The sequence below is a fragment of the Paraburkholderia sp. GAS41 genome (assembly GCF_050436545.1).
In the GTDB taxonomy this organism is placed as follows: domain Bacteria; phylum Pseudomonadota; class Gammaproteobacteria; order Burkholderiales; family Burkholderiaceae; genus Paraburkholderia.
Map to the genome: position 1 here is coordinate 114,237 of NZ_JBNDMK010000007.1, position 57,671 is coordinate 171,907.

At 63.3% G+C, this 57,671-nt stretch carries 45 protein-coding genes and 1 pseudogene (2 of these 46 cut by a window edge); 19 read left to right on the plus strand and 27 right to left on the minus strand.

Annotated elements, in window-relative coordinates; all coding sequences use genetic code 11:
• The 4 genes in view from P3T43_RS12690 to P3T43_RS12705 are tightly spaced (at most 57 nt apart) and all read right to left on the minus strand, a layout consistent with a single transcriptional unit that may run on beyond the window.
• Window positions 1-864, minus strand: the 5' portion of a protein-coding gene (locus tag P3T43_RS12690; RefSeq protein ID WP_429281393.1) for a hybrid sensor histidine kinase/response regulator. 264 nt of this gene lie to the left of the window's left edge; the window shows 864 of its 1,128 coding nt (coding positions 1-864); it begins with the start codon at window positions 862-864; its stop codon lies off the left edge, out of view.
• 9 nt (window positions 865-873) lie between these two features.
• The gene (locus P3T43_RS12695; protein ID WP_429281394.1) at window positions 874-1,509 is read right to left on the minus strand and encodes a chemotaxis protein CheB; all 636 of its coding nucleotides are present in this window, start codon (window positions 1,507-1,509) and stop codon (window positions 874-876) included.
• Between the two features lie 57 nt (window positions 1,510-1,566).
• Window positions 1,567-2,421 (minus strand): CheR family methyltransferase, encoded by an 855-nt coding sequence (locus P3T43_RS12700; RefSeq protein WP_429281395.1) that lies wholly within the window; start codon window positions 2,419-2,421, stop codon window positions 1,567-1,569.
• A gap of 16 nt (window positions 2,422-2,437) precedes the next feature.
• Window positions 2,438-6,010, minus strand: a complete 3,573-nt coding sequence (locus P3T43_RS12705) for a response regulator (RefSeq protein WP_429281396.1) — start codon at window positions 6,008-6,010, stop codon at window positions 2,438-2,440.
• A 400-nt stretch (window positions 6,011-6,410) separates the two neighbouring features.
• On the opposite strand from P3T43_RS12705, the gene treF reads away from it, so the two are divergent.
• Entirely contained in the window at window positions 6,411-8,171 is a 1,761-nt protein-coding gene (treF, locus tag P3T43_RS12710; protein WP_429281397.1) for an alpha,alpha-trehalase TreF, read from the plus strand.
• Between the two features lie 18 nt (window positions 8,172-8,189).
• Here the strand turns inward: treF and katE are convergent, their stop codons facing one another.
• Window positions 8,190-10,301 (minus strand): catalase HPII, encoded by a 2,112-nt coding sequence (gene katE / locus P3T43_RS12715; protein ID WP_429281398.1) that lies wholly within the window; start codon window positions 10,299-10,301, stop codon window positions 8,190-8,192.
• Between the two features lie 294 nt (window positions 10,302-10,595).
• Here katE and P3T43_RS12720 point away from each other — a divergent pair, with 294 nt between their 5' ends.
• The gene (locus P3T43_RS12720; protein WP_429281399.1) at window positions 10,596-10,955 is read left to right on the plus strand and encodes a hypothetical protein; all 360 of its coding nucleotides are present in this window, start codon (window positions 10,596-10,598) and stop codon (window positions 10,953-10,955) included.
• A 27-nt stretch (window positions 10,956-10,982) separates the two neighbouring features.
• Window positions 10,983-11,183, plus strand: a complete 201-nt coding sequence (locus P3T43_RS12725) for a hypothetical protein (protein ID WP_429281400.1) — start codon at window positions 10,983-10,985, stop codon at window positions 11,181-11,183.
• 564 nt (window positions 11,184-11,747) lie between these two features.
• On the opposite strand, the gene P3T43_RS12730 is transcribed toward P3T43_RS12725, so the two are convergent.
• A complete protein-coding gene (locus tag P3T43_RS12730) occupies window positions 11,748-12,014 on the minus strand; it encodes a hypothetical protein (protein WP_429281401.1) in 267 nt (88 codons plus the stop codon).
• A gap of 1,054 nt (window positions 12,015-13,068) precedes the next feature.
• Between P3T43_RS12730 and P3T43_RS12735 the strand changes: the two genes are divergently transcribed.
• A complete protein-coding gene (locus P3T43_RS12735; protein ID WP_429281507.1) occupies window positions 13,069-13,551 on the plus strand; it encodes a hypothetical protein in 483 nt (160 codons plus the stop codon).
• A 115-nt stretch (window positions 13,552-13,666) separates the two neighbouring features.
• Here P3T43_RS12735 and P3T43_RS12740 read toward each other — a convergent pair whose 3' ends face one another.
• The 4 genes from P3T43_RS12740 to P3T43_RS12755 form a co-directional block, all read right to left on the minus strand.
• A complete protein-coding gene (locus tag P3T43_RS12740) occupies window positions 13,667-14,470 on the minus strand; it encodes a MipA/OmpV family protein (protein WP_429281508.1) in 804 nt (267 codons plus the stop codon).
• 540 nt (window positions 14,471-15,010) lie between these two features.
• Window positions 15,011-15,178, minus strand: a complete 168-nt coding sequence (locus P3T43_RS12745; protein ID WP_429281402.1) for a hypothetical protein — start codon at window positions 15,176-15,178, stop codon at window positions 15,011-15,013.
• On the minus strand, window positions 15,165-15,707 hold the full coding sequence (locus tag P3T43_RS12750) for an XdhC family protein (protein ID WP_429281403.1): 543 nt from the start codon (window positions 15,705-15,707) through the stop codon (window positions 15,165-15,167). Before P3T43_RS12750 ends, P3T43_RS12745 begins: the two co-directional genes overlap by 14 nt.
• Window positions 15,704-16,663: a vWA domain-containing protein gene (locus tag P3T43_RS12755; protein WP_429281404.1), complete on the minus strand. Its 960-nt coding sequence runs from the start codon at window positions 16,661-16,663 to the stop codon at window positions 15,704-15,706. The genes P3T43_RS12750 and P3T43_RS12755 overlap by 4 nt, the downstream gene beginning before the upstream one ends.
• On the opposite strand from P3T43_RS12755, the pseudogene P3T43_RS12760 reads away from it, so the two are divergent.
• A pseudogene (locus P3T43_RS12760) lies at window positions 16,664-16,954 on the plus strand (LytTR family transcriptional regulator); the annotation flags it as partial.
• 82 nt (window positions 16,955-17,036) lie between these two features.
• Here the strand turns inward: P3T43_RS12760 and P3T43_RS12765 are convergent.
• Window positions 17,037-17,927, minus strand: a complete 891-nt coding sequence (locus P3T43_RS12765) for a LysR family transcriptional regulator (protein WP_429281405.1) — start codon at window positions 17,925-17,927, stop codon at window positions 17,037-17,039.
• A gap of 195 nt (window positions 17,928-18,122) precedes the next feature.
• Between P3T43_RS12765 and P3T43_RS12770 the strand changes: the two genes are divergently transcribed.
• From P3T43_RS12770 to P3T43_RS12780, 3 genes are all read left to right on the plus strand, one after another.
• Window positions 18,123-18,848: a pirin family protein gene (locus P3T43_RS12770; RefSeq protein ID WP_429281406.1), complete on the plus strand. Its 726-nt coding sequence runs from the start codon at window positions 18,123-18,125 to the stop codon at window positions 18,846-18,848.
• Window positions 18,849-18,887: 39 nt separating this feature from the next.
• Window positions 18,888-19,301 carry a DoxX family protein gene (locus tag P3T43_RS12775; RefSeq protein WP_429281407.1) on the plus strand — a complete coding sequence of 138 codons (414 nt, stop codon included), beginning with the start codon at window positions 18,888-18,890 and terminating at the stop codon, window positions 19,299-19,301.
• Window positions 19,302-19,564: 263 nt separating this feature from the next.
• Complete coding sequence (locus tag P3T43_RS12780) at window positions 19,565-19,753, plus strand: hypothetical protein (protein ID WP_429281408.1); 189 nt, start codon at window positions 19,565-19,567, stop codon at window positions 19,751-19,753.
• A 38-nt stretch (window positions 19,754-19,791) separates the two neighbouring features.
• On the opposite strand, the gene motB is transcribed toward P3T43_RS12780, so the two are convergent.
• From motB to ahpC, 4 genes are all read right to left on the minus strand, one after another.
• The gene (motB, locus tag P3T43_RS12785; protein ID WP_429281409.1) at window positions 19,792-20,772 is read right to left on the minus strand and encodes a flagellar motor protein MotB; all 981 of its coding nucleotides are present in this window, start codon (window positions 20,770-20,772) and stop codon (window positions 19,792-19,794) included.
• Window positions 20,773-20,784: 12 nt separating this feature from the next.
• Window positions 20,785-21,654 carry a flagellar motor stator protein MotA gene (gene motA, locus P3T43_RS12790; protein ID WP_429281410.1) on the minus strand — a complete coding sequence of 290 codons (870 nt, stop codon included), beginning with the start codon at window positions 21,652-21,654 and terminating at the stop codon, window positions 20,785-20,787.
• A 445-nt stretch (window positions 21,655-22,099) separates the two neighbouring features.
• Window positions 22,100-23,701: an alkyl hydroperoxide reductase subunit F gene (gene ahpF, locus P3T43_RS12795; protein ID WP_429281411.1), complete on the minus strand. Its 1,602-nt coding sequence runs from the start codon at window positions 23,699-23,701 to the stop codon at window positions 22,100-22,102.
• 168 nt (window positions 23,702-23,869) lie between these two features.
• Entirely contained in the window at window positions 23,870-24,433 is a 564-nt protein-coding gene (gene ahpC, locus P3T43_RS12800; protein WP_429281412.1) for an alkyl hydroperoxide reductase subunit C, read from the minus strand.
• Between the two features lie 380 nt (window positions 24,434-24,813).
• On the opposite strand from ahpC, the gene P3T43_RS12805 reads away from it, so the two are divergent.
• The 3 genes from P3T43_RS12805 to leuA all read left to right on the plus strand — a co-directional run bounded on the left by P3T43_RS12805 (window position 24,814) and on the right by leuA (window position 29,223).
• The gene (locus P3T43_RS12805) at window positions 24,814-26,244 is read left to right on the plus strand and encodes an MFS transporter (RefSeq protein ID WP_429281413.1); all 1,431 of its coding nucleotides are present in this window, start codon (window positions 24,814-24,816) and stop codon (window positions 26,242-26,244) included.
• A gap of 278 nt (window positions 26,245-26,522) precedes the next feature.
• Window positions 26,523-27,203 (plus strand): cation diffusion facilitator family transporter, encoded by a 681-nt coding sequence (locus P3T43_RS12810; RefSeq protein ID WP_429281414.1) that lies wholly within the window; start codon window positions 26,523-26,525, stop codon window positions 27,201-27,203.
• A gap of 280 nt (window positions 27,204-27,483) precedes the next feature.
• A complete protein-coding gene (leuA, locus tag P3T43_RS12815) occupies window positions 27,484-29,223 on the plus strand; it encodes a 2-isopropylmalate synthase (RefSeq protein ID WP_429281415.1) in 1,740 nt (579 codons plus the stop codon).
• Between the two features lie 198 nt (window positions 29,224-29,421).
• On the opposite strand, the gene P3T43_RS12820 is transcribed toward leuA, so the two are convergent.
• From P3T43_RS12820 to P3T43_RS12830, 3 genes are all read right to left on the minus strand, one after another.
• Window positions 29,422-30,354, minus strand: coding sequence for a 2OG-Fe(II) oxygenase (locus P3T43_RS12820; protein WP_429281416.1), 933 nt, complete (start codon window positions 30,352-30,354; stop codon window positions 29,422-29,424).
• A 168-nt stretch (window positions 30,355-30,522) separates the two neighbouring features.
• Complete coding sequence (locus P3T43_RS12825; RefSeq protein WP_429281417.1) at window positions 30,523-31,026, minus strand: nuclear transport factor 2 family protein; 504 nt, start codon at window positions 31,024-31,026, stop codon at window positions 30,523-30,525.
• 196 nt (window positions 31,027-31,222) lie between these two features.
• The gene (locus P3T43_RS12830) at window positions 31,223-32,842 is read right to left on the minus strand and encodes an MFS transporter (RefSeq protein WP_429281418.1); all 1,620 of its coding nucleotides are present in this window, start codon (window positions 32,840-32,842) and stop codon (window positions 31,223-31,225) included.
• A gap of 103 nt (window positions 32,843-32,945) precedes the next feature.
• Between P3T43_RS12830 and P3T43_RS12835 the strand changes: the two genes are divergently transcribed.
• The 3 genes from P3T43_RS12835 to P3T43_RS12845 all read left to right on the plus strand — a co-directional run bounded on the left by P3T43_RS12835 (window position 32,946) and on the right by P3T43_RS12845 (window position 35,986).
• Window positions 32,946-33,821 (plus strand): LysR family transcriptional regulator, encoded by an 876-nt coding sequence (locus P3T43_RS12835; protein ID WP_429281419.1) that lies wholly within the window; start codon window positions 32,946-32,948, stop codon window positions 33,819-33,821.
• 161 nt (window positions 33,822-33,982) lie between these two features.
• A complete protein-coding gene (locus P3T43_RS12840) occupies window positions 33,983-34,486 on the plus strand; it encodes a hypothetical protein (RefSeq protein ID WP_429281420.1) in 504 nt (167 codons plus the stop codon).
• Window positions 34,487-34,630: 144 nt separating this feature from the next.
• Window positions 34,631-35,986, plus strand: a complete 1,356-nt coding sequence (locus P3T43_RS12845) for a DUF2325 domain-containing protein (RefSeq protein WP_429281421.1) — start codon at window positions 34,631-34,633, stop codon at window positions 35,984-35,986.
• 44 nt (window positions 35,987-36,030) lie between these two features.
• Here the strand turns inward: P3T43_RS12845 and P3T43_RS12850 are convergent, their stop codons facing one another.
• From P3T43_RS12850 to P3T43_RS12860, 3 genes are all read right to left on the minus strand, one after another.
• Entirely contained in the window at window positions 36,031-36,504 is a 474-nt protein-coding gene (locus P3T43_RS12850) for a winged helix-turn-helix domain-containing protein (RefSeq protein ID WP_429281422.1), read from the minus strand.
• A 97-nt stretch (window positions 36,505-36,601) separates the two neighbouring features.
• Window positions 36,602-37,273, minus strand: coding sequence for a nitrogen fixation protein NifQ (locus P3T43_RS12855; RefSeq protein WP_429281423.1), 672 nt, complete (start codon window positions 37,271-37,273; stop codon window positions 36,602-36,604).
• A 159-nt stretch (window positions 37,274-37,432) separates the two neighbouring features.
• Window positions 37,433-37,936: a molybdopterin-dependent oxidoreductase gene (locus P3T43_RS12860; protein WP_429281509.1), complete on the minus strand. Its 504-nt coding sequence runs from the start codon at window positions 37,934-37,936 to the stop codon at window positions 37,433-37,435.
• Window positions 37,937-38,266: 330 nt separating this feature from the next.
• Between P3T43_RS12860 and P3T43_RS12865 the strand changes: the two genes are divergently transcribed.
• Both P3T43_RS12865 and P3T43_RS12870 read left to right on the plus strand, forming a co-directional pair.
• Window positions 38,267-39,142, plus strand: a complete 876-nt coding sequence (locus tag P3T43_RS12865; RefSeq protein WP_429281424.1) for an extracellular solute-binding protein — start codon at window positions 38,267-38,269, stop codon at window positions 39,140-39,142.
• A 4-nt stretch (window positions 39,143-39,146) separates the two neighbouring features.
• The gene (locus P3T43_RS12870) at window positions 39,147-40,982 is read left to right on the plus strand and encodes an ATP-binding cassette domain-containing protein (protein ID WP_429281425.1); all 1,836 of its coding nucleotides are present in this window, start codon (window positions 39,147-39,149) and stop codon (window positions 40,980-40,982) included.
• A gap of 80 nt (window positions 40,983-41,062) precedes the next feature.
• On the opposite strand, the gene P3T43_RS12875 is transcribed toward P3T43_RS12870, so the two are convergent.
• Complete coding sequence (locus P3T43_RS12875; RefSeq protein WP_429281426.1) at window positions 41,063-41,593, minus strand: SAF domain-containing protein; 531 nt, start codon at window positions 41,591-41,593, stop codon at window positions 41,063-41,065.
• 1,752 nt (window positions 41,594-43,345) lie between these two features.
• Between P3T43_RS12875 and P3T43_RS12880 the strand changes: the two genes are divergently transcribed.
• Window positions 43,346-44,788, plus strand: coding sequence for a sigma 54-interacting transcriptional regulator (locus P3T43_RS12880; RefSeq protein ID WP_429281427.1), 1,443 nt, complete (start codon window positions 43,346-43,348; stop codon window positions 44,786-44,788).
• Between the two features lie 72 nt (window positions 44,789-44,860).
• On the opposite strand, the gene P3T43_RS12885 is transcribed toward P3T43_RS12880, so the two are convergent.
• A complete protein-coding gene (locus P3T43_RS12885) occupies window positions 44,861-46,027 on the minus strand; it encodes a patatin-like phospholipase family protein (protein ID WP_429281428.1) in 1,167 nt (388 codons plus the stop codon).
• Between the two features lie 146 nt (window positions 46,028-46,173).
• Here P3T43_RS12885 and P3T43_RS12890 point away from each other — a divergent pair, with 146 nt between their 5' ends.
• Together P3T43_RS12890 and P3T43_RS12895 are read left to right on the plus strand one after the other, a co-directional pair.
• Complete coding sequence (locus tag P3T43_RS12890; RefSeq protein ID WP_429281510.1) at window positions 46,174-47,769, plus strand: MFS transporter; 1,596 nt, start codon at window positions 46,174-46,176, stop codon at window positions 47,767-47,769.
• A 199-nt stretch (window positions 47,770-47,968) separates the two neighbouring features.
• Window positions 47,969-50,713: a mechanosensitive ion channel domain-containing protein gene (locus tag P3T43_RS12895; RefSeq protein ID WP_429281429.1), complete on the plus strand. Its 2,745-nt coding sequence runs from the start codon at window positions 47,969-47,971 to the stop codon at window positions 50,711-50,713.
• Here P3T43_RS12895 and P3T43_RS12900 read toward each other — a convergent pair.
• From P3T43_RS12900 to P3T43_RS12915, 4 genes are all read right to left on the minus strand, one after another.
• Entirely contained in the window at window positions 50,684-53,170 is a 2,487-nt protein-coding gene (locus P3T43_RS12900; RefSeq protein ID WP_429281430.1) for a helicase C-terminal domain-containing protein, read from the minus strand. The genes P3T43_RS12895 and P3T43_RS12900 overlap by 30 nt on opposite strands.
• Entirely contained in the window at window positions 53,167-54,870 is a 1,704-nt protein-coding gene (locus P3T43_RS12905; RefSeq protein WP_429281511.1) for a VRR-NUC domain-containing protein, read from the minus strand. Before P3T43_RS12905 ends, P3T43_RS12900 begins: the two co-directional genes overlap by 4 nt.
• 184 nt (window positions 54,871-55,054) lie before the next feature.
• Window positions 55,055-56,245, minus strand: a complete 1,191-nt coding sequence (locus tag P3T43_RS12910; RefSeq protein WP_429281512.1) for a porin — start codon at window positions 56,243-56,245, stop codon at window positions 55,055-55,057.
• Window positions 56,246-56,756: 511 nt separating this feature from the next.
• Window positions 56,757-57,671 carry the 3' portion of an L-fuconate dehydratase gene (locus tag P3T43_RS12915; protein ID WP_429281431.1) on the minus strand. It continues 384 nt past the right edge of the window, so the window shows 915 of its 1,299 coding nt (coding positions 385-1,299); its start codon lies beyond the right edge, outside the window; it ends in the stop codon at window positions 56,757-56,759.

Sequence of the window (57,671 nt, forward strand, 5' to 3'; positions counted from 1 at the left end):
CTTATCGGCCTTGACGCGCACGACGATATCGCCGCCTGGTTCGCCGTGATGCAGCGCGTTGTTGATCAGGTTCGAAATGGCCTGCCACAGCAGATCGGAGTCCCACTGGCCCGCCGAGTCGCCCTCGCTCACCAGCACGATCTGCGCCGCGCCTTTATGGGTGGCAAACTCGTCGATGACCGATCGGCACAACGTCGCCAGTTCGATCGGGCGCGGTTGCAATTGCAGCCGCCCGCCTTGCAGGCGCGCGAGGTTCAGCAACTGGTCGACCATCCGGGCCATCCGCAGCGAACTGCTCTTCATGCGCGTTGCGGTGGCGGTCACCACGTCGCTGGCTTCGAGACGCATCAGATACTCCGCCGACGACAGTACGGCCCCCAGCGGCGTGCGCAGATCGTGGCTCAGTACCGCCATCAGCATTTCATTGGCCTCCAGCATCTGACGTGTGGTCACGAGTTGTGCGGCTAGCTGGCGTTTCTGCTGTTCGAGTTGCACGAAGACATCGACCTTCGATTGCAGAATGCGCGGATCGAACGGCTTGTAGAGAAAATCCACCGCGCCGGCTTCGTAGCCGCGGAACGTGCGCGAGGCGTCCTGCGCAGTCGCCGTCAGGAAGATGATCGGCACGTGCGAGGTGCGCGGACTGCCACGCATCAGCGCCGCCAGTTCGAAGCCGTTCATACCGGGCATGTTGACGTCGAGTATCGCGAGCGCGACCTCGTGTTTGAGCAGCAGATCCAGCGCGGCCGTGCCGGAATCGGCCACCAGCAGGCTGATGTCCGGCCGCGTCAACGACGCCTGCAGCGCCGTGATGTTATGCGCGATGTCGTCGACGATCAGAATGTTGACAGGAGGATTCGTCATGGCATCGGGTCAGGAGGATTCGTGTTCGGTAAAGGCCGGCAGCCGCGCGAGACGACGGGCCATGTTGGAGGGAGACAGGATTTCGTCCACGGCCCCGCGTTCGATTGCGGCGCGCGGCATTTCCGGCGACACCGCGGTGTCAGGCGCCTGCACCCAGGCGAAGCCGCCCGCGGCGCGCACGGCTTCGAGCCCGCGCACGCCATCTTCATTGGCGCCCGAGAGCAGAACGGCCAGCACGCGTTCGCGATACCGCCACGCCGCGGATTCGAACATCACGTCAATCGAGGGCCGCGAAAACCGCACGGCTGCCTCGGTGGACAACGCCACCGTGCCATCGTTTTCCACCAGCATGTGATAGCCGGGCGGCGCGACATACACGCGGCCGGCGACAATCTGTTCGCCGGCATCCGGTTCGAGCACCGGCAAGCGGCTGCGATGGCTAAAAGTCTCCACGAGATAACTCGATGGATCGGCCGGCAAATGCACCACGATCATGACGGCCGCGGCGAAATCACCGGGTAATGCGGCGAGCAGCCCGTTGAGGACTTCAATCCCCCCTGCCGACGCGCCGAGCGCCACCAGCTCGAACGCGCGCGAACGCGTCGAGGCGGAAGGTCGCTTCACGGCGAAATGGCTGGCACCCATAGTGGCTCGCGTCAGTTTCGGCTGAGTGGACTTGACGGCATTGGCATCGCGCTCATGCTAGCGCTTCTGGTAAATGCGCTCGCGCGGACAAAATTCGTCGAACGCTTCGTGCTGCTTCGAAAAACGCAAACTCTCCTTGCTGCCGAGGCCAAGAAAGCCGCGCCGCACGAGGGCACGCTGAAACAGCCCCAGCGCGCGGTCCTGTAACGGCCGGTCGAAATAGATCATAACGTTGCGGCAAGAGACCAGGTGTGCTTCAAGAAACACTTCGTCGGTGGACAGACTGTGGTCGGCGAACACCACCCGGTCTTTCAGGGCGCCCGCAAAACGCGCCCCGCCGTAAGCCGCGTGGTAGTAGTCGGAGAGCGAACGGGTACCGCCCGCCGCCAGATAGTTTTGCGTGAAGCCGGCAATCCGGTCGAGCGCGTAAATGCCGGCTTCGGCGCGCGCCAGCGCGTCCGGGTTGATATCGGTTGCGTAGAACAAGGTGCGTTCGGTCAGGTCCTCTTCATCGAACAGGATCTTGAGCGACCACAGTTCCTCACCCGTGCTGCACCCCGCCACCCAGACCTTGATGGACGGATAGGTTCGCAGAACCGGCATCACCTGCTGGCGCAGCGCCAGAAAATAGGCGGGATCGCGGAACATGTCGCTGACCTGCACCGTCAGGTATTGAAACAGGCGCGCGAAATCGGCGCCGCTGCGCATGATCCTGTCCTGCAACTGCGACAGCGTGGCAAGGCCGAACTCGTCGAGCGCCTGCCCCAGCCGGCGGCGCAATGACGACATCGCGTAGTGGCGAAAATCGTGCTGGTATTTCAGGTAAATGGCCTCCAGCAGCAGCGTCAGTTCGATATCGAAATCGCTGATGCGCGGCGGTCGCGATTGGGGCGCAGTCCGGTTCGTGTTCATGACGCGTTCTCTACGACTAGCGCTGCCGCAGCCACACGCGGCACAGCGCGACGAGCTTGTCGACATCGATCGGCTTGGAGATGTAATCGTCCGCGCCCGCTTCGAGACAACGCACCCGGTCGTTCGCCATCGCCTTCGCGGTGAGCGCGATGATGGGCAGATGAGCAAAGCGCGGATTGCGGCGAATCTCGGCCATCGCCGTCAGACCATCCATCTCCGGCATCATGATGTCCATCAGCACCAGATCGACCTCGGGCTCCGTCTCCAGCAGGTCGAGCGCTTCGCGGCCGTTACGCGCAATCTGCAGCTTGGCTCCAAGCGGCTCGATCACATGCGACAGCGCGAAAATATTGCGCACGTCGTCTTCGGCCAGCAGGATGTTGCGGCCTTCGAAGGCGTTGTCGCGTTGCCGCACGGTGCGCAGCATGCGTTGCTGCTCGGGCGCGAGCGACGATTCCACGCTATGCAGGAACAGCGTGACTTCGTCGAGCAGGCGTTCGGGCGACTTCGCCCCTTTGATGATGATCGATTTCGAATAGCGTCGCAGCCGGTGCTCTTCGTCGCTCGACAGCATGCGGCCGGTATACACGATCACCGGCAGGGCGAGATGGGCGGCGTCGAGCGCGAGACGTTCGAGCAGGTCGTAACCGGTGCCGTCCGGAAGCGCAAGGTCGGTCACCACGCAATCGAAGCTACTGGTTGCCAGTTTGTCGAACGCGCTCGCAAGCGTCGCTACGGCCACGATTTCCGTGTTGTCGCTCTGCAGCAGCGCGCCAATGCTTTCGCGCATCGGGGTATCGTCTTCTATCACCAGCACACGTTTCAGACGTTGCTGCAGGCGTGCTTCGAGCCGCCGGATCGCCGCTTCCAGTGTCGAGCGTGCAGTCGGTTTGAGCGTATAGCCGATGGCGCCGAGATGCAGCGCCTTGTCGGCGTGATCGGTGGCCGAGACGATGTGAATTGGAATATGGCGCGTCAGTGGATCGTTCTTTAGCCATTCCAGCACCGTCAGTCCCGAGCGGTCCGGCAAGCCGACATCGAGCAGCACGGCCGCCGGCCGCATGTCGCGCACCAGCGCAACGCCGCTGGTGGCGTCGGTGGCGTGCAGGAAGTCGAAATCGAGTTCGTGGGACAGCTCGCGCAGAATCTCGGCGAACGGGATGTCGTCCTCGATGGCGAGAATCGTCCGGTTGCCGCGCCTGCGCTCAAAGCGGTCGTCGCCGATTGGCGCGCTGACAGCCTCCTCGGCGCCATTGCGCGTGCCCGCTTCGATGGCTAGCGCCGGCTGGAGCGCGGTGGCGCTCGTGGTGGCAGCCGCCGCCGCGAGCGACGACGCGAACGAAGACGAGACATGGGCCACCGGCGCAGGCAGCGTGGCGGGCGTATGCCGGGCCGGACCCGGCGCCTCGGCGGCGGAATGTTCCGCGCTTGCGGCGAGTGCCGCGCCCGGATCGGCAGGCAGCCACAGCGTAAACACACTGCCCTTGCCCAGTTCGCTCGCGACCGAGATCCGCCCGCCCAGCAGCCGCGCGAATTCGCGCGAAATCGACAGACCGAGGCCGCTGCCGCCGTAATGCCGGCTGGTGGAACCGTCGGCCTGCTGGAACGCCTCGAAGATCATTTCCAGCTTGTCCGGCGCAATGCCGATGCCCGAGTCGCGTACCTCGAAGCGCACCATGCCGTCATCGGCGGGCGCCACGTTCAACGACACCTCGCCGCGCTGGGTGAATTTCACGGCATTCGACAGCAGGTTGCGCAATACCTGCACCGTACGCTGACTGTCGGTGACGATCGTGTCGGGCACGCCCGGCGCCCGGTCGAATGTCAGCCTCAGCTGCTTTGCCGCGGCGAGCGGCGCAAAGGTCTCGTGCAGCGACTGCAGCGCGCCATCGAGCGACACGGTTTCGAGCTCGATGTTGATTTGCCCCGCCTCGACCTTCGACAGATCGAGAATGTCGTTGATGAGCACCAGCAAATCGCTGTTGGAGGCGTGAATCGTTTCGGCATAGCGCACCTGTTCCTCGCTCAGATTGCCGGTGCGATTCTGCTGCAGCAGTTTGGCGAGAATCAGCGAACTGTTCAGCGGCGTGCGCAACTCGTGCGACATGTTGGCGAGAAACTCGGATTTGTAGCGGCTCGACTGTTCGAGCCGCGCTGCGTTGGTCGACAGTTCATCCTGCGCGCGCAGTAGATCGGCTTTCTGCCGTTCGAGACGTTGCGCGTACTCTTCGAGTTGCACATTGGTCTGTTCGAGTTCGGCCTGCTGATTTTCGAGGCGCGCCTGCGAATCCAGCAGCGCGCGGCCGCGTTCTTCCAGGCCTTCGTTCGACACGCGCAGTTCTTCCTGCTGAACCTGCAACTCCTCGTTCAGTTGCTGCATCTCGACTAGCGCGTCCTGCAGACGCTCGCGATACAACGCCGCCTCGAGGAGGTCGCCCATGCCGCCGGCAATCAGTTGCAGCAGTTCCTGGTCACGCTCGACCAATGCGCGGATAAACCCGAGTTCGATCACGCCATTGACTACGCCGTCGTTTTCAATGGGCAGGACAATCAGGTTCTTCGGAGCACTCATGCCGAGGCCCGACATCACTTTCACGTAATCGTCCGGCACGTCCTGCAGCAGAATGGTCCGCCGCGTCAGCGCGGCCTGGCCAATCAGACTTTCGGCGCTCTGGAAATTCTGTGATGCCTGCTCGCTTTCGACGCTGAAGCCGTACGAGGCCGCGCGATGCAGCGTGCCGGTTTCCTTGTCACGTACGTAGAGGGCCGCCACCACCGCGCCCAGATAGTGCGCGAGAAATTCGAGCATGGCTGCGCCCACCAGCGCCGGCGTGGATTGCCCGATCACTTTTTCGGCGAGCAGCCGCTGGCCGGAGCGCAGCCACACCTGCTGCTGCAGTGTCTGGGTCTGTTCGTCCTGCTGCCTGAGCACGCCGTCATAGGACGCGGACAGGTCGAGCAATTCGCGCCGCCCCCGCCAGGCGAGAAAACCGCTTACCACGAGGCTAAAAAACAGGAAGGTGGCGACCATGACGGCCGTGACATTGCGCGCGGCCGTGGTGCGCTCTTGCCGCAGACGCAATTCGACATCGAGAAAATCGCCGAACTCGCGGCGCGTTTCGTCGAAAGCGGTTTTGCTGCGGCTGCTCGCGACTTCCGGCTCATACGCCTGGTTTTTGCGGCGCAGATCGATCATTTGCTGCGCGTAACTGTCCCACAGGGTCTGCACGGCCTGGATCCGTTTGAGTCGTTCGACTTGCGCCGGATTGTCGGAGACCAGCTCCATCAACGTGGTGATCTCGGTCTGGAAGCGGGGTTGTCCTAATTCGTACGGCGCAAGAAAGCTGTCGTCGCCGGTAATCAGGAAGCCGCGCACCGACGACTCGCGGTCGACCGCGAGGCGCAGCATTTCGTTGGCATTGCCGATTACCCGCTCCGAGTGTTCGGCCCAGCTCATGGTATTCACGAGGTAGGCGATCAACGCGACGAACACTGCAGCGCTCAATAGACCCATGCCGAGCGGCAGCGCGATGTTACGACGGATGATGCGACGGAATTTGTCCTGATCGACAGCAGTGAAGGCAGGCATTTTTTTCTGTATTTCGCTTGGTCAGTTTGCTCGGCTCGGCAATTTCGACTGATATACCGTCACCACAGATATGGCCACGTATCATACAGCCACTGCGCCCGTCCGAACCATGCGCGCGGCTCGCCGCAAGCAGGTCACGCGGTGGTTGCGCGCGTATCGGATTCGATCGGATAGGTCTGCTCAGCAAGCGGCGTGCCCGGGCATCTCCGGCTTCGCCCGCCTGCAATGTCCAGCGGCGCCGCTCGTCGCGGTATGTCACTTGCGAGCCCGCTTCTCCGTTGTTGACTCTCGCCAACGCCCGTCGCACATGCCAGATCGCATTCGCCCTCGCCACCTGCCCCGTTCTTTCTGTGTCGCTGCGGCCGCGCTGTTCGCTTGCCATCTCGCGTTCAGTCAAGCCATGCCGCCGGAAAGCCCGCTCGCTTCGCTGCCTGCGACCGCCAGCGCGGCGCTCGGCTCGGCGCCGCGACAGCCCGGCGCAGTGACGCGACCGCCGGGCATCGCCACCGTTGCCCATACGAATCCGCATGCCCAGCCGTCACCGGTGGCGCCGGTGCCGCCGGCCGAATCGTATGGCGATCTTTACCGGGACGTTGAACTCGCGCACCTGTTTCCCGACAGCAAGACATTTGCCGACATGGTGCCCAGCGCGTCGCCGCAGCAGATCGTCGCGGCCTATACGAGCAGCCGGCAGCAAGCCAATTTCAGCCTGGCCGCGTTCGTCCGCCAGTATTTCGTCACACCGCAACATCTGATGAAGCCCTATGTGTCCGATCCCAATCAGAACGTGGTGGCCCACATCGATACCTTGTGGGACGTGCTTCGCCGCGATCCGGATGCGAGCGCAAGCCCGTGGTCGTCGCTGCTGCCGCTGCCCGATCCGTACATCGTGCCGGGCGGACGTTTCGATGAGATCTACTACTGGGACTCGTACTTCATCATGCTCGGGCTGGAGCAAAGCGGCCGCCATGACCTGGTCGTGGACGAGCTGAAGAACTTTGCGACCTTGATCAACCGCTACGGTCACATTCCGAACGGCAATCGCACCTATTACCTGAGCCGCTCGCAGCCGCCGTTTTTCTCGCAGATGGTGGCGCTCGTCGCGCAAAAGGACGGCGAGCAGACTTACCTGCAATATCTGCCCGAACTGCAGCAGGAATACACGTACTGGATGGATGGCAGCACCCTGCTGCCGGCGGGGCACGCGTATCGGCATCTGGTGCGTCTGCCCGACGGCACCTTGCTGAATCGCTACTGGGACGAACGCGCCGTGCCGCGGGACGAGTCCTACCGCGAGGACGTGGAAACCGCCCACGAGACGCCGCAGCGCGACTCCGCCGAATTGTGGCGCAATCTGCGCGCGGGCGGCGAAACCGGCTGGGATTTCAGTTCGCGCTGGTTCGCGGATGGCAAGACGCTGGGATCGGTCGACGTGACCTCGCTCGTGCCCGTCGACCTGAATTGCCTGCTCTACCAGCTGGAACGGACGCTGGCGCACGCCTATCGCCTAAAGGGCGATGCCACCCGCGCGGAGAATCTGCAGCAGCGCGCCAACGCGCGCGCCGAGGCCATCCGCCGCATGCTCTGGGATCCACGCCTGCAGGCATTCAGTGACTACGATTTCACGCAGCATCAGTTGACGCACCGTCTTACCGCTGCGACGGCCTTTCCGCTCTATGCGGGCGTGGCGGACAAGCAGCAGGCGCATGCGGTCGCGCAAACCATCGAGCGCGGGCTGTTGCGGCCGGGCGGCCTCGCGACCACCCAGGTCAAAACCGGTCAGCAATGGGACGAGCCGAACGGCTGGGCGCCGCTGCAATACATTGCGGTCACCGGCTTGCGACGTTATGGCGAGGCGACGCTTGCGCAGACCATTGCCACGCGCTGGATTCGCACCACTGTCATGTACTACCAGCACACCGGCAAGCTGGTCGAAAAATATGACGTGGACGCCACGAGCGTGGGAGTTTCGGCGGGCGGCGGCGAGTATCCGTTGCAGGACGGCTTCGGCTGGACGAATGGCGTGCTGCGGGTGCTGCTTGCGCTGTATCCGGATGCGGTCAACGTAGCCGCGAGCCGGCCGGTGGATATTCCGGCTGGGCCCGCTGGCGTATCGGAGGCGGCGTCTGCGGCTGCGGCGGCATCAGCACCTGCGCATTAAGGATGCGGTGGCGGTAAATTAAGCCGGCACCGACTCCGCCTGCGCCTCGCGCGACCACACCCGATGCTGCTCCGCCGCCGCGACGAACGCCTTCAGCACCTCGGCGATCTGCTTGTCGTCGCCTGTCGCCACGCCGTCCGCATTGGCTGGCAACTGCGCCGCAGCCAGCACGTCGCGGCCCGCGCCCAGCGCCGCGATCGCCTTCAGATGCTTGAACGCTTCGAGCACGAAATGCCGGGCATCGCCGGATTGCGCGAGCGCCTTCGCCCCGGCCTCGCCACCGACGACCACGATCGCGTCGAACATGATGGACGGCATGCCGGCAATCGTGGCATCCGGCTGCAGCGACCCGATTGCCGCGAGCGTCGGCGCCACCAGCAGCGGTGTGGCGCCTGCGTCGCGCAAGGCTTTCTGCAGTTTGCCGATCGCCGCGGCGTCCGAGCCCGCCGCCGCCAGCAAGGCGATCTTCCGCGTCTTGATGCCCGGCTTGCCGCAATTGAGCAGGCTCAGCGCCGGTGAGGTGTCCGGTTTCGGCACAGCCGGCACATTGCCCTTCTTCGGCGCGGGCAAACCAAGTCCGGCGGCGACTTCGGCCGCGAGGCCCGCGTCGAAGTGAGCGAGGATCTGGGTGACGACGCGTTCGCGAATCTCCGGTTTCGTCACCTTGCCCAGTTCAAACTGATAAGCCGCGCTGATGTGCGCCTTCTCGACCTCGGACATGCTCCGATAAAACAGCGCCGCCTGCGAGAAGTGATCGGCGAACGACTCGCTCCGCACGCGGATCTTCGTACCGTCGACGCGCTCGTGATAGCTCTCGAAGCCCCCATCAGCGTCCGCAGGATCGGTCTCTTTCGGCCAGCCGCCGTTCAGCGAATTCGGTTCGTACGACGCCTGTCCAACGTGGATCGCCTGTCGATGCATGGCGTCGCGCTGGTTGTTCTGAAACGGGCACACGGGACGGTTAATCGGAATTTCGTGGAAATTCGGCCCGCCCAGGCGGCTGATCTGCGTATCGGTGTAGGAAAAGAGCCGTCCTTGCAGCAGCGGGTCGTTGCTGAAGTCGATGCCTGGCACCACGTGCCCCGGATGAAACGCCACCTGTTCGGTCTCGGCGAAGAAGTTGTCGGGATTCCGGTTGAGCGTCATCTTGCCGATGATCTGCACCGGCACCGTTTCTTCGGGAATCAGCTTGGTCGGATCGAGCAGGTCGAAGGGGAAGGTGTGTTCATCCTGTTCCTCGACGATCTGCACACCCAGCTCGAATTCCGGAAAGTCGCCGCGCTCGATGGCTTCCCACAGGTCGCGTCGATGGAAGTCGGGGTCTTTGCCGGCGAGTTTCTGGGCTTCGTCCCACAGCAACGAATAGGCGCCGAGCACCGGACGCCAGTGAAACTTGACGAAGCGCCCCTTGCCGGCCGCATTGACGAAGCGGAACGTGTGGATGCCGAAGCCTTCCATGGTGCGCAGGCTGCGCGGCAATGCGCGATCCGACATGGTCCACAGCACCATGTGCGCGGATTCGGGCACGAGCGAGACGAAGTCCCAGAAGGTGTCGTGCGCGGAACCGCCAGTCGGCATTTCATTGGGTGCCTCCGGCTTGACCGCGTGGACGAAGTCCGGAAACTTGATGGCGTCCTGGATGAAGAACACCGGCATGTTGTTTCCCACCAGGTCGTAATTGCCTTCCTGCGTGTAGAACTTGACGGCGAAGCCGCGCACGTCGCGCACGGTGTCGGCTGAACCGCGCGGCCCCTGCACCGTTGAAAATCGCACATACACCGGCGTCTGGACGGCGGGGTCCTGCAGGAAGCCGGCCTTGGTGTATTCGCTCATCGGCTTATAGACCTGAAACACGCCATGGGCGGCCGAACCGCGCGCGTGCACAATGCGCTCGGGAATGCGTTCGTGGTCGAAATGCGTGATCTTTTCACGCATGATGAAATCTTCCAGCAGCGACGGGCCGCGCGGACCGGCGCGCAAGGTGTTCTGGTTATCGGCGATCTTTACGCCCTGATTGGTCCGCAGCGCTTCGCCATCAGGCCGCAGGCGAAACTGTTCGAGATCCTCGGACTTCGGATCGGTGCTCGTGGCGTGGGGTGCGGGCTGTTGCTGCCTGGATTTACTTGCCATGGAACGACTCCTTGCGTTTAGCGCCGCCAATCAAAACGTCGGCCTGACGCCACGATCCATTTCAGCAAGCGGTGTTCCCATGCAGGCAAGGCTGGCGCCGTCCCGTTAGAACCGCTTCGTCGGCTACTTTCTCCTGGGGAAAGTCTTGGATTGCATAAAAACCTGTATGCATGTACAGTATTTTCAGCCTTGCCTGCTGGGCGTGACCCACGCAGCGGCTGGTGTGGGCAGCGGCGTGGGATGCGGGTGCGTTTAGCGCGCTGGGTGAATATCGGCTACATCCATGGAGACGACATGCTGCGATTGGTGAGCGCGGGAGCGGTAATGCTCGCGGTGGCATCCACGGCAACTGCCGGCGGACATTATGTGGAGGTCTGGAATCCACCTGAAGCGCGTATCGGGCAGCCTGCCGGTAAAGGCAACAACCCCAAGGCGGGCAAGACTGCGCTGCTCTCGCGCGGCATGGGCAAGGTTGCGCCACGCCGCGTCGCGGACCCATTAGCCAAGGCCTCGGCGGGGAAACATGCCCAGGGTAACGCCGTTACGCGTAAGGCCACCCGCCCGCGGTTTATCGACATTCCTCGCATCCTGACGCCGGAAGGCAATGTTCTGCAGGTCGGCACCGGCCACATGTCGGTCCATGTGGTGCGATGATGCAAATGTCTGATTCACAGTAGCGCCATGGAACCCGAACTCTACCAGGGCTATGCGATCTGGGGCCACGCCATCGTTCAAGGCGACGGGTTCGCAGCCAGCGGCACCATCACTCGCGGCAGCAAGCTGGTGGAAGGGTCGGGCGTGCTTGGAACCTTCGCAACCGACGAAGCCGCGCGGTTAGCCGGCCTCGATTGGGCTCGGGCCTGGGTCGATAGTCACGGCTGAATGGTCAAGGGCGAATCAGCGCGGTTGAAGTGAACCCGCGTGCAGTCTTGCATGCGGGCTCGCATGCATCCTCGTATGTACTGTGTCACGCACGCGGATTCACGATCACCCGTTCGCTTTCTATATCAAACCAGACCATGATTCTCCCGCTGATCTGCGAGCATCCGGTTCGCCGCATCCAGGGTTCGGTAGCTTGACGGTAGCGTGTCTTGCAAACCCGCATCCGCAGAGGGCTGCGCAGTAACGGCCTTTACCCCGTTTGCGACGGTAGGTGCGGCGACGTAGGGGACAAATGCTGCGATTGCAGCAACAAACACAAAGGTAAACATGGCTGCCAGCCTCTCGGTTTCCAGGGTTGGGGGCTCCCCGCGAAGAACTTCTCGCTAAGGCATTCCGGTCCACCGCCTGGCAAAAGCGAGCATCCGAAGACTGCATGTCTCGCCCAAGGCCACTGCGTCCATCACCCGCGTGAGGATGACCGGTATGCGTCACCCTGCGCTTCGACTTGTTGCCGATATCTCTGCTGCCATCCCTTTCGATTCTAGTCGTGAATACAAGGCGGCGTTAGCGCCGCGCCAGGGCAAAGGTGTTTTGCCCCGTGTACATGAAATTGTCGATGAGCAGCAGCAGGTCTCTTTCGTCGGGGCGCGTGCCCCACCGGCTATGCCCTGAACTCGACGCGATGGCGAACCACGAATGCGGTGGAAACCATTCGGCGTGCACCGCCCGCTCGCCGATAATGCGCAGCCGTCCCGTATCGCACAGGTACTCCGCGCGAACTGTTTCCCCGTCTACCACTTTGCTTGCAGTAATAGGTGCGGACTCAAACATGATGTCCTCCCGTTTTATGACCCTCTCCCTGCGGACGCGTGACAGTCCACGTGGCTGCATAAGGCAAGTTTTGTGCCGTTTTGGTCAAGTGACCGACGTATGGGCTTTTGCTCAAATCATCAGTTTTGAAGAATGCCTGCTTGTGTGGCGAAGGGGCCGCGTCATGCGCCATCTCGATCCTGCCGGCACCGCTTTAGTGCGCATAAGCCCGTCAGACAAATGAGCCAGGCGCGAAATGAGTGGAGCGTCGCCCCGCGCGCTCGCCATACAGTGTTTACCCGATGTCTTTAATACGGTGTACAGATCAATTGACTAACGATCAGGGAGCCGCAATTTCAAGCTCCGGAACCCGCATCCGCAAACCGTGTTGACGCGATAACCCCGCGCGTCTCGACCTCAACCGGCAATTCGCTGAACTGCACGGCCAATTCCCCTCGTTTCGCCGGATCGTTTCTGCTTCTTTCTCTCTACACTGGTTTCCATGGGCACCACGAATCACCAAGCCCATACGCGGTCTTCCCCCGCGTTGTTTTGACCGTACCCGTAGAGCAGTTCTGTAGTGCAGTACCGGTAGTGGCCGTAGCAAATGCAGTCCATTCAAGTAGTCCGTAGCAGGCAGTAGCAGGCAGTAGCAGGCGCAGTGGCAGTGGCAGTGGCAGTTACTGAAGCATCACAACGCTTCTCGCATCACATGCAATAAAAGCAACAGGGGTTCGCAGCAAAAAGAAGGTGAAGGACCACGTTTCAAGCAGTATTGAAGTGCAACAGTGTTGTTCTGGTGGGAACAGGTCCGCAAGCTCCACGCGCTTGTACGACCCTTCCATCCTGTCCAGCCCTGTCCCTCGCGGGACAGGGCTTTTTTTTCGTCGACGTGCCGCGCGATGTCCCTTTTCGTAACAATCTTTTTCGGCGCTGCGATTTAAGCCTGTCTTAATTGTTGCTTGCGATGATGCAGACACGACGCCTATCAGAGGTTGCTCTTACCCCGCCGGTGCACCGCATGCAAATCGCCAAGGTGGCGGGCCGAGCGTTACAGAACGAGGTTGAAACCGTCATGCCCAACAAATCGCCAAGCCGCAAACGCAACCAGCCCGCCATGTCGCCGCTGCTGCGCGCCCTCACTTTCAGTCGCGCCGCGCACGAACCCGTGACGCAGGCCATGCTTTTGCAGTGCTACACCGCGCTCGACGCGTTCCGACGCGGGCATGGTTCGCGGGATCTGTTCATGACCCTCGGCCGTCACTTTCTGGTGTCGGAGGAACTCTGCCGGCTTGGCCTCGAACCTGATGGTCTGGATTACGTCGAGAGCGCGCACGCCGCCATGGTCCAGCTCGACGCCAGCGAGCATCAAGCCAGCGGCTGGAGTGTCGGCGACGACGAGTACCTGCGCCTGTGCGCAGCGCTGTCGGTTTTCGATGCGCAACTGTCCGCTGCATCGCTCGAAACGATCGCCCGCGCGGAAGCGCGCATGGTGGAAGGCCTGCTTCGCGCGGGACACAAACAGGTTGTCGCCGAAGCGCCCAGCACGGTCTTCTAGGTCTGCTGTGGGATTCACATGAGGTCGGGACGCAGTCGCCCCGCCGTGCGCAGACCCAAACTGGCGCCTGCGCATAGCGGACCGGATTCAGGCGAACTGATCCCTCTGAGCCGGTTCAGAACTCGTAGTTGACCGACAGATCCAGCACCCCGTTCGACGAACGCTGCGTGACCGGACTGCGCGCCGCGCTGCCGACCAGTTGTTCCAGCGCGAAGTCGCACGCGGCAAACCAGTGCTTCTGGAAGAACCAGATCGCGCTCACGCCAAACCCTGCCGATTTCAGACCGGCGCTCGCGTGATACGCCGGGTATTGCGAATCGGCAGCCTGCATGTCGTTGACGCCGAACCAGGTATTCATGTACTTCGAATCCGCGAATGTCACGCTCGGTCCGGCGAACCAGAAGAACGTTTTCGAACTGCCCGGCAGCGGCATATACGCGCCGAGGTCGCCGATCCAGCCATTGGATCCGCCGAAACTGCGGCGGATATCGGCGCGCAACACCAGCGGGAAGCTCTTGGAGACGACGTAATCGGCTGCCAGCTTCAACTCGGGCGCGGGGTTGATGTTGCCGAGGCCGTGCAGATGTTCGTCGTCGTCCTGGCCGCGTCGTCCGAGGTCGTATGCCGCGGCGAGGCTGATCCGCCAGTTCTCGCCCTGCGCGACGTTGGCGCCGAAGCCTTCACCCGTCGAGGCAAAGTACAGGTCGCTATAGCGGATGTCGACGCTCGGGCCGCCTTCGAAGTGATACCGGTCCGCACCGTCGTAGCGTGGCTGGAACGCCGCCGCGGCACCGACCGCGACTTGCCACGTGGGAATTTGCGGCGCCATCATCTTTTCCAGCGGGACGCCGGCGGAATATTGCCATTCCTGCAGCGGCGCCGGCGTTTGCGCGCGGGCCGGTGCCGGCATTACCGCCATGCCGGCAACAGTGGCCGCCGCGAGCCACGGAGACACGGCGATGGCGACGTGGTCGCGGCAACGCGTTATTCGCTTGATACGTCTGTTCAACACCCATCCTCCGATCGCGTTGGCTGCGAATGCATCGATTGCCCGCCGTCCGAAGCCGCCTGCGAGCCTGTAAAGACTGCCACGCGGGCATGCTCTCGCATGTAATTACTTCAGCGGCGGGGAGGTGTGAGTCGGTGTTGACTGGGGTTGATTGCCGCTTGTCCGCGAAAGCTCCGCTGATCCGCAGGCCCATTCTCCACCGCTCACTTCTCGCTGGGTCGACAATCGCAATATCCGGGCCTGAACGGTCGCGGGAAGGCTCGCTGGCGAAAAGCAAAGCAGGCCGTGCGGCGCGGCAACCGCTGAACCAATGCGTTGGGCATGACAGGTTTGCACGCCGCGCATCGCTCCCGGCGCGCAGCGGGGGCCAGACGAATCTAGTGTGTGGGCACAGCCGGCCGTTGAGCGAGAGGCGCCAGAATCTGCTCGTAATCTTCGGGCGTATCCATGTCAGTGGTGAACCGGTCGTGGCGATGCGATATCCACCGCCATGCCGCACACCGGGTTGACGTAGCGCGCGCCGGCAACGCGCGGCTCTTCCGACGTCATCGCCTCGCACGGCGGCAAATCGGGCACCGCCTCGCCGCTCGCCGGGGTCGCGCTTTCAGCCAATGCCACGCGCGCGCATCGTCTCGTGCAGCTTGTCCGCCTTGCGCCGACTCGCGACCATCAACACACCGCGCGCCTCGCTGCGGAGCGCGGCTTCGAGGGCATCCTCGTCGTTGTCGCCCTGCGTGGCGATCAGAATCAGTTGCGGTTTGAGGCTGTCGAATGCGGCCGCGTCGTAGCCTTGCAGGACGTGCCGCAACCCCAGACTCGCAAACGGCGCACTGAACGTGGCCGCCGCGCTCACGCGCAAGCCGACCCGCTGGGCCAGCACGGACGCCTCCAGTTCGTTACTGATGCGCACGCGCTTGGGCTGCCCGGTGCGAATCGCCTGCTGGGCGGCCTGAATCACAATGGCTCTTGAACAGCCCCCGCCAATCCAGCCGTGCAATTCCCCGTTACCGTCGATCAGGGCCTGCGCCCCGACCCAGACGGACGTCGGCGGCCCGGCGCGAATCACGGTCGCCACCGCGAACGGTTCGGACCGGTCGATGAGTTGTTGCTCGAGTTGCAGCAGGGTGTCGACGGTAGCCGTGCTCATTGGAGGGCGGACAACACTTGAGGCAGCACCCGTTCGAGACTCGCGAGGTCACGGCCGCCCGCCAACAGATCGATAAACGGCAGCGCAGCCTGCATGCCGGCGCTGGCCGAGGTGAAATCAGCACGGCTCGCGAGCGGGTTGAGCCATACCAGACAGCGGCAACGGCGCCGCATGGCGGCAAGCGACTGCTGCAGATACTCGGGGTCGCCGGCGTCGTAGCCGTCGCTGACGACCACGACCGCCGTGCGCGCGTGCAGCAGCTTCGCTGCGTACTGCCGATTGAACTCGCCAAGGCTCTCGCCAATCCGCGTGCCGCCGGCCCAGCCCGCTGAAAGCAGTTGCAAGCGCTCCTGCGACCGCCACGGGTCGGGGTCGCGCAAGGCCTGTTCGATGCCCACCAGACGCTTATGGAAAATAAAGCAGTGCACGTCCGAAACCCGCGCGCTCAGCACGCGCGCCAGCCGCAGATAGAAAAAGCTGTACAGGCTCATCGAGCGGCTCACATCCAGCAACAACACGATGCGTGGCCGCTGGCGCCGTTTGCGCCGCCAGCCGAGTTCGAGCGGCATGCCGCCGCGCGAGACGCTGCGGCGGATCGTCCACGCCATATCGACGACACGCCCGTTGTTGGCGCGCTGTTCGCGGCGCAACTGGATGCCCTGTAAGCGTTGCGCGAAACGGCGGATCGCGGCGTCGATGGCAAACCGTTCGTCGGGACGGTTCAGATGCCGGAAGTCCGCATGCGCGAGCGACGCTATAACGGACGCGCCCTGCTCGGCCGTCTTGCCTGCCGCCTGCTCCGGATCGCCCGCACCAGGACCATCGAGGCCGAGCGGCAACCCGTCACTCGCGTCGCGCTGCCCGGCGCTGTCGCCGGTTTCAAGCCGGCCGGCGCCGCCTGCCCGCGACTCGGCCAGCTTGCGGCGATTCAGCGCGAGAAAATAGGCTTCGAACACAACGACGTCGCGTTGCAGATCCTGGGGCCAGCCGGCGAGCAGTCGCTCGGGGTCGATCAGGACAAGCTGTTCGGCATCGACGTGGTGCAGCTGCACCCCGAGAAAAGCCGCGACCAGTTACGCGTTTTGCTGCACTCGCGCGACGCCGGCGGTTGTCAGGTCAAATCGCCGCCGCTGGCGATGATGATCAACATCCCCGACCGCATCCTGATGATCAAGGTCTCGAGGATGAGCGGCATGAGCGGTCCCTGCGGCACGTGCGGCACCTGCATGATCTTCTACGATGTGACGGGGTGCCGGTTAGCCGCTCCAAAACCGCGCATCTGAAAGAATTGCTCGGGGTGGCCCAGGCCGCAGCGTTTTTCTGAGCGGCTCATGCAACCAGCGTTTTGGCCAGCTGTTCACGCAAGAAGACGGTGAAGGCCTGAATCGTGGTCGAGCTTTGGCGATGCTGCGGATACACCGCATAGAGCGCCGACGCGCGCGGCAAAAACGGCTCCAGCACGGCGACGAGTTGCCCGGCTTTGATTCCGGCGGACACGATGAAGTCCGGCAAGCGCGCAATGCCGAGCCCGGCGATGGCGGCGTCGCGTATCAGTTCACCGTTGTTCGCGCGCAGCGGTCCGTGCACCTCGACGGCCTTGTGGACCCCATCCTCGACGAGGTCCCAGATTGCCGGGCCGCCATGTCCGTACAGCAGGCAAGCGTGACGTTCAAGATCCGCCGGCGCGGCAGGCGTGCCGCGGCGCCGCAGATACTGCGGGCTGCAACAGGCCACCATGCGCACTTCGGCCAGCTTTTGCGCGATCAGTGTCGAGTCGGCCAGTATGCCGATCCGAATCGCCATATCGAAGCCCTCGCCAACCACGTCGACGGTGCGATCGCTTAGCTCCATATCGAAGCGCACATCCGGATGCTTTTTCAGGAACATCGCCACCAGCGGCGACAGATGCACCATGCCGAACGACATCGGCGCGCTGACCCGCAGCAATCCATGGGGCGACGCGCGGCGCAGCGACATGGCCTGCTCGGCATCCGTCACCTCCGTGAGGATGCGCCTCGCGCGTTCGTAGAACTCCTGACCAAGTTCGGTCACCGCCAGCTTGCGCGTGTTGCGGATCAGGAGCCGCACACCGAGCGCCTCTTCGAGCGCCATGACACGCCGGCTGACGAACTGCTTGGAAAGCGACAGCCGACTGGCTGCGGCGGTGAAATTGTGGGCGTCGACCGTGGCGACGAAAATCCGCATGTCTTCGAGTTGCATTGCAGTATCCCTTCATCGAGACCCGAGGGCCCGCGAACCCGCGGCTGCCGGTTCGCCGTCGAAGCCGATTGTCCACTCATTTATGACAGTGTTTCCGATTTACAGCCGATTATAAGCGCATTGATTGACTTAAACTGCTGTTCATGGATCACGGACGACAACCCTCGCCGGATCGCACAATCAAGGAGAAACACCATGCTCGAAATCAGACACGCCAATCAACGCGGCCGCGCGGAGCACGGCTGGCTCAGCTCGCGTCATACGTTTTCCTTCGCCAGCTATCACGATCCGAAGCAGAACGGTTTTTCGGACCTGCTGGTGATCAACGATGATCGTGTCGCTCCGTCGCAAGGGTTTGGCAAGCATCCGCATCGCGATATGGAAATCTTTTCGTACGTGCTGGAAGGCGCGCTGGAACACAAGGACACCATGGGCACCGGTTCGGTGATCGTGCCCGGCGATATCCAGTTGATGAGCGCGGGCACAGGCGTCGCCCACAGCGAATACAACCACTCGAAGGCCGAGCCCGTGCATTTCCTGCAGATCTGGATTGCGCCGGCAACCAAAGGCACGCCGCCGCGTTATCAGCAAAGCCACTTCGGCACGGCGGAAAAACGCGGCAAGCTGCGCCTCGTGATCTCGCCGGACGGAGCGCACGAGTCGCTGCAGGTGCAACAAGACACGCGCGTCTATGCCGGTTTGCTCGACGGTGACGAAAGCGCACAGGTGGAACTGGCGGCGGATCGCTATGCTTACATCCACGTGGCGCGCGGCAGCATCACCGTGAACGGTGTGACGCTCGGGGAAGGCGACGGCGCACGGGTCCGCGACGAACAGCTCCTGACGTTCACGCAGGGCCACGACGCCGAAGTGCTGGTGTTCGACCTGCGCAACATTGAGATGTCCGAACTGTGGGCTTGAGCCCTTCATAACCACAAACCTGATTCACTGGAACCCATCATGCGCTACACACTATTTGAAACCCGCAAGGACGAACTGATCCTCGTCGCCCGCATTTTGCTGATGTTGCTGTTCGTGCTGTTCGGCTGGTCGAAGCTGACCGGCTTCTCCGGCACCGTGGCTTATATGACGCAAACCGGCGCGCCGATGCCCGAGGTGTCGGCGATCATCGCGGTGGTGATGGAGTTTGTCGTGGGCGTGGCAATCGTGGTCGGCTTTTATACCCGGCCGCTGGCGTTACTGCTCGCGCTCTACACGTTCGGTACGGCGCTGATCGCTCACCATTACTGGACCATGAGCGGCGCGGAGCAATACATGAACATGATCAACTTCTACAAGAACGTCAGCATTATCGGCGGCTTGCTGCTGCTGGTCGTGACCGGGCCGGGCAAGTATTCGATCGACAGGAAGTGAAGCCGGAATCGCGCCGCTCAGTCACTCGACTGTTCGAAGCGGCGGTTTGAAAATGCGGGCAAAACCGAACAAGCGAATTGCCTCGGTTATTGCCCGCTGTTCGCATCATCGCGAGACGTCTTGCTCCACTACGATGGTGACGTGGCTTTCAGCGAAGCCACCGCCAATACGTAGCCCCGCTGCTGAAAATGAACCACCGCCCGACGCGATGGTTCGATCAGAACGGGAATGCAGTCTGCACGCCGCTTAATCAGGAGACGGCCGTGGATATCGTGAAAATTGCCAGGGCAGCCGGTTTGCAGATTCTGCTCGATGCCCGGATTGGCCGCGAAACCTATCACAGCGTGAGCGGATCGCTCTCTTCGTTACAGCGTTTCGCCGATGCGGTGTGTGCCTCGATGGCAGATGAATTTGCCGTACCGGTCGAACAGCCTGAACGTCACGAAGCGTGATGACCCAGGTCTTCAGAGGGCACGGCGTGCGCGCAGCTTTACCGCGCGCTGGCTTTCTCCCCCGCACTCTGCTTGTTTAGGACTGCCGGCAAGACGCCGCTCGCGGCTGTTGCTTCATCCACGGTGGTGCGCCCGCCGTCGCGGAAAAATGCCTGCACTGCCGCGTTGTTCAGCACGAGAACGCTGATGCGCCGGTTGATCGGTTCGTCCAGGACATCCTTGTCCAGTGGTAACACATCGGCTAGTCCGCGCACCTGCAGCAGTTTGTCTTCGCGCAGACCTCCCGCCACCAGCGCGCGGCGCGCTGCATTGGCGCGGTCGCTGGACAGTTCCCAGTTCGAATAGCCCGCGGTGCCGCCCGAGTAAGGTACGGCATCCGTATGTCCCGCAATCGACACGCGGTTGTCGACGTCGTTAAGCGACGCCCCGATCTGCTGCAGAATCGTCACCGCATAATCTTCCAGTTTCGAACTGCCCGATGCGAACATGGGCCGTTTGAGTGAATCGACGATCTCGATGCGCAAACCTTCGTCGGTAATCGCCACGCGGATCTGCTGCTTATACGCCCTCAACGCAGGGCTTTGTTCGATCAGGGCGCTAATTTTCGCCTTGAGTTGCGCGAGCCGCTGCGCGTCCACCTGCAGCGGCGGCGGATTGACCGACGGCCTGGCAGGCTGCGCCTGACTCTTGTGTGCCACGCCCGGCCGGCTGTCCGATGCGTCACGGCCACCGCCGTGCACCACGCTCGGCCGCGCCGAACCAGTGCCCTCTTTGCCGCCCAGCATGGTCGAAAGCGGCGTGTTGAAATAGTCTTCGATGCCTTGCTTGTCGTACTTCGAGGTCGAGCACAGCAGCCACATCAGCAGGAAGAACGCCATCATTGCGGTGACGAAGTCGGCATAGGCAATTTTCCAGGCGCCGCCATGATGCGCCTCGTGCGCCGCGCCCCTGCGCAGACGCCGCACGATGATTGGCGCGGAGGCTTCCTGTGCCCCACTGCTCGAACGGTTTTCAGCCATGCTGCTTCTCGATCACGCTGCCTTGGGCAGCTTGGTTGCGCGGACCGCGTCGTCGAGTTCCTTGAAGCTGGGACGGTCGGCGGTGAAGAGCACTTTGCGGCCAAACTCGACGGAGACAGGCGGCGCATAGCCGCTCATCGACGCCAGCAGCACAGCCTTGACGCACTGAAACGGCTTGGCCGCGGCGCGTCCTTTGGCGTTGAGCAGATCGGCGAGCGGGCCGACGAATCCATAGGCGAGCAGAATGCCGAGGAAGGTACCCACCAGTGCGCCGGCGATCATTTCGCCGAGCACAGCGGGCGCCGCGCCGACCGAGCCCATCGTATGCACCACGCCCATTACCGCGGCGACGATCCCGAACGCCGGCAAGCCATCGGCCATTTTCTGGATCGCATTGGCGGCCACGTTGGCCTCGGCGTGATGCGTCTCGAGCTCCTCGTCCATGAGATCCTGCATTTCGAGCGCGTTGACGTTGCCGCTCGACATCATGCGCAGATAGTCGACGATAAAGTCGAGCAGATGATGATCCTCCAGAACATGCGAATACTTCTGAAACAGCACACTCTGTTCTGGCGCATCGACATCGGCCTCCAGAGACATCATGCCTTCTTTACGCGCCTTTTGTAGCAGCTCATAGAGCAGCGCGATCAGTTCGAGATATTTCTCTTTGGTGTAGCCACCGCCCTTGAAGCAGGTGGGAATACTCTTGAGCGTCTTCTTGAGCGTGGTGACCGGATTGCTGACGACGAACGCGCCAATTGCCGCGCCAAAAATACACAGGAGTTCGAATGGTTGAACCAGCGCAGGCAGATGCCCACCCACGCCCACAAAACTCCCAATGACCGATCCCAGCACCAATACCCAACCGATTGCGACAAACATGACATCTCCGTTTTCAAACGCGGATCCAAACGTCTGCACGACAACGCTGGGCCTTGTTGTTTCAGCGTCACTCGTGCTCCCCCTTTTCAACAATCCGCACCAGAGCCGACGCGCCTGTGACAGCGCCTGTCCGGCAAGACTCGATGTTCGCGGTCGGCGCAAACGCAATAAATGCGGGCCACCCACCTGATAACGACGCGGTTTCGATTGACTTGAACCAGGCTTTCCCCGATAGCAAGCGAATGTTCCAGCCGGTTAATAGCTTTATTGTCGGCAGCGCGAACAATTTCTTGAGCGGGAAAAAATATTAGCCCCGCGGCTCGGAAGTGATCGTCCGGTCAATAAAGCAGTCGCTGAAAACAACGAAGCCCGCGCAAAGGCGGGCTTCGTTGTCATACAGCGGGCAGCGGTCCGGCTACAGCCGCCGGCCGTCCACGAGCAAGATTTAGCTCTCGGCGAGCGCAGTTTCTTCTTCGACCGCGACTTCCGCTTCATCGTCTGTACTACTGCGGATCAGATGATCGAAGGCAGCTAGCGATGCCTTAGCGCCGTCGCCCAGCGCAATGACGATCTGCTTGAACGGCACCGTCGTCACGTCGCCCGCGGCGAACACGCCAGGCACCGAAGTCGCACCGCGTGCGTCCACCACGATTTCGCCGTGCTTCGATAGTTCGACCGTGCCCTTCAGCCACTCGGTGTTCGGCACCAGACCGATCTGCACGAATACGCCTTCCAGTTCGACCTTTTTGATCTCGCCCGAACGCAGATCCTTGTAGACGAGGCCGTTGACCTTCTTGCCGTCGCCGGTGATTTCCGTGGTCTGGGCCTGCGTCACGATGGTAACGTTGGCGAGGCTGCGCAGCTTTCGTTGCAGCACTTCGTCAGCACGCAGTTCAGCGCCGAATTCGAGCAGCGTTACTTCACGCACGATACCCGCCAGATCAATCGCCGCTTCGACGCCCGAATTGCCGCCGCCGATCACCGCAACGCGCTTGCCCTTGAACAGCGGACCGTCACAGTGCGGGCAGTAGGCGACGCCATGATTGCGATACTCGTGCTCGCCCGGCACGTTGATTTGACGCCAGCGCGCACCGGTGGCGAGCACGATGGTTTTCGCCTTCAGCACCGCACCGTTCGCGAGATGAACTTCGTTGATGCGGCCCGGAATCAGCGCTTCGGCGCGCTGCACGTCCATGATGTCGACCTCATAGCTTTTCACGTGCTGCTCAAGCGCCGTGGCGAACTTGGGTCCTTCGGTCTCCTGAACGGAGATGAAATTTTCAATTGCCAGCGTGTCGAGCACCTGTCCGCCGAAGCGTTCCGCGACCACACCGGTCGCGATGCCCTTGCGTGCGGCGTAGATTGCCGCGGCCGCGCCCGCGGGGCCGCCGCCGACGATCAGCACATCGAATACTGGCTTCGTCGCCAATTGCTTGGCAGCACGCGCGCCGGCACCCGTATCAAGTTTGGCGAGAATTTCCTTTACGCCGCTGCGACCCTGGCCGAACACTTCGCCATTCAGGAACATCGTCGGCACGGCCATGATCTGACGTGCTTCGACTTCGTTCTGGAATACCGCGCCGTCAATCGCCACGTGGCGGATGCGCGGGTTGATCAAGGCCATCACGTTCAGGGCCTGCACGACTTCCGGGCAGTTCTGGCATGACAGCGAGAAATAGGTTTCGAACTGATAGTCGCCGTCCAGTTCGCGGATCTGTTCGATCACCGCGTCGTCGAGTTTGATGGGGTGACCGCCCACCTGCAGCAGCGCGAGCACCAGCGAGGTGAATTCATGTCCCATCGGAATGCCGGCAAAGCGGATACCCGTGTCTTTACCCGGCTCGCCGATCGAAAACGACGGCTTGCGTTGATCGTCGTCGCGCCGTTCGATCACCGTCACGCGCTCCGACAGCGTCGCGATGTCTGCGAGCAACGTCAGCAGGTCTTGCGATTTGGCGCTGCCGTCGAGCGAGGCAACGATTTCGATCGGCCGGCTGACTTTTTCCAGGTACGATTTCAACTGAGTCTTGAGATTGGCGTCCAGCATGACTATTCGAATTCCGTGACGAGAGTGGGAGCTCCGGGCGCCACCGCAGCGTGTGGCGAGCAGACGCGCGGACCGCATGCATGACATGGCACGATGCGGCCCGCACCAGAGAGACGCCTGCAAGAGGCGTGTGATGCGATACTGCCAGGTAGAGCTAAGCGAGTCTGCTTAGATCTTGCCGACCAGGTCGAGCGACGGAGTCAGCGTTTCAGCACCCGGCGTCCACTTGGCGGGGCACACTTCACCCGGATGCGCTGCGATGTATTGCGCGGCTTGCACCTTGCGCAGCAGTTCGCCGGCGTCACGGCCAATGCCGTTGTCGTGAATCTCGCACAGCTTGATCTCGCCTTCCGGGTTGATCACGAACGTACCGCGCAGTGCCATGCCTTCTTCTTCGATCAGTACATCGAAGTTACGCGAGATAGCCAGCGTCGGATCGGCGATCATCGGGTACTGGATCTTCTGGATCGTGTCCGAGGTGTCGTGCCATGCCTTGTGGGTGAAGTGCGTATCGGTCGAGACGCTGTAGATTTCCACGCCAAGCTTCTTGAATTCGGCGTAACGATCGGCCAGGTCGCCCAGTTCGGTCGGGCAGACGAACGTGAAATCAGCCGGGTAAAACACGAGCACGGACCACTTGCCTTTGAGACTTTCTTCCGTGACGGTCTGGAAGTCGCCGTTGTGGTAAGCGGTTGCCTTGAAGGGTTTGACTTGGCTGTTGATGATCGGCATTTGCTGCGTCCTCTTGTTACGTGGTTGAGAAAGTGAAGACAGTATGTCGCAGGACGCTTAATAGAAAAAGTTGATTGTATATATCGACGCAATTGCTATTGGCTATATTCAGACGAAGCCCGTGCCGGCGGGGGTTTCCGGCCGCCGTTCAAAAAAATCACCGGCTTTGAAAGCGGTTTTTACCGTTCCTGGGCAATACTTGCAGCTTCTCCCGCCATATTGACACCGCCTTCGCCCATGATTTGCGCGGCGATACTGGAGATGGGACACGCTTTGAGAGGAAGCCGTAACAGCATGAATCGACACCAGCATTACGACGCGCACCGGCGGTTTGCCCCGCGCTGCGCGCAATGGCCCGGCCGCTCGCCCGAGAGGGTGCGATGACCGCCACCCAGGCACGCCCGTCCTTCATCGGCTGGTTGCCGTATATCGTCGCGGCGACCTTCTTCATGGAGTATCTCGACACCACGGTGATCGCGACGGCTCTGCCGCAAATGGCGCATTCGTTTGGCGTCGGCCCGAACAGTCTCAGCCTCGGCATGACCGCATACATGCTGGCGCTCGCGATTTTCATTCCGGTGAGCGGTTGGGTGGCCGACCGCTGCGGTTCACGCACGGTGTTCTTCAGCGCGATCGGCGTGTTTACGGTTGCATCGGTGCTGTGCGGGATGTCGCAAAACGTCACGGAGTTCACGGCCGCGCGTTTGCTGCAAGGCATCGGCGGCGCGATGATGGTGCCGGTCGGCCGGTTGATCGTCGTGCGCAGCACCGAAAAGGCGCGGCTGATGCAGGCCATCTCCACGATTACGTGGCCGGCGATCGTGGCGCCGGTTGTCGGACCGCCGGTGGGCGGCTTCATCACGACGTATGCGAACTGGCGCTGGATCTTTCTCCTGAACGTGCCGTTCGGTATCGCGGTGATGGCCGCGGTGGTTGCGTGGGTGCCGAATCTGCGCGGCAGCGAACGCCGCCCGCTCGACCTCGTCGGTCTGGTACTGAGCGCGGCCACCCTCACCTCCGTCCTGTATGGCGCCGAACTCGCCAGCCAGCCCGGCGAGAGTCCGTGGATTGCGGCGGCTTTCGTGGCGGCGGGTCTGGCGCTCGGGTTCGTCGCCTTCCGTCATGCCCAACGCCACCCGCACCCGCTGATCGACGTGTCGACGCTCAGGATTCCCACCTTCTCGGTGACCATCGTGACCGGCTCGTTCACCCGCATCGGCATTGGCGCGGTGCCGTATCTGATGCCCTTGCTGTTCCAGATCGGTTTCGGACTGTCCGCGTTCAAGTCGGGGCTATTGCTGCTCGCGAGCGCCGTCGGCAACCTCGGCATGAAGGCGCTGACCACCCGCATCCTGCAACGCTTTGGCTTTCGTATCGTGTCGATCGTCGACGTCGCGGTGGCCGGCCTCTTCACGATCGCCTGTGGCCTGCTAACACCGGCGTCGCCGCTGGCGTGGGTGCTGATCGTGGTGTTTGTCTACGGCGTGGCGCGCTCGATGCAGTTTTCGACGCTCGCCACCCTGGCATACGCAGACGTCGCGCAGCCGCAGATGAGCGCTGCCAGCACGCTCTGGAGCGCCGCGGCGCAGATGACCATCGGCCTCGGCATCGCTTTTGGCGCGGTGGCCCTCCGTGGCGCGGCGGTGTTCAACGGCGAGTTGTCCGGCCGCGTTTTTACGCTGGACGACTTCCGCATCGCCTTCCTCTGTGCCGGCCTGCTGACGCTCGTATCGATGTGGGGATACTGGCAGATGGCCCGCGACGCGGGCCGCAGCGTAGGCGGTGGCTCGAGGCGGCAGGATGCGTCGTGAGAGCGTGAATGTCGAAGGGGTTGCGCGAGAGCGCGTTGGACACGCGCTCACAAACAGGATCCAGGTAACCTCCACCTGCGTCTTTCTACCGCTCCGGTCATCGAGACCCTTCCACCGGAACGCTGGCCATTGCGCTGAATGAGCGCGATCTCCAGCTGGAATCTGCGTGTAGCCGATTTTCTTGTACCCACGTGGGACTCAGAGGCTCGGCCGCGCTGTCATATCCCCGCAACCTTCGACCGCTAACTTGCAGGCATCACTCCAAACCAGTCCACCCCATGCCACCGCCGTCAGAGCGTCCCCGCCAGTCAGGCGGCCGTGTGTTCAAGGCGGCCTATGTGAGCGCCATGCTGAATGCCGCGTTGATGGCGATGCAGATCGTCGTCGGCCTGCTCGCTCATGCGGATGGCCTAGTGGCGGATGGCATTCATACACTCAGCGATCTCGCGGCGGACGGCGTCGTCATTGCCATGCTGTTGGTCGGCGCCGCTGCGTCCAGTCGACGTGCCGGCAGTGTCGAAGGCAGCCTGGGTGCCACGCTCGCCTCGCTGTTCATCGGTATGCTGCTGATCGCCACCGCCGGCGAGATGCTGTGGCATAGCATCGGGCCGGCCACCCTCCTGACGGCCAGCGCAACCGTCCGTGCAAGCGCGCTCTTGGTTGCCATCTTCGTGATGCTCGCCAAGGAAGCGCTGTTCCGCTACATGCGCTCAGAAGCGCTGCGTTCGCACTCGGGTGTGCTGCTGGCCACCGCGTGGCACGCGCGGCTCGACGCGCTGTCCGCGTTGCTTGCCACGCTAGGCATCGTCGGCAGCATGGCAGGCCTCGCGATGCTGGATCACGTCGCCGCCGGTGTGATCGGTCTGATGATCCTGCTGATGGGCTACAACAACTGCTGGGCGGCCCTGAAAGATCTGTCCGCGCGCCCGCTCGGCAACGCGCCAGGACATGGAACATGAGTGCGCAGGAAGGCTATCGTCGCACTCCACGAAACACGCTGCGCTTGACTCGCGGCGCCGTTTGTGATCCTATTACGCCCATGTTCCGCGCACAGACCCTGCTATCCCTCCTACTACTAGCCCGCTCTACCGGGCTAGGTCTGCTGCTACGCGCTTCCTGCATCTAACGCATCTGAAGCGTCAATAATTCCCAAGCTTTGCTGACCTTGCCCCGGTTGCCAACCGGCGGCCGCGCTTCGTCTCGTTCCTTTTGCGTCGCTTTTGAACCCACGAGCCCACCATGTTGAAAAATCCTGCTACCAAGTACCGCGCTTTCGCTCCTGTCAACTTGCCTGATCGCGCCTGGCCCTCGCGCACCATTACGCATCCGCCGATCTGGATGAGTACCGATCTGCGCGACGGCAATCAGGCCCTGTTCGAGCCGATGGACGCGCAACGCAAGATGCGCATGTTCAAGACGCTGGTTCAGATCGGTTTCAAGCAGATTGAAGTCGCTTTCCCGTCGGCGTCGGAAACCGACTTCAATTTCGTGCGCGAACTGATCGAGGGTGGCCATATTCCCGATGATGTGACCATCGAAGTGCTCACGCAGGCGCGTGACGACCTGATCGAGCGCACCTTCGAATCGCTGCGCGGTGTCCCGCGTGCGATCGTCCATCTGTACAACGCTACCGCGCCGGAATTCCGCAAGATCGTCTTCGGGCTCGAGCGCGACGGCGTCAAGCAATTGGCCGTCAAGGCAGCGCGCACCATGAAGCGTCTCGTGGACGCGACGCCGGAAACCGCCTTCACGCTGCAATACAGCCCCGAGGTATTCAGCGGCACCGAACTCGAATTCGCCAAGGAAGTGTGCGACGCCGTGTTCGACATCTGGCAGCCGACACCCGAACGCAAAGCCATCGTCAACCTGCCGGCGACGGTCGAAATGTCCACGCCGAACATCTATGCAGACCAGATTGAATGGATGCACCGCAACCTGGCGCGGCGCGATTCGCTGATCGTGTCCGTCCATCCGCACAATGATCGCGGCACCGCGGTCGCAGCGGCTGAACTGGCCGTGATGGCCGGCGCCGATCGCGTCGAAGGATGCCTGTTCGGCAATGGCGAACGCACCGGCAACGTCGACCTCGTGACGCTCGCGCTCAATCTGTACACGCAAGGTATCGATCCGGGCCTCGACTTCTCGAACATCAACGAAGTCGCCCGCACCGCCGAGGAATGTACGCAATTGCCGGTCCACCCGCGTCATCCGTACGTTGGGGACCTCGTGTTCACGGCCTTCTCCGGCTCGCACCAGGACGCCATCAAGAAAGGCTTTGCCGTCCAGAAGGACGATGCGATGTGGGAAATGCCCTACTTGCCGATCGACCCGCGCGATCTGGGCCGTACTTACGATTCGATCATCCGCGTCAATAGCCAGTCGGGTAAAGGCGGCATCGCCTATCTGCTCGAACAGACCCATGGCGTGGTCCTGCCGCGCCGTTTGCAGGTCGACTTCAGCTCAGCGGTCCAGCAAGTGAGCGACGAAAGCGGCCAGGAAGTCAGCGCCCAGAAGATCTGGGAGGTGTTCCAGGACGAATACGTACGTAGCGTTTCCCCGTTGCGCTACATCGGCCATACGCTGTCGGAAGATGGCGGCCGCGAACGCATCAAGCTGACCGTGGAACTCGACGGCGAGCGTACCGTGCTGGCCGGCGAAGGCAACGGCCCGCTCGACGCGCTGATGCACGCATTGCGCACGCCGGTGCGGATCCAGCATTACGAGGAACGCGCGCTCACGCAAGGCGCCGACGCGAAAGCGATTGCGATTGCCGAAATGGCCGGCGCGCAGGTGGTGGGTAACGCGTTCGGCGTGGGCATCGACGCGAATCTGATTACGGCGTCGATCCGCGCTGTGATCAGCGGGATCAACCGGGCGTATGCGCGCTCAGATGCCGAATCCCAGGCGCATTTCTTCGATGCGGTGCTGCGCGAAGTCACTCATGACAGCGAACGCAGCAAGGCGCTGCAGGCAGGCTGATGATGCGCTTGCGCAGCCACCTGTGACGAAGCGCAGGTGAAGCGTGGGGCCGCTGGTGCGGCGCCCACGCCACTTGTGACTTGCCACTTGCATCCAGATCCAGCGCAGCAGATCGCCCGCCACGCTGGTTCTCTTGCATCTGACCGCGCCGAAGCGTCTCGCACAGCAACTGTGTCCCGAACCCTCAGTGCATCAAGATCAGACGTACTCCCGCTCGCGCATCCACTTCGTCATGATCCATTTGTCGCCGGCCCGCACCGGCGCGCCGCCGTGCAAAGTTAATGGATCGAGCTGCCGCTGGCCGTTCAGATAGCGGAAATACACCGCGCCACCCTGTCTGCCGGCAACCGCGAATCCTGCCTCAGGAAAAATGGTTTCCCCACCATCCGGCACATCGTTGAGGTAGACGATGAGGGTCGCCACACGTTGTCCGCCCCGTGCCGTATGCACGGCGCTGCCCGGCTGATCCGGCGGAAAATAGTCGAAATGTGGACGGTATTCGCCACTCGTGCCGTAGTGCAGAATCTGCAGTCCTTCACCGTTTTCGATGGGCCAGTTCATGAGGCTGGCAATCCGCTGGTCGATGCGCTCGATAAACGCATCCTCGCCGCGCGGAAACCAGATACCCTCGCTGGTGCGATTGCGGATGATGTCCTCTTGTCCCGTTTCCGCGTTGACGGTGGTGGAACGCTTAAGGCGGTGTCGCGAACGCTCGATCATCTCGGCGCACTCTTCGGGTGAGAGCACGTCGCCGAATACGACCACCTGGGGGCGCTCGCAACGCATCAGCACTTTTACGTCGCGATCGAACGCCCGGATCAGGTTGCCGCTCGCTACCGGCAGCGCGTCGTACTGGTAGACACCTTGTGGCGCCTTGACCAGTTGTGCCACGGTGCCGCCCCCGGCCTGGTTCGCGTCTGGTGTTTCTACCTGGCTCGCGACAGCAGCGCTCACCCCGTTGCCGGAACTCGCCCCTGCCGATGTCAGGCTGACCGCGCGCTGCACCGCAGCGCTAGCCGAGAACGAATCGAAACCCGCTCCCATCATTGCTTCGATCATCGAATGCACGGTACAGCCGCGCTTTGCATTGGTGGCGAGCCAATCCTCCCAAGCCGCATCCACGACAGGCATAGGTATTCGTCCCATTTGATTTTGATAGTTCGGCGCGCCCGGCAATTGGCAGCTAACCCCTGCTATTGCCCTCCCAGGTGCAGCGCGTCCGCTGACGAAATACTGCATCATCTGGCTGGCCTCGCGCAAGTAGACCGGATGGCCAGCCCCTCGAAGCCGTTTCGTGAACTACGGTGCCGTCTCGCGCAAGGTTGACCCTTGCGCTCCTTTCGCCCGGTAAGCCGCGAGGCCTTTCTTCGCCTGAGTGCGAATCGCCCGCTGCACGAAGGGCGTCCAGCCGAGCAAGACACCCTTGAAGCCCAGCGCCTGTCGTGACCAGCGCCACAGATCGAAGCTATCTCGATGCTCGACGATGCGCCCGTCCCGGAACACGAACTGCGCCTGAATCCGGTTGACCACAGTGCGGCCGGTCTGACTGAACAGATAACGCGCCACCCAATGGGCGCGACCGGTTCGATCATTGGCGTCGACGGCGTCGAACGTCAGGGAAAACGCCTGGGCACGCTGCACCAGCATGCGCCACATGTCGCGCGCCTGTTCGCCGCGCAGTTCGCCGAACACGGGGTCGCTGAAGACGACGTCGTCCGCATAGCACGCAGCCATGGCTTCGGCGTCACGCCGTTGAAATGCCTCGTAGAAGCGATCGATCAACTCGGTGTTCGGATGACTCATGGTTGGCGTTTTCCCCGGTTAGACGGATTGGCGTCTGGCGAATGTCCACAGCGCCACTAAGCAAGTGGTTTATCCAACCCACTTGCTGCGGCGCTTGCATTGTGCCATCCAAACCGTCCGGCCCCCCGCAAAAGAACGGCGATCGGATCCAAGCCGGCGAATGGCCCGTCGAGCAGAACCTGCTGCTCCCGGAAACCTATCTGACCGAGCGCGCCGTCACACCCCCAGCCTGCCCCGCCATACGATCCGCCGCACGCATGGCCAGCAACCGGACCGCTAGCGCGATCACGATCGCCGTTGCCGCAGCCAGATAGAGCGCCGCGGCAAAACCGCTGGCAAAGCTCGCATGCGCGGCGAGCGCCAGCGAGTCGCGAATGGCCGCTGGCAGATGCGCACTGGCCTGAGCGCTATCGCCAGCCAGCACGCTCGACATGAAGCCCGGATCGAGCTGATGCCTGACGCTCGCGCTCAGCTCGGGGCGCGCGTAGAACACGGTCTGGGTCCGCGCCGCCAGCACCGCACCGAGCACCCCGACCGACGTCACGATGGCCGTAAAGCGTGTCGTCGTGCTGATTCCCGATGCCATGCCGGTACGGTTGGGTGGAACGCACGCCATGATGGCTTTTTGCGTGTCGCCGTTCAATACGCCTGCACCAAGACCCGTGATCACCATGCCGCACGCCACAAGGTCGTAACGACCTGCCGCGGCAATCCAGGCCGTCAGCAGGTTGCCGCCACCAATCAATAGTAATCCTATGCTTAGCATGGACATGCTCGACCGATGCTTCGACAACCGCGCACCGACATACGGACCCAGCACCATCGCGAGCGCAAACGGCAGCATTCCCACGGCAGCCGCGATCGCGGATAGCCCGAAGGCATTCTGCAGATAAAGCGGCAGGAAGGTCATCATGACCTGCGCACAAGCGGCATAGCCGAACATGGCGAGGACCGCGGCGACGAAACGCGACTGACGGAACAGCGCCAGATCCACCATGGCGTGCCGGCGCACCCGTTGCACCTGAACGAAGGCCGCCAGCAGCAGCGCCGCAGCCGATAGCTTGATGCCCGTGGCGCCACTCGCCCATCCCGCTGCCGGCGCTTCGATCAGGGCCCAGATGCCCACGGCCAGAGCCAGGCCGAATAACAGGCTGCCCGCCGCATCGACCGGTCCAGCGTCCCGGTTGCGCGACTCATGGATCGCGCGCAGGACGCACACGGCCAACACCGCGCAAACCGGCAGATTCATCAGGAAGATCCAGCGCCAGCCGAGCCATTGCGTCATGACGCCGCCGACGAGCGGCGCTACGGTCGTCGCCAATCCCATACAGGTGCCCCATATCGCCCACGCCCGCACACGCTGCGGTCCTTCATGAAACGTATTGGCGATGACGGCCAGCGCGGCGGTCAGCAGCATCGCCGCGCCGACGCCCTTCACCGCTCTTGCCACATTCAGCACCGCCGCCGACGGCGCCACGCCGCAGCCAAGCGACGCCAGCGCGAACACGGCTAGGCCGAGCAACAGCATGCGCTTGCGGCCAAAACGGTCGGCCAGACCGCCTGCGGGTAGGAGGCACGACGCGAAGGCGACCATATACGCGCTGACCACCCATTCGACGTCGGCAAAACTGGCGTGGAACGAGCGCGCGATCGACGGCAAGGAGACCGCCACCACGTTGGTATCGAGCACGATCAGCGCACAGGTCGCCGAGGCGGTGGCGAGCACGAAACCCGCGTGGGTGGCGCTGCGCCTGGCTGCAGCCGGGTGAGATGGGTCTGCGGCGCGATTGCTCCGCTCATCGGGAATCTGGGGCATACGGCTCACCGGAACTGGAAAAAGACTCGCACCACTCTAGCGGGGTCTCAATTAGCTGTCATTGACATAGAATCGCTAAATAATTGATCAATCTGACAATACTATGCGACAGCTCGAACTGCACCATCTCCGCTGTATTGCCTGCGTCGCTAAACACCTTCATTTCTCGCGGGCGGCCGAAGAACTGGAGATCGCCCCGCCGTCTCTGACGCGGCACATTCAGGAAGCCGAACGATTGCTTGGCGTGCGGCTCTTTCATCGAACCAAACGTTCGGTGGCGCTGAGCGCAGCGGGCGAAGCGTATCTCGCGGATATCACGCCGGCGCTCGACCATCTGGCGCGCGGTGCGGAACGTGCCGCGCTTGCGGAGCGTGGCGAACTGGGCCGCGTTGAAATCGGTTATGTCGCCTCGGCCGCCTATGCCGGTGTGCTGCGGCAAGCGGTGGGCGGCTTCCGTGCTGCGCATCCCGGCATCGACGTCAGCATTCGCGAGGTGCCCATGGATCGCGTGCCCAGCATGTTCAACGACGGCCAGCTCGATGTCGCCTTTGTGCGCCCGCCCATGCAGTTGAGCGAAGGCATCCGCGTCACCACGGTGCATCGGGATACGTTCGTGCTTGCGCTGCCGGAAGACTCCGAACTGGCGGCCTCGGCGACACTGGCTCCGGCGCGCTTGCGCGACGAGTGGTTCGTGCTGCCGGAGCAGGAATCCGGCACTTACGAAGTAGCCCGCCGCGGCCGTTTCGTGCCGAAGCTCGGCCCACAGCCCGGCACGCTCGCCGCGGTGCTGGCCTGTGTATCGCTGGGCGGCAACGTGGCCGTCGTGCCGCACACGCTGGCCGACTGCATTGCTCTGCCGGGCGTGGTCTACCGGCCGATCAGCGGGAAACCGGTGCCATCCGAAATCGCACTCGCCTACCGGCAATTCGAACGCGCCCCTGCGGTGCGTCTCTTCGTGGACCATGTAAAGCGTCGATAGCAAGGTGTGCGTCGTGCTGTGCCGTTACCACGCGCGACGCCATTCGTTATATCCTACAGAATACGACGGTAGAAAACGGATCAGGGGCGCATCCGCTCATCCATACGCCCGGGACCCGCTCCCAACCTTACGAAACAACCGGCAACCTGGAGCCCAGATTGGTGCGCAGTCGATCCACCCTGCCCGAATCGGCGCAACGCCGCGAGCGGCCCGCGAAGCGTTTTTCCAGCACGATTACGGCGTTGAAAGCCGCACCCGATCGCGGGCGTGCGGAGCTGATCCGCGATGTCGTCGACGCTTTCAGGCGCCTATACGGCAGCGTGCTGCGTTTCGTGCAGATGTTCGCCGACGCTCAGGGGAGCACGCCGGCCACGCGCGCCTCTGGCTCGCACTCGTTCAACCAGTTGCTCTCTTTGCTCGCGGAACAAGGCAAAGCAGCGGGGTTTGCCCGCTTTTACGAGCTGAGAGCGGCGATCGAAGAAGCCCGCTCAGCGGAACAGTTACGCGACGCGATTTTCTCCGACACCCATAGCAACGACCCCGTCGCGCTGCGCAAGGCCGCAGCGGAACTGGACCGCCTCGACGCGACCTTCGTGGGACTGTGTGTCGACCATGTGCTGCAGCAGCACGCGCGGGCGCCGCTGGTCCTGTTTTCTGACGATTAGGACAATGCCGCACGGCAGCCCACTACGCTTTTACCGTTATATTCGATGATATATTACGGTACTGAGAATGATGGTGACAGCCTCGAGCGTATCCGGCGCACTTCGCCGGCGAGTCCTGACACCGGAACCGGATTCGAGGTCATCATGCAAGCTCCCCCGTTTCGCCTTGCTCGAACCGCTGACGCCAGCCGTGACGAAAACAGCGCCGCGGCCCGTCTGCGTGCGGCCGACGCGTGCTGCGCGGCGCCCTCGTCCGCGTCTTTCGCCGGCTCGAAACGGCGCACCCGACTGGCGGAACTCGATCCCAATCTGCATTGCTCCGTGATCGGCACGTGCCTCACTACGCACGAACTGCGCAAGCTCGTCCCCAAATTCGCCGGTCTCGACCGCCAGCACGCAACCGACCTCGAAATTCATCACACAGCAGTCGAACTCGCCATTGCGGGCGGCCCAGGCAGCAAGGCGCTGCATAAGGCGCTCGACGAGCGCTACGCCGGCGCCATCCGCCGCTTCGATCAGGCCCGCGATGAAGACGCCGTGCTGGCGCTGTGGAACGAGGCGCTCAAGAACGGCGATATCCCGCCAGCCTACTGGGCGCTGATGACGCATCCCTGTGCAACGATGCCGGTTCGCCAGGCCGCGTTCGGCGAGTTGCACATGTTGTCGCACCTTGTGGGAGCGGCGAATCGCGCGGATATCCGCCGTCTGGTGGCGCTGGAAGAAGAAAACGCCGCGCTACGGGACAAGCTTGAACGACAGCAAAGCCGCCTGCACGAGATCAGCACACAGCGCGACGCGGCGCTCGCGCAACTGGGCGAACAGATCGTCAAACTGACCGCAGAGGCGAGCCGGCAGCCGTCCCTCGATACCGCCAGCCTCGCCGATGAGGCCAGGGCGCTGCAGGCGCGACTCGCCGAAGCCGACCAGCGCCTCGCGCTGCACACGAGCCGCCGCGAAGCTGCCGAACAGCGCGCCTTGCAGGAGCAAGCTACGGCCGAGGCGCTACGCGAGAGCCGCGATCAGGCGCTGGCGTTGCTGAAGGTGGTCCAGTCGGAATGCCAGGCGCTCGAGCGGGCGACGCTCGACGCGCTGGATCAGCCGGATGCGCGCCGTGCAGGACTTGCGGGCGTGGCGGGCAAGCGGGTGGTGTATGTCGGCGGCCGGCCGGGTTCGAATGCGGCGCTCAAGGCGCTGGTGACGTCGGCCGGCGGCGAACTCGTCCTGCACGACGGCGGCCTGGAAGATCGCAAGGGCTTGCTGGCGGCCGCTTTGCCGGGCGCCGATCTCGTCGTATTTCCGGTGGACTGCATCGATCACGATTCGATGAATACGCTAAAGCGCGTGTGCGAGCGTCATCAGGTGGTCTATCACCCGCTGCGCACCGCAAGCGTCGCCAGTTTCATCGATCTGATCGCGCGCCTGCAGACCGAGCGCAGCGCGTCGCAAAGTGCAGCAGTCAGCGCGCGGCCGCCGTCGGCGTTTTGCCTGCGGCACGGCTGAGGCGTATTGCACTCGCCTCATGGCGGAAGATCGGGCCAGCCGCTTCAGGCCTTGATCAGGCGGATCAGTTCGTCGATCTGTTTTGCGCAGGCTGCTTCGGCTTGCGCCTCGACTTCACGATACAGACGCACGATGGTCTCGCCGACCGGCGTGAGGACGCAGCCGCCGCCGCTTTGTCCACCCTGCTCGGATAGCGTCGCGGGCGACTTGAGCGATTTGTTCAGTTCGTCGATGAGCAGCCATGCACGCCGGTACGACATGTCGAGACTGCGTGCCGCCGCCGAGATCGAACCGTGCTCGCGCACCGCCTCGAGCAATTCGACCTTACCCGGTCCGAGCGCCACGGTATCGCCCTTGCGAATGCGCATCCGGAAACGCACTTCGGGTCGTGCCTTGCTGCGCGATGAGGTGGAGGGCGGAGTGGAAGCTTGCGTGCCGGGCTGGAGGCCAGCTTTGGCAGCGATTTTTTTCGCCGGGATGGATTGAGTTTTCGCGGATTCGGCCATGCGCGAAAGCATACACGAAGCGAGGTACGAGGTAGTCCTCGGAAACGGTGCCTGCCACACGGGCGCGGCAGGCACGCCAGCGATACGGCGGCGGATAATCCAGCTGGCTTCAGGAAGCGCGCGGGAAACAATAGCCGAAGTCTTCGCAACCAGGACAACCCGGCGCAGGACCTGGCTCCTTGCCGAGCGACAAGGCGAGTTGCCGGGCCAGAAACTTCTTCCAGCGCAGATTCTCGACGTTAAGCACGACGAGCGACGGGACATAGCGCTCGAGCATTGCGGACACTTCGTCGCGCCCCGCCAGCCCCAGATCGCGCCACAGGTGGTCCGGCCGCAGGCATGCGTGCGCGATGATCGAGGCAAGACACTGGGCGTCGTCGAGGGACACCGCGGGGTTGGCGCTTTGCAGCAGCAACCCGCGCAGAGCCGCGACGAACTCGACATGCTCGTGTGGGCTCAGAGTGGCGATGGCCACAGTTGTGTCGGCGGACTTACGTGCGTTCGAAATGCCGGGTAGGCCCTGCAAGGCGGTCGCCCCGCCAAAATGCCGGCTGACGAGCCCATCCCATTGCGCGGTCGACAAACCGAGCAAGGCCCACTCCCCGCGCACTTCGCGCGCCGCAATGAGCTTGGCAAACAGATGCGCATCGAAAGAATGGGCGTCGATGGCCGCCGCCATCCATTGGGCGGCTCGCCTGGCACAAGCCTCGTCGAGGCTGCCTGTCTGAGCGGCATGAGCAGACGACGTAGCGGGTAAACCGGGAAGCGTATCGTCAGACATGGTTTGCGGGCCGCGGAGAGATGGCCCATGGTACGACGCCGATTCGACTTGCGTGCGGGCTTCCGGTAAAGGCCGCACCGCTAAGCCATCTAACGCCGCTTATAGCCGCCTATAGCCGCTTGCAGTCCCCCACGCTCACACACACACTCCGCAGACGCGTCACAACCGGCGCAGCACCTGCACGTCGATCCGCACCAGCCGCTTGACGTGCCGCGGCGCCGCCATGATGTCGGCGCCGGAATGCAGGATCGGCGCACCGTCTGCCACGCTCAAAGGTTCGCCGTCGCACTCATAGGCGATCAGCACGCTTTCACCCACCGGCGTGTTGAACAGTTCGTGCCACGAAAAGGCCACCGCATAGCCGTCGTGCGCGGCGGCGACAAACACCATGCGTTTGAAGTCGCCCGGCGCGTCGTTGCGCAAGCCCGCCTCCGAGATCAGGTCGGTTAGCAGCACGCCACGATATCGGCCCACGCGGCGAATGAACCGGTTGGTCGTAAAACAGCGCAGGTCGAACGGTGCACCGAGCGCGCTGTCGTAGCGTCTGAGCTGCTCGACCGATAACGACAGCGGCCACAGCACGTGCCCGGTCAAAACGAAATCGCTTGCGGCCGCACGGTTCGCCGTGACCGTCTCGGGTGCCGGTGCCACGCCCGGATTCATCCGTTCCATGCCTGCAGGTCCTCCCGCATCGAGTACGGCCCGCGTTGAGCAAGATTCAGCCGCCCGCGATAAAAAATCAGCCTGGAAAAGCGGCAAACGGCGCCCTCGAAAGCGCGACAGACACCTCAGCGCCAACGCGTAAAACGCGCCGCCGCCCCGCTCGCCACGTCATATTCTGGCATATATTACGCCGCTCGCCGCCCGGCCTGACAGGGGGCGCAGCGACATACAGGCTATATCGCCGCACCTATCTCCGACGACGGGCGAATCGACCCACAGCGCCCTTCGGCGTCGTAATATAGCGATCTTCATAACGCTACGGGAAATCGCATGATTCGCAAGCTGCTTGCCTCTTTCACGATAGTCGCCGGCCTCCTGGCCGCCACCCCCGGCTTCGCCCAGGACAATACCGTCAACGTGCTGTACGCCGGCTCGCTGGTCAACCTGATGGAGCGCAGCGTGGGGCCGGCTTTCGAGAAGGCCACGGGCCTGCAGTTCCGCGGTTACGCGGCGGGATCGAACAAGATCGCCAATGAAATCAAGGGCAAGCTGCGCCGTGGCGACGTGTTCATCAGCGCCAGTCCGAAGGTCAATCAGAGCCTGATGGGCGCGGACAACGGCGACCATGTCAGTTGGTATGTGGGTTTCGCCGAGTCGCCGCTGATGATCGGTTACAACCCGAAGAGCAAGTTTGCCGCCGACTTCAAGACGAAGCGCTGGGATCAGGTCCTGCAGGAACCGGGTATCCGTATCGGACGTACCGATCCGAAGCTCGACCCGAAGGGCGCCTTCACGGTCGAGATGATGACGAAGGCAGCCGATCTCTATCATCAACCCGATCTCGTCGAGAAGACGCTTGGCGATCCTGAGAATTCCGCTCAGGTGCTGCCCGAAGAAACGCTGGTCGGACGGCTGCAATCCGGCCAGCTCGACGCCGGCTTCTTCTACTCCACCGAAACGTCGGACCTGAAGATTCCCGCGTTCCAGCCCGCGCCGGAGCTGGCGGCCAAGGCCAGCTACACGCTCACGATCCTGAACGATGCACAGAACAGCGCAGGCGCTGCGCGCTTCGTGAACTTCCTGCTGAGCGCACAAGGCCGCGAACTGTTGAAGCAGCATGGCGTGGACGTGATCAAGCCCACGGTCACCGGCAACGGGCAGGCCATCCCGCCATCAGTACAGGCCGTGATCGACGCGGCACAGTAACGGTATGAAGCGTATCGCTGCCCGGCCGCTCTTCTGGCTGGCCGCGCTGCTTGCCGCCTACCTTTGCGCGCCGTTCATCGCCAGCGTGCCCCAGCTCGGCGCGGCCGACTGGGCTCACGTCGACTGGAACGCCACGTGGTCGGCAGTGGGCGTTTCCGCGGCAAGCGCCAGTATGGCCTCGCTCGTCATCCTGATCGGTGGCGTGCCGCTCGGCTATTTTCTGGCCCGCTCGAACTCGCGCAAGGTCGCGGCGCTCGGTTTCATGGTGCAGTTGCCGCTCGCGCTGCCGCCGCTCACCAGCGGCGTGCTGCTGCTGTTTCTGCTCGGACCGTATAGCGGCATTGGCCGCCTGACGGGCGGCACGCTGACCGATTCGTTCGCCGGCATCGTGCTCGCCGAGACCTTCGTCGCCGCGCCGTTTCTGATCATTGCCGCGAAGTCCGCCTTTGCGGCGGTCGATCCGGTCCTCGACGACGTTGCCGCCACGCTCGGTCATCATGCCGGCAGCCGCTTCTTTCGCGTCGTGCTGCCGGTCGCCTGGCCGGCCATTCGCGCGGGTCTTGCGCTGGCGTGGCTGCGGGCATTCGGCGAATTCGGCGCAACCGTGATGGTGGCGTATCACCCGTATTCGCTACCGGTCTATACGTATGTCGTGTTCGGCGGCCAGGGCTTGCCGGCCATGATGCCGCTGCTGCTACCCACGCTGGCGATCGCCATTGTCTGCGCCGCGTTGTCGCTCTATAGCCGGCGCCAAAACGGCGCCACCGAACTGGAAAACGAGGACGCCGCCGTCCAGCCCGTGGGCCCGCCGCCGGCTGCCGAAGCCGCGCCGCTGCGGCTCGCGCTCCGGTTGACCCGGCATCTCGGCGCCTTCGATCTCGACGTCAGTTGGGCGCCTACCACCCGACGCCTCGCGATCATCGGGCCGTCCGGCTCCGGCAAGTCGCTGGCGCTCCGTCTGATCGCAGGCCTCGAACCCAACGAAAACGGAATGCTGCGCCTCGGCACCACGGATCTGGAAGAGTTGCCGCCCGAGCGGCGCCAGATTGGTTACATGCCGCAGGACTACGGTCTGTTCCCGCATATGACGGTGGCCCAGCAACTGGCTTTTCCGGTGGATGCAGACGCGGCTAGCGCCCGTTACTGGTTGGAACATCTCGGCCTCGGCAAACTGGTTGGACGGCTACCCAGTCAGCTGTCGTTTGGTCAACGCCAGCGCGTCGCGCTCGCACGCGCCTTGACGCGGCATAGCCAGTTGCTGTTGTTCGACGAACCGTTCGCCGCGCTCGATACGCCGCGTCGCCGGCGCCTGCAGCAGTCGCTGCGCGCGTTGCAGCGGGAGATCGCCGCGGTGACGATCATCGTCACACACGATCCCGACGAAGCCGCGCTGCTCGCCGACGAAGTGCTCGTCATCGAAACCGGACGCGTGCTGCAGGCGGGTCTGATCGACGTGGTCTATGAGCAGCCCGCGTCGATGCGCGTGGCGGAACTGCTCGGTCTGCACAACGTCGGTGAAGGGGTCATGCGCGAAGACGGTATGCTCGAAATCGGCGCCGGGCTGCGGGTGAAGACCGCCGCGCGTTCTATCGCAGCGGGCCAGCGGGTGATGTGGCGGGTGTCGTCGCACGCGCTGACGGCGAGCGCCGACGGTCCGTATGCCGGCACCATCGATGCCATCGAACTGCGCCGCGGCGAGCGTTATATCCGCGTGGAGATAGGCGGTGCGCACTTCGATATTGCCAGCGAGGACAGCCGTTTGCGCCAAGGCACGCAACACCGCTTTGCGATTGAGACAGCCGGTGTTTCGGTATGGGCCGCCGAAGCTGTTCGCGGTTGAGACCTGCGACGCGTCGGCCTGCCGCTTCGTGCCGCCCCGGTTGCTCGGTCGCTGTCCACTGCAGCGCAGGACCGCGTCTGTCACGCGCGGGGCGGCGTCCGTACGCTCGTGGGCGTAGGTTGCGCCCACGGATCGCCGAGCAGCGCCAACCACGCCCGGGTCTCGGGATCGAAATCGCGAACGCCCGGCCGCTTTTCACGGCTGAACATTGGCAAACCGGCGCGGCGAGCAGGCATGAACGGCCTGGCGTCGCCGCCCGCAGCAGCAAGCACGACCAGATCGGCAAGATGCGCACTCACGGCTGTCGGTCCTGCCGGCTGAAGTCTGCTCTCCGTCAGCGGCTCGCCATGCAACAGACTGGCACGTAATACCCGGCCGGCGAGTTGGCGCGTATCGCTGAACGCGCCGGGCGGAATCTTGCCGGCGGGCCAATCGATCAGTTTGATGAAACGCGGCGCGAGGCGCTGCCCCACGTCGATATCGACGGCGGCCACCGCAATCCGTGTAGCTGAAGCGCTCTGCGCAGGCATCCCGCGCGACGCGAAGAATACCGCTACCAGCGTAGCGGCGGCCGTGACCGTGAATGTCCCCGTCCATTTTATCTTTCTCATCTCGCACTCCTTACTTTGTCGCTGTTCAGACTCGAGCAGGCAAAGATCGAACAGGAGGGGCAAGGCTGGTTCGTGGTCGGGAAGCTGCCGCCGTCCATGTGGGACGGCTCGGCGAAATAAAAAAGAGCGTTCATCAACGCCGGCGTCGAATTGCGCCGCAATCGATTGCTTCGTTCCCATGGCGATCGTGTTGATCCGATGTGCCCTCCGGCCTGAGCCGTCCCCGCGAAGCTTCGATGCGATCGGTCTGCACCGGAGGGGGAACACCCGCCCCCGTCCGGTGGCTGCCGATCAGGCTGTTGACTCGCCCGTTGTGAAACTCGTACTGCAAGCCTTTCTGCGAAGGCTTGTCCTTCCTGCTAGCCCCGTCGCGCCTTCATTGTTGGCCCCGTCGCCCCTTTTACGGGGGCTTGATCGGTTGTTGCTTTTTTCTTCCCTGTGCGTCTTCGCGCCGCCTGTTTTTCGTCCTGCTCGTGCATTCCCCCGCACCGTCTTTGTTGCCCCGTACTGCTTATGCGCCCCGCGCCGTCTTTATTGCCCCGTCCTGCTTATGTGTCCCCGCGCCGTCTTTATTGCCCCGCACCGACTGTGGTCCCCGTCCTGCTTCTGCGTTTGATTTTGCTTCCCCGGCGTTATTGGGTTACTGCCGGGTGCAGGACATATAGCGACGACCGTGCCAGAACCTCGCAAAGTGTGATGCCAATGGGCGCGACGGCCGGTGCGCCCCGCAAGCCGGCATGCAGTGGGAGGCCCTGCGCCAAAACTGTTGCAGCGATGCGACTCGGCGCGAACCGCAAATTTACGGGGCCGGAAACGTTGCATCGGCAAGTTCTTTCCGGCCCGTTTTTCTGCTGTCGCACACGACTCGCCAGGACGGCGCGCGGCGATACCTACGGTCGGAATCCCGAGACCGAAAAGCATCGGTGGGTCACTATGTGGGTTCTGGAAGCGAGCCCAAAGTGTCTCAATTGTGAGACGCCACCGGGATGCGCTCGACTATCAAACGAAGGGTCTGTGATGTGACGAAGTGACCGATTCGGTCGTCGTCAATACCGTTGACCGCAATGGGGAGGATCAAATGACCGACGCACTTGCGCGCTCCGCCAACACGGCCAGATCGGTCGTCTTTCGCACTCCAAGCCGTGCGAAATAATGGCCAAAGCCGCTTGCAATAAGGCCTGGCGACCGCTCCTGCGTTTTTACGGACTAACGGCGGCGCTGCCGGGACATCGAAAGCGGAGATCATTCGTTATACAGCGCAAAGGTTTGCGCAATTAACTGCGGACGCGAATGGCAGGTGTATGAATGTCGATAAAAGGCCCATGTCGGTCGAAGCTTCCGGTTCCGAATTAACAATCCCTCAAAAATAATCGTTACAAGCGTTCCCAGATTGAGACAGAATCGATACACGACGTGTACCCAACCGCTTATGCCGCCCCGCAATGCAGCGCGCGCGCCCTTCTGTATCGCGGGGTAAGCGGCAAGTACGGTCAGGCTCCGCATCCAGATTTGCTCGTATGGCAGGTCTAATAAATTTGATCTACCTTTGGGCATGCATCATATAGAGTTCAATATACAGGGGGACTGACGGAGGGTGTCGACTGTCGTAGCAACGGGGAGCAAACAAAATGAAAATTGAGAGTTCGTATGAACAAATTATTCGGCATGCCATTGATTTTCTCTCGATCCGTCAAAGCGGTTGCGGCTTCGCTGACCCAGCAAGCGTAAATGCTGCATCCACTCGGGGGTAATATGACTACGACTGTCACGCCGCATGAGATAGACCGCACGGTGCTCTGTGTTGCCGCCAGGCCCGACGAATTGCTCACCAAATTTCTGGCCGCGTGCGGCTGGCACGTCGCCCATGCCAAGACGACCGCCATCGCCGAACGCATGATCGAGCGCGACAACATCAAGGTCGGCCTGATCGAATTGCCGGAAAATTGCTCCTCGCAGTATCTGTCGGCGCTCGAAGCGTGCATGCGGCGCGTCGAAACCAACTGGGTCGCTGTAATCGCGCCGGGCCAATCCGACAACGACCTGGTCAGCCGCTTCATCCTCGACTATTGCTTCGATTTCGTGACCCGGCCCTGCCTGAACGAACGGCTCATTTTCGCTTTAGGTCACGCCCACGGTCTGTCCAACCTGCGCAAGGTCCAGGTCACGCCCGAACCGTCCATGGGCCGCCACGAAATGGTCGGTCAGTGCGAAGGCATGTTGCAGCTTTACCGTCATATCGACAAATGCGCGGTCACGGATGCACCGGTATTCGTCGCCGGCGAGTCCGGTACCGGCAAGGAGCTGACGGCACGCGCCATCCATGTACGCTCGCTGCGTTCGGCGCAGGCGTTCGTCGCGATCAACTGCGCGGCCATTCCGCCTACCCTGCTGCAAGCCGAATTGTTCGGTCACGAGCGCGGTGCCTTCACGGGCGCCGTGCAGCGCAAGACCGGCCGGATCGAAAGCGCCCATCAGGGCACGCTTTTCCTCGATGAGATCGGCGACATGCCACACGAGTGCCAGGCGGTGCTGCTGCGCTTCCTGCAGGAAGGCACGATCGAGCGCCTCGGCGGCACCGCCGAGATCAAGGTGGACGTGCGGGTGATCTCGGCGACCCACGTCGATCTGGAAAAGGCGGTCGAAGATGGCCGCTTCCGTTCCGACCTGTATCACCGGCTGTGCGTATTGCGGCTCGTAGAACCGCCGCTGCGCGAGCGCGGCGGCGACATCAAGCTGCTCGCCAACTACGCCCTGAGCATGTACAGACAGGACGGGGCACGCAAGATCCGCGGTTTCTCTAGCGACGCCGTGGTGGCCATGTCCAACTACGGCTGGCCCGGCAATGTCCGCGAGCTGATCAATTGCGTGCGGCGCGCGGTGGTGATGAGCGAGGGGCGTTTTATCACCGCCTCCGATCTCGGGCTGCCGCAATCGCCCAACGCGCCCGCGGTCACGCTGGCCGAAATCCGCAGCAAGGCGGAAAAGGATGCGATCGAGCAGGCCCTGCAGCGGCATGGCTACAAGCTCTCGGAAGCGGCTGCCGACCTGGGCGTTTCGCGCGCCACGCTGTACCGGCTGATGCATGCCAACCGCGTTAATCAGGACGGGGCGGGACGCGCATCGGATACGCCTGCGCCACAAGACGACGAAGACAGTGAGCCGGGCTTACCGTCGCTGACCGTGTCCACACACTGAGCCGCTGCCTACCTTAGTCCGCGCCAGACTTGCCTTCGCTGACTGTGTCCACACAGTCAGCCGCTGCGCGCCTCAATCCGCGGCTGGATTGGCCTCCGGATCCGATCGGTAGACAGCAATGCCTTCCATCGGATCGGGCGGCTCGCGCCACGGCGCCTGCTTGAGCATACGCACGGTGTCATCGTAACCGGCGGCCCGGCGCCGCTCGATCCCGCTCGACGAGAAATCGATGTCCTTGTGCAGGTCGTCGCCGGAAAGCCGCGGCGCGTCGAGTTCGATCACCTGCATGGTGGTCCCGCAACCCCAGCCCAGCAATTCTCTGACCTCCGGCGCATCGCGCTGGCCCTCGGGAATGTACTGTTCCAGTTCACGAATCACGTGGCGCAGGCGGTGAATCTGTTTCTGCCGCTCGAGATGGCTTTCGGCTCGGCTCGAGTACTGGATGTCGCGCTGCCGGCTCATGACCTGCAGGATCGAATCGGGCTCCCGGCCGTGCGCCGGCCACAACTGCACCGCAAAAATCACCGAATCGCGCCGCGGGTGATCGTCGAGCACCGCTTCGAGCGGCGTGTTGGAATAAATGCCACCGTCCCACCATGCCTCGTTCTCCAGCCGCACGGCGGGAAAGCCAGGCGGAAACGCGGCCGACGCCATCACGTGGTCGACGTCGAGCGGCGTATCTCGGTTCGTGAAGTAGCGCATGCGCCCACTGCGCACCGCCACCGCGCCGACCGTCAAACGTGTCGTCTTGCCGTTCAGATAGTCGAAATCGATCAGGGACAGCAGCGTTTGCCGCAGCGGTTCAGTCGTATAAAACGCGGCCGCCCCTTTACCGCCATTGTTATGCAGGCCTAACAAGGCACCCAGCTGCGGGGCAAAAAACGCCGGAATACCGCGCGTCATGATGGATAGGTTACGCAGCCACTCGTCGAGCACGGGCAACAGGCCAGCGGTTGCGCTGCCCTGATAAGCGACCTGCTCCCAGAACTGCCGGAGCCTTTCGATGCGCTGGTGAGGCGGATTGCCGGCGATGATCGCGCCATTGATCGCACCAATCGAGGTGCCGATCACCCAGTCCGGTTCGACCTTGGCTTCATGCAAGGCTTCGTACACGCCGGCCTGGTAAGCGCCTAGCGCGCCGCCGCCCTGCAGCACGAAGACGATCTGGCCAGGAATATCCGCGCAGGCCGGCTGCCCGGGTGTTGCGTCGGGCGTGTCGCTCGCTGCCTGATTGACCATGCTCGTTCTCCGGTTGCGTCCCCGGTCGATGATGGCACGCGTGCATGACAACATGCAATGCAGGGGGATGGGCTGGCTGAACATTGCTATGCTGCACAGAGATCATTCGCGCAGGAGTCGGCTTGACCCATCCGCAGCTTCCCCGCATGCCCGCACGAAGCTCGCCTGGCATCGCCTCGCAGGCGAGCCCGTGCGATGCACTCGTCATCGGCGCCCAGCCGGTCGCGCGCGCGTGTGCCTGCCGGCATAAGCGGCTCGCGCTCGCGGCGACGATTCTCGGCTCCAGCATGGCGTTTATCGACGGCTCGGTGGTCAACGTCGCGTTACCGTCGATCCAGGCCGAACTCGGCGCCAGCGTCGCGGCAATCCAGTGGGTGGTCAACGCGTATCTGCTGTTTCTGGGCGCGCTGGTGCTGGTGGGCGGTTCGCTCGGCGACAAACTCGGCAGGCGCACGATTTTTGTCACCGGTATCGGCCTGTTTACGCTGGCGTCGATCGGCTGCGGATTGGCGCCGCAAGCGGGCGTACTGATCGTCGCTCGCGCGGTGCAAGGGGTCGGCGCGGCGCTGCTGGTGCCGAGCAGCCTGGCGATTATCGGCGCCGTGTTCGACGAGCACGAGCGCGGCAACGCGATCGGCACGTGGGCCGGAATCGGCGCGATCACCTCCGCCGTCGGGCCAGTGGCGGGCGGCTGGCTGGTCGATACGTTTTCGTGGCGGGCGATCTTCTTTCTCAACGTGCCGATTGCCTGTGCAACAGTCGCGCTGGCGCTCGCCTCGGTGCCGGACAGTCACAAAGCCGGCTCGCCGGAGCAGCTCGACTGGCTCGGGGCTGTAACCGCCGCCGTGGGCCTCGGCACCTTCACGTATGGTCTGACGATCGCCTCGACGCGCGGCTTCGCCGATCCGCGCGTGCTCGGCCTGATCGGTACAGGTGTGATCGTGCTGGGCGGATTCCTCGCCATCGAAGCGAAGAGCCGCAATCCGATGGTGCCGCTCGATGTGTTTCGATCGCGCGATTTCGTCGGCGCCAATCTGGTGACCTTGCTGCTTTACTTCGGCCTCGGCGGCGCACTGTTCTTTCTGCCCTTCACGCTGATTCGCGCCTATGGATATAGCGCCACCGCTGCAGGGGCCGCGCTGTTGCCGATGCCCATCACGATCGGCCTGCTGTCGCGCTTCACCGGCAATCTGACGCAACGGTACGGCGCGCGTGCGCTACTCACGGCGGGCCCGGTGGTAGCCGCGGCGGGCTTTGCGATGCTCGCGCTGCCATGGGTGCGCGGCGACTACTGGACGGGTTGCTTTCCGGCGCTCACCGTGCTGGGTTTAGGCATGACCATCACGATCGCGCCCCTGACCACCACCGTCATGGCCGCCGTCGCATCCACGCGTACCGGCCTCGCGTCCGGCATCAACAACGCCATCGCCCGGGTGGCGAGTCTGCTCGCCATTGCGGTGCTCGGCATTGTGTTCGTGTGGTCGCACGACGCGACGCTGGCCGCGCGGCTCGGCACTGCTGCCAGCCAAGGCAGCCAAGGCAGCCACGCCGCCGTCGCCAGCGAGGACGCCCTGCAAGCGTCCGCACAGTCTCAGCCGGATGCGCAACCAGCGCTTGCGGACGCACGGGCCGCGCAGGCCGACGCGCTCGGCGCGGCGCTGCGCGCGGTCGCGTTGGTGTCGGCGGCGTGCGCGCTGGCGGGCGCAGCCGTTGCCGCCGCCACGATCCAGCCGCGCCACTGAGCGGGCGTGCATAATCCTCATAGCACCCGCGCTTACGATTCACTGACGCACGCCCCGCCAGACTGATTTATCCCCAATCGGTCCCCTGTGTGCGGAACTTGCGTAGCAAGACCGCTGTCGTCTTATAGTCAGATTTTTTCGGCCGAATCGGCCTGCATCCTGACGGCGCCGCTCATCGCTGCCGTCCTGCCTATCCTCTATGCGCAAATTCCTCGTCGTCTGGTTATTGATTCTCCTCGCCGCGCCGGTCTTCGCTGCCACGACGCAGCCGGCCGCCGCCTCCGCCACGCCGGCCGTCACGCTGACACCCGAGCAGGCGCGGCAGGCGCTGGTGGTCCTCAACGATCCGCAACGGCGCGCACAGATCGCCGACACCCTGCATGCGATCGCCGCAGCCGGCGCGCTCAGTGCGCCGCCGGCTTCCGCGCCGCTTGCCGCCTCGACGCCGGCGCCGGCTAGCGGCGCGGCGGCGGCCGTCCATGACGCGCTCGAATCGAACGGACTCGCGTCTCAACTGGCGCGCCAAGGCGCGCATGGAGCGGTTCAGGTTGCGGGGGCGTTGCGCAGTTCGCTGGCGGCCCTGCTCGATGTGTCGTCCGTGCGCGGATGGTGGTCCGATCTGTTGAGCAATCCGCAGCAACGGACGCTACTGGGCAACATCCTGCTGTCGGTGCTGGGTGCGTTGCTGCCTGCCTTGGCGCTGGAATGGATCACGCGCCGTCTGCTCCGCCGTGCACTCACTGCGCTGGCGGTGCGCCGTAACGTCGATCCGCGCGAGCTGTTCCTCGACGAGCCGTCGGAAGCGACGCTGGCGGCGGTCGCCGCGCAGGCCACGCCCGCTCCCGTGGAGAATGTCGCCAGCCGCGCCGCGCTGGACCCCACTGCGGATAACCCGCGCCCCACGGATAGCACCTCTAGCCGCACCGCGCTGGATACCACGCTGGACTACAACAGCGCCCCGGACACCACGACGAACAACGACGACGAAACTTCTGTCACGGCGGACGAGGAACTGGCCGCGGCCGGCGCCGCGCCTTCGACCCGCACGCCGCGTGCAGCGGCCGCCTCGGCGGGCACGCCTTCAGTCGGCGCCACGGGTCCCTCGCTCGCGAGTGCCACCACGCCGCCGGCCGCCACCGGGTCCACTCCGCCGAGCGCGGCGTCACCAGCCGACGACGCCGTTCGCCACGCGCTTCACCATTATTCGTTGCTGCGCCGCCTGCCGCGCGCCGCGTTGCGCATGCTGGTTAGGTTCATCCCGCTGGGCGTCTTTATCGGCGCGGCGAGCCTGCTGATGTCGTTCATCACGGACGAGGGCACCGCGCAAGACCGCGCGCTCGATTCGCTGATCGACATCTACGTGTTGTGCCGCGTGGCCGTTATCGTCAGCGGCTTCTTTCTGCAACCCGACGCGCCTCGCCTGCGCCTGTTGCAGATGTGCACCGTGTGGGCCGCCTTTACGCAGCGCTGGGCGGTGATTTTCGTCAGCGTGGTCGGCGCGGGCTCGGCGCTGGCCGACACGGCTGCGGTCCTCGGCCTGAACGAGGATGCCCATCTCGCCCTGATGAAAGTCGTCACGCTGGTTGGCCACCTGATGATCGCGATGCTGATCCTGCAATGCCGCCGCCCGGTCGCCTCGCGGATCCGCGCGCGCAGTTCAGCCAGCGCGTCGCTGTCGGTGATCGGGAACGCACTGGCCGATTCATGGGCCGGGATCGGCGTGTTCGTCGTCATGGCGCTGTGGTTCGTCTGGGCGCTCGACGTGCGTAACGGCTATCACGCGCTGCTTCATCTCGGCGGTATATCGATTGCCGTGCTGGTGGGCGCGCGCGTCGTGTCGATCGTGATCTTCGGCGCACTCGCGCGCACGTTCGACGGACAGGATCAGCAGACCAGCGACTCGCTCGTTCATCAGCACGCCTACCGTTATTACCCGCTGTTGCGCCGCATCGTGTCGTGGCTGGTCGGCATCGTCACCGCACTGCTGCTGCTGCAGGTCTGGGGCGCGAACGTCGCCGTGCTGTTCGCGAGCGGCACCATCGGCCACCGGCTCGCCTCGGCGGTCGTCACCATCGCGGTGGCGGCGGCCGTCGCGCTGTTCGTCTGGGAAGCGGCCAACGTGACGGTCGAGCGGCGTCTGCATCAATGGACCAAAACCGGCGACGTGGTGCGCGCCGCGCGTCTGCGCACCTTGTTGCCGATGCTGCGCAGCCTGCTGTTCGTCGTGATCGCGCTGGTGGTGATCCTCACGGGACTCAGCGAAATCGGCGTGAACATCGGGCCGCTGCTGGCGGGCGCCAGCATCTTCGGCGTCGCGCTGGGTTTCGGCTCGCAAAAACTGGTGCAGGATTTCATCACCGGCATCTTTCTGTTGATGGAAAACGCCCTGCAGGTAGGCGACTGGGTGACGCTCGCGGGCGTATCGGGCACCGTCGAATACCTGTCGATTCGCACCGTGCGCCTGCGCGGCGGCGACGGCTCGCTGTACACGGTGCCGTTCAGTTCGGTGTCGACCGTGAACAACACCAACCGCGGTCTCGGCAACGCGGCGGTGAAGGTCAGCATCATCTATGGCCAGGACGTCGATCTGGCGATCGCCACGCTCAAGGAAATCGGCGCGTCCTTGCGCGAGGATCCGCAGTTCAAGGACGGCATCCTGTCCGACTTCGCCTTTTGGGGCATCGATTCGGTAGACGGCTCGGCGATCACCATGAGCGGCCAGATCCAGTGCCGCGACAGCGGACGCTGGGGCGTCCAGCGCGAATTCAACCGGCGTGTGGCCGAGCAGTTTCAGGCGCGCGGTATTCAGATCGCGAATCCGCAACGGACGGTGTTTGTCCAGAGCGGCGGTATGCCCGGCGGAAATACGGACGACGCGGTGCCGGATGCACCGAACCCCGTGACTGCGCCGGCTTCACGGAACCTGCCACCAGCGCGGCAATAGGCGGCGCACCTCGGGACGTCGGTAGCGGTCGTCGATCAGATGCACGACACCCACGTCCTGTTCGGTGCGAATCACCCGCCCCGCCGCCTGCACCACCTTCTGCAAGCCCGGGAAAAGGTACATGTAGTCGTAGCCATTGCCGAACTTCGCCTCCATGGTGCGGCGCATCTGTTCGTTGACGTCGTTCATCTGCGGCAAACCGAGCGTGGCGATAAATGCGCCGATCAGTTGCTCGCCCACCAGGTCCACACCTTCCGAAAACGCGCCGCCGAGCACGGCGAATCCCACGCCGCGACCCATCGCCCTGAAGCGCGCGAGAAAGGCCTCGCGCGCCGCCTCGTCCATGCCCGGTTCCTGTGCCCAGACCGGCACTTCCGGGTAGCGTTCGCGCATCAATGCCTCGACGCGCTGCAGATACTCGAAACTGCTCAGGAAACCCAGGTAATTGCCCGGCTGGCCGGCATACTGCCGGGCGATCAGATCGACGATCGGCACGAGCGAGCGCTCGCGATCGCGCCAGCGCGTCGATACGTGGCTCGCGACATGCACCTTCAGTTGTTCCGCGCGGAATGGTCCCTCGACGTCGAGCCAGCGGGTTTCCTCGCCGAGCCCGAGCGTGTCGCGATAGAAATGATGCGGACTGAGCGTGCCGGAGAACATCACGGTGGTGCGCGCGGCGGCAAAGCGCGGAACGAGAAACGGCGCAGGGATCACGTTGCGCACGCAGAGCGTTGAGGCGGTTTTCGACCGCGACGTGGGACTGCCCGTCAGACCTTCTGAGTGCAAAAAGCCGGCTTGTGCAGCGCCGCTGCGACGAGCGACGTGGCGCTCGGGCGCGAGCGTCGTGTCGAACACCGAATGTTCGCTGAACTGCTCCGCGAGCGACACGAAGTGCATCGCATCGAAGTAGAAACGCAGTTGGGCCTCGTCGATGGAAAGCGGCGCTTCAGACAACTGCTCCGTGACGGCGCCAATCAGATTCTGCGCCGCGGCGAGGAAACGCGGCGGCACATCGGGATGCACCTGATACGCGTCCGTTTGCGCACGATTGAGTGCATTCCACTCGCGGTTCAGGCGCTCGAGCGGCTTCACCAGCGCCGTAGGCGCGCTCTTGCGGGCGGCCCGGAATGCGCCTTGCTCCAGCGACGCCGTGTACATCCGCCGCGCCCGGTCGAGCAGGTTGTGCGCCTCGTCGACGAGTACCGCCACCCGCCACTGGTTGACCTGCGTCAGCGCATAGAGCAACGCACTGCTGTCGTAGTAGTAGTTGTAATCGCCCACCACGATGTCGCTCCAGCGCGCCAGTTCCTGCGAGAGGTAGTACGGACAGACATCGTGCGCAAGCGCCGCGTTGCGCACCGCCGCGCGGTCCAGACGGTGCACGGACAATGCCATGCTGCGCGCGGCGTCGAGGCGATCGTAGAAGCCGCGCGCGAGCGGACAGGCGTCGCCGTGACAGGCTTTGTCCGGATGTTCGCAGGCTTTGTCGCGCGCCACCAGTTCGAGCGTGCGCAATGGCAGTGGCGAGGCGGCGGTAGGCGTATCTGCTTTGATCGGCGTCGTTGTCTCGCCGTTGGCGTTGGCGTTGGCGTTAGCGTGGGCGCCGGCGTTAGCGCCAGCGTTGCCGCTGGCACAGCCACTCGCACTAGCACTCGCACTAGCACTAGCACTGGCACTAGCACTAGCACTAGCATGCAACATCTCAACCGCATCCAGCGCAAGCGAACGCCCCGGCGTTTTCGCGGTCAGGAAAAAGATCCGCTCGACCTGATCCGCCGCGCAGGCCTTCAGCAGCGGAAAAATCGTCGCCAGCGTCTTGCCGATCCCAGTGGGCGCCTGCGCCATCAGATTGTGCCCATCCCGCGCGGCGCGGAAGACCGACACCGCCAGTTCGCGCTGACCGCTACGAAACTCACCGTACGGAAACGCCAGTGCGCCCAACGCCGTGTTGCGCGCGCTTCGATGTGCTTCCTCCCGCATCGCCCAGTCGATAAACCGTTCGCACTGCTCGACAAAAAACGCTTCCAGCGAAGCCGCGTCATGCCGCTGCGTCAGCACGGTTTCCTTCTGGCTGCCAATGTCGAAATACACAAGCGCGACTTGCAACTCCGTCAATCCGCGTGTCTGGCACAGCAGATGTCCATAGACGAGCGCTTGCGCCCAATGCAAGGCACGGTGATTGTCCGGCATCGCCGCTAGGTCGCCGCGATAGGTCTTGACCTCCTCCAGCCGGTTGAGCGCGCCGTCGTATCCATCCGCCCTGCCTCGCACGTTCAAACTGCGATGCGTGCCGGTCAGCGTGATTTCCGCCTCGTAGCCGCTGTCGCGGCGCGCGGCGACGATCGCGTGTCCGGCAATCCCTTCGGCCGCGCTCGGCGCAGGCGTAAAGCGCAGATCGAGGTCGCCGCGCCGCGCCGTGAACTCGCACAATGCCCGCACCGCGACGACGTAACTCATGCCGCCGCCTCGGCACCGTCGATCTGTACCTCGTCGGCCCAGCGCACGTCGAGCACGCGCACCGGCATGCCGTGCTGCGCACAGTATTCGAGCCAACGAATCTGGTTGTCCTGCAGACGGTCGCCGGGCCCTTTCACCTCGATCAGCTCGTAACGCCGCTCGGCAGGCCAGAAGCGGATCAGATCGGGCAGACCCGAGCGGTTGCTGCGGATGTCGCGCAGCAACCGTTCGAACCATAGTTTCAGATGTGCGGCCGGCAGGCAGTCGAGCGCCTGCGCGACCAGTTCGGGTGTCAACATGCCCCAGAACACGAACGGCGACTGCCGCCCTGCCTTGCTCTCCAGATGCCGCAAGATGGTCGCGCGGTACGCGCCGCTATCCAGCTGCGCAAGACAGGCGTCGAACTGGACCGCGCGGCGCGCCTGGAAATCGGGCGCGTGCAGATCCGCGGAGCCGCGCTGAAACGGGTGGAAAAACGCGCCAGGCAGCGCCGCAAACACCGGCTCCCAGCACAACAGACCGAAGAGCGAATTGATCAGCGCATTCTCGACGTAGTGCACCGGCGCCTGCGGACTACTCAGAGAGTCGCGCGCCGCGTATTCGACGCTGCACGGTGCGGTGGGGCGGCTCAGAACCAGTGCGCTACGCTCGATGGCCCTTGCGCCCGCCGCCCGCGCCACCGGCTGACCCAGGCGGCGCTGCAACCGCGGCAGCATCCGCGCGACACGCTGGCGCTCCTCTTCGCTGCCCGGCGCGTCGGCGGCCTGTAACGCTGCCGTCAAGGCCGCTTCGAATTGACCGCTGCGTTCGAGCACCCGCATGTGCCGATGCCGTGCGCCTGGCCACAGGCAGCCCGCGTAGACAGCCAGCGCCGCATCCCAGTCCTGCCGCCGCTCGCAATGCTGGCCGATGCGAAACAGCAGCTTCGCGCGGCGCATGTCGAGCCAGGCGTTGCCGGTTTCGATGGCGGCAATTTCCGCCACGATTGGCTCGACGGACGCGCCCTCGGCAAGCGTATCGAGCGCCTCACCGCATGCGTGCAAGGCCAGGTAGCCGTCCACATCGGCACGCTGCTGAAAGGCGCGCGACGACGGCGCGAAGGCCACCGCCTCATACTGGAACACGCCCAGATCGGCCAGCACGAATTCCGTCCAGTCCTGGTGAAGATTGCCGAAGAACATCAGGCGCAGCCGTTCGCACAACGGCGCGATGGTGACGTCGAATACGCAGTCGGCACTGTGTGGATTCCACATCCTGTATGGTCGCGCGGTGTCGTAGGTGGCCTGCAGCGCGTCGCGCAGGTCCGACTTGCGGCAGTCTTTGCGCAGCGGGATATTCGCAAAGATCTGCAGTAGTTCGGGCCGCGTAGCCAGGCCGAATAATTCATCGAGGCTCAGCTGCGGCGCGTCATCGATCCAGCCGAGCGCGATGAGCGGTGCAGCGGCTTGCCGCGAACATCCGATCTCGTCGTAATTCAGGCGGCTGGCCCTGAACAGCGTGCCTTTGCGCATCAGCATCCGCACGAGCAGCGCCCGTGAAGCCTGGGGCAAGCGACTGAATGCGTTAAGAAAGAGGCGCTCGTCCGCGCCGAAGACATCGTCGTAGCGCTCGGCAAGCCATGCCAGCGCACGCTCAAAATTGAGCAGGTAATAAGGTGCGCCGGGAGGCGGCGAAGACGCGTCCGACTGGGTTGAAGGCAACCCGGAAGGCGCAAGGGAAGGCACAAAGGAGGGTGCATCAAAAGCGTCTGTCACCACGGGCATTCACAGAGACTGTATGTTTATACAGTATATGATAGCAAACCCCGCGCGGCTTGGGCGCAGCCGCCTGTCACCCTGCGGCGCGCCTGACGACGTGCCGCAGGGTGACGCAAAGCGTCGTCGATCAGAAGCGATGCTTCAGACCCACCGCAACGACCACTTGCGAGTTACCCGAAGACGGATCGAGGCTATAGACGCTGGCGTCGAATGCAGCGTTACCGTTGCCTCCACCGACGCGCTGATAGACACCTTCCAGGTAGACATCGGTACGCGGCGAAAGCAGATAATCGGCCTGCGCCATCACCTGGTTCCAATGCGGCGTGGCCGACGTGAAGCCCTTCGACGCGCCGCCGAAGCCACCCGTCGTGTAGGTGTATGACGCACCCAGGCTAAAGTCCGGCCGCACGAAATAGCGACCGTTGATTTCGAAGTTGTCGAACTTGATGTAGTTGCCCGCAATCGCGCCGGTCGAGGTGCTGCCGCCTTGCCAGATGCCCGTCACATTGTTCGTGACGGAATGGGTCCAGACGGCGCCGACCGAAGCGCTGCCGAAATTGTAGTGCGCACCGGCACCGAAGATCTGCTGGCTGCCGCCGGTCGTGAGCTGGTCGCCATCGCCCGTGCTCACAGCGCCCGATGCATTTGCGAGCGAAGGCTGCGAGGTCCGGTTGATCTGCAGGTACGCGGCCGCGACATTGAAGCCGCCGTACGTATAGCTCGTGCCCAGGCTGTACGCGCTGTTGTTCGCGAAGCCGCCTGCCTCGCCGGAGAACGCATACATCGCGCCCGCCTTGAAGCCGCCGAACGAGGCGCTGCTGAACTTGAGCGCGTTATTCAGACGCAGGTCGTTGTTCAGGTTGTCGTTGTCATACACGTGGGTGGCCAGATTGCCGCCGAAACCCGAACCCGTCGCGCTCATCGGTGCGATGTAATCGACCATGAAATCGTATTGACGGCCGAGCGAAACCGTACCGTACTGGCTCGAACGCAGACCCACCCACGCTTGCCGGCCGAACAGGTCGCCACCGTTCTTCAGCGCGCCGCTGTCTACGTTGAAACCATTCTCCAGCCAGAAGACCGCGTATAGACCGCCGCCGAGATCTTCCGAGCCGCGCAAGCCCCAACGCGACGTGAAGACGTTGCCGCTTTGCATCGACCAGGCGCTGGCCCCCGGCGACTTGCCGCTTGAAGCATTCACGCGCGCGTCGTTCTGATAAACGACGCCCGTATCGATGAGCCCAAATAGCGTCACGCTGCTTTGCGCGTGTGCCGCCCCGGCTACCAGCATGGCCGACGCCGCGGCCAGATATCGCATCTTGATCAAACCCCACCCCGTTTCAAGTTCGTTTGTCTCACCAGACGATCGGCGATCGCCGTGAAAAAAGACGAGCGAAGTATAGGGTTGGGGTTAATTGCATCGAACTGGATAATCGAGGAACTCAGATTTCCACATTTTAAGGATAATTATTCACGAGATTTTAACAATGCCGCGCTCAGGCCTTTTCCATGGGAAGTTGCGGGGATTGGGATGCAATGCTAGCTGGGTGATACGCGATTGCGCGGCCTGCGGATCTATTGCGAAATCTCCGGCTTGTCGCAAATCTACCACGAGCGGAATTAATGCACTCAATGGGCGATTAATACCATCACACGGAAACCGAAATTAATCATTTCGTCCAGCGAGCGATTTGATCTGAAAGATTAATTATCGCGATATGGAAAATTTAATTTTGCGCCGCACAGTGACCTTTCAGATTGCGCTGCCCAAACAAATCTGCCGGTCTCACCATGAGGCGCGAAGCAGCAAAAGCTTCGCGGCCGCCGTTTTACGGTTGCCACGCCGGCCCCTCAGGAAAATGAAACTCATCGAGCGACGCCGCATGCATCTCAATGCTGTAGCCGGGACGTTGCGGCGGCATATACCGGCCGTTGCGGATCACGACCGGATCGACGAAATGCTCGTGCAGATGATCCACATACTCCAGCACCCGGTTGTCCAGCGAAGCCGACACGCAGATATAGTCGAACAGCGAAATATGCTGAACGTACTCGCATAAACCCACACCGCCCGCGTGCGGGCACACCGGCACGCCGAACTTCGCCGTCATCAGCAGGACGACGATCACCTCGTTGAGACCGCCCAGCCGGCAGCTATCCACCTGGCAGAAGTCGATGGCCTGCGCCTGCAGCAACTGCTTGAACATCACACGGTTCTGGCAATGCTCTCCCGTCGCGACGCCAATGGGCCGAAGCCGCTGGCGAATCGCCGCGTGGCCAAGAACATCGTCGGGGCTGGTGGGCTCCTCGATCCACCATGGATCGAATTGCGCGAGGCGCCGCATGTTCGCCACCGCCTCGTCGACGTCCCACACCTGGTTCGCGTCCATCATCAGCTTGCGGTCCGCGCCGATTTCCTCGCGCAGGATGCGGGCGCGGCGCATATCTTCCTCGAGGTTGCCGCCCACCTTCTGCTTGAAATGGGTCCAGCCCTGCGCGACGCCTTCACGGGCGAGCCGGCGGATCTTGTCGTCGTCGTAACCGAGCCAGCCGGCCGACGTCGTATAAGCCGGGTAGCCGTGCGCCAGCATCTCCTGTTCACGCTGGCTGCGCGTGCGCGCATGACGATGCAGCATGGCAATCGCCTCTTGCGGCGTGATCGCGTCGGTGACGTAGCGGAAATCGAGGCAGCGCACGAGTTCCTCGGGACTCATGTCGACCAGCAGCTTCCACACCGGCTTGCC

What these genes read in the sequence shown, in the direction of transcription:
- P3T43_RS12870 (WP_429281425.1), top strand. Translation starts at nt 39,147, where the DNA reads ATGAAGCGTATCGCTGCCCGGCCGCTCTTCTGGCTGGCCGCGCTGCTT.
- P3T43_RS12860 (WP_429281509.1), bottom strand. Translation starts at nt 37,936, where the DNA reads ATGAATCCGGGCGTGGCACCGGCACCCGAGACGGTCACGGCGAACCGT.
- P3T43_RS12830 (WP_429281418.1), bottom strand. Translation starts at nt 32,842, where the DNA reads ATGCCCCAGATTCCCGATGAGCGGAGCAATCGCGCCGCAGACCCATCT.
- leuA (WP_429281415.1), top strand. Translation starts at nt 27,484, where the DNA reads ATGTTGAAAAATCCTGCTACCAAGTACCGCGCTTTCGCTCCTGTCAAC.
- P3T43_RS12895 (WP_429281429.1), top strand. Translation starts at nt 47,969, where the DNA reads ATGCGCAAATTCCTCGTCGTCTGGTTATTGATTCTCCTCGCCGCGCCG.
- P3T43_RS12705 (WP_429281396.1), bottom strand. Translation starts at nt 6,010, where the DNA reads ATGCCTGCCTTCACTGCTGTCGATCAGGACAAATTCCGTCGCATCATC.
- P3T43_RS12880 (WP_429281427.1), top strand. Translation starts at nt 43,346, where the DNA reads ATGACTACGACTGTCACGCCGCATGAGATAGACCGCACGGTGCTCTGT.
- P3T43_RS12850 (WP_429281422.1), bottom strand. Translation starts at nt 36,504, where the DNA reads ATGCTTTCGCGCATGGCCGAATCCGCGAAAACTCAATCCATCCCGGCG.
- P3T43_RS12735 (WP_429281507.1), top strand. Translation starts at nt 13,069, where the DNA reads ATGCCCAACAAATCGCCAAGCCGCAAACGCAACCAGCCCGCCATGTCG.
- P3T43_RS12865 (WP_429281424.1), top strand. Translation starts at nt 38,267, where the DNA reads ATGATTCGCAAGCTGCTTGCCTCTTTCACGATAGTCGCCGGCCTCCTG.
- P3T43_RS12890 (WP_429281510.1), top strand. Translation starts at nt 46,174, where the DNA reads ATGCCCGCACGAAGCTCGCCTGGCATCGCCTCGCAGGCGAGCCCGTGC.
- P3T43_RS12900 (WP_429281430.1), bottom strand. Translation starts at nt 53,170, where the DNA reads ATGAGTTACGTCGTCGCGGTGCGGGCATTGTGCGAGTTCACGGCGCGG.
- P3T43_RS12750 (WP_429281403.1), bottom strand. Translation starts at nt 15,707, where the DNA reads ATGAGCACGGCTACCGTCGACACCCTGCTGCAACTCGAGCAACAACTC.
- P3T43_RS12835 (WP_429281419.1), top strand. Translation starts at nt 32,946, where the DNA reads ATGCGACAGCTCGAACTGCACCATCTCCGCTGTATTGCCTGCGTCGCT.
- P3T43_RS12820 (WP_429281416.1), bottom strand. Translation starts at nt 30,354, where the DNA reads ATGCCTGTCGTGGATGCGGCTTGGGAGGATTGGCTCGCCACCAATGCA.
- P3T43_RS12825 (WP_429281417.1), bottom strand. Translation starts at nt 31,026, where the DNA reads ATGAGTCATCCGAACACCGAGTTGATCGATCGCTTCTACGAGGCATTT.
- P3T43_RS12765 (WP_429281405.1), bottom strand. Translation starts at nt 17,927, where the DNA reads ATGCAACTCGAAGACATGCGGATTTTCGTCGCCACGGTCGACGCCCAC.
- P3T43_RS12910 (WP_429281512.1), bottom strand. Translation starts at nt 56,245, where the DNA reads ATGCGATATCTGGCCGCGGCGTCGGCCATGCTGGTAGCCGGGGCGGCA.
- P3T43_RS12885 (WP_429281428.1), bottom strand. Translation starts at nt 46,027, where the DNA reads ATGGTCAATCAGGCAGCGAGCGACACGCCCGACGCAACACCCGGGCAG.
- motB (WP_429281409.1), bottom strand. Translation starts at nt 20,772, where the DNA reads ATGGCTGAAAACCGTTCGAGCAGTGGGGCACAGGAAGCCTCCGCGCCA.
- P3T43_RS12730 (WP_429281401.1), bottom strand. Translation starts at nt 12,014, where the DNA reads ATGTTTGAGTCCGCACCTATTACTGCAAGCAAAGTGGTAGACGGGGAA.
- treF (WP_429281397.1), top strand. Translation starts at nt 6,411, where the DNA reads ATGCCGCCGGAAAGCCCGCTCGCTTCGCTGCCTGCGACCGCCAGCGCG.
- P3T43_RS12810 (WP_429281414.1), top strand. Translation starts at nt 26,523, where the DNA reads ATGCCACCGCCGTCAGAGCGTCCCCGCCAGTCAGGCGGCCGTGTGTTC.
- P3T43_RS12720 (WP_429281399.1), top strand. Translation starts at nt 10,596, where the DNA reads ATGCTGCGATTGGTGAGCGCGGGAGCGGTAATGCTCGCGGTGGCATCC.
- P3T43_RS12700 (WP_429281395.1), bottom strand. Translation starts at nt 2,421, where the DNA reads ATGAACACGAACCGGACTGCGCCCCAATCGCGACCGCCGCGCATCAGC.
- ahpF (WP_429281411.1), bottom strand. Translation starts at nt 23,701, where the DNA reads ATGCTGGACGCCAATCTCAAGACTCAGTTGAAATCGTACCTGGAAAAA.
- P3T43_RS12855 (WP_429281423.1), bottom strand. Translation starts at nt 37,273, where the DNA reads ATGTCTGACGATACGCTTCCCGGTTTACCCGCTACGTCGTCTGCTCAT.
- P3T43_RS12725 (WP_429281400.1), top strand. Translation starts at nt 10,983, where the DNA reads ATGGAACCCGAACTCTACCAGGGCTATGCGATCTGGGGCCACGCCATC.
- P3T43_RS12770 (WP_429281406.1), top strand. Translation starts at nt 18,123, where the DNA reads ATGCTCGAAATCAGACACGCCAATCAACGCGGCCGCGCGGAGCACGGC.
- P3T43_RS12695 (WP_429281394.1), bottom strand. Translation starts at nt 1,509, where the DNA reads ATGGGTGCCAGCCATTTCGCCGTGAAGCGACCTTCCGCCTCGACGCGT.
- P3T43_RS12875 (WP_429281426.1), bottom strand. Translation starts at nt 41,593, where the DNA reads ATGAGAAAGATAAAATGGACGGGGACATTCACGGTCACGGCCGCCGCT.
- P3T43_RS12775 (WP_429281407.1), top strand. Translation starts at nt 18,888, where the DNA reads ATGCGCTACACACTATTTGAAACCCGCAAGGACGAACTGATCCTCGTC.
- katE (WP_429281398.1), bottom strand. Translation starts at nt 10,301, where the DNA reads ATGGCAAGTAAATCCAGGCAGCAACAGCCCGCACCCCACGCCACGAGC.
- P3T43_RS12845 (WP_429281421.1), top strand. Translation starts at nt 34,631, where the DNA reads ATGCAAGCTCCCCCGTTTCGCCTTGCTCGAACCGCTGACGCCAGCCGT.
- ahpC (WP_429281412.1), bottom strand. Translation starts at nt 24,433, where the DNA reads ATGCCGATCATCAACAGCCAAGTCAAACCCTTCAAGGCAACCGCTTAC.
- P3T43_RS12740 (WP_429281508.1), bottom strand. Translation starts at nt 14,470, where the DNA reads ATGGCGGTAATGCCGGCACCGGCCCGCGCGCAAACGCCGGCGCCGCTG.
- P3T43_RS12805 (WP_429281413.1), top strand. Translation starts at nt 24,814, where the DNA reads ATGACCGCCACCCAGGCACGCCCGTCCTTCATCGGCTGGTTGCCGTAT.
- motA (WP_429281410.1), bottom strand. Translation starts at nt 21,654, where the DNA reads ATGTTTGTCGCAATCGGTTGGGTATTGGTGCTGGGATCGGTCATTGGG.